We start from the raw sequence: 57,671 nt of genomic DNA, 5'->3' as shown, positions 1-57,671 counted from the left end.
GACGCGCGGCGGCGAGATCGTGTCCAGCTCGCCCGTGATGAGGATCGTCCGGCTGCCGTTGGGCATCAGGTCGCCGGCGTTCGTGTCGGCAAACACGTCCGGCCGCGCGGCGCTGGGCGTGCCGGCCAGTTCGACGATGTCGCGTTCGCAGCTCGTCTTCAGCAGCGCCGCTTCGCGCCGCAGGTCGGCCAAGCCGCCGAGGCTCACGACCTGACGCACGGGCACCGGGTGGGCCTGGTACAGCGGGCTCGTCGCGGGGATGCGGGGACGTGCCGCCAGCCACTGCACGAGCTGCCCGCCGGCCGAGTGGCCCACGGCGACGAGGCGGTCGAGGTCGAGCGGATGGTCGCGCGCCGTGCGGGCCAGCAGGTCGAGCGCGGCGTTCATGTCCTGGTACGTGCCGGGGTAGCCGCCGCCCGCTTCGTCGACGCGGCGGTATTCCACGTTCCAGACGGCGATGCCGCGCGCCGCCAGCGCCCCCGCCATGTTGCGCAGCTGCGTGATGCCGCCGAATGCCTTCGTCCAGCAGCCTCCGTGCACGAGGACGGCCACGGGGAACGGTCCCTTGCCCGGCGGGAGGAACAGTTCGGCGTACTGCGACGGCGCGGCGCCGTAGTGCAAGGTGACGGCGGGCGCGGGGCCGGACAACGCGAGGTAGTCGGCGAGCGCCATCGGTGCGGCGTGCAAGGTCGTGGACATGGCGAGGGTCAGGGGCAGCACTAGGGTCGGCAGGCGACGCGGCATGGCGGCGATGGAAGGATAAAACCCGACTATACCGCAAGGCCCTGCCGGCCCGCACGATTGAAAAACCGGGTCCGGTCTTCCATGCTAGGCTGCGCACAACGTCAACGGCAATCACAGGAGATCATCATGACCCAATCGAAATCCAGCGGCAGCCAGAACAAGCAATCGGGCAATCTGTCCGAGGAAGAATCACGGAAGCGCGAGGCCGGCGTCAAGGACAAGAGCAGCCACGACCACATGTCGACCACCAAAGCCGGCAAGGACAAGGGCGCTGGCGGCGGTGCGAAGCAGAAGGAAGGCCGCTGAGCCGGCCGCGGAGCATCCCATGAGTTCGCTGGAACAGGATGGACGCACGGACGGCGCCGCCGTCCGCCGCGCCCACTCGACGCCGGACCCCACCACGTCCGACCCCGACCTGCCGCCGCCGCAGCCGCGTCCCGATCCGGATGATGTGCCGGCGCCGGCGCGCGCGCCCGTGAAGGAACCGGACTTGCCGGAGCCGCCCGTCAAGGCGCAGTGACGGCTGAGGGTGAACAGGAAAGGGTGCTGCCCCGGCGCGCCCGACGCTTGCGGGTGCCGGGCGCGTCCGGCGACGCGCGGTGTACGGGTGGGATGATGCCGACGCCCGACCGATGGACGCCGGTGCGCGAACCGGCCGCGTGGCCGGTTCGCGGTCTGACGTCAGGGCTTGGCCGGCCGCCCGTCGCGCGTGGCTTGCTGGTTGCCGGACTGGGCGGCGTCCTGCTGGTTGCCCTTGTCGCTGCCCCGTGGCGGGATGTCGCGGATCATGGCGTCCGTTTCGTGCTGGCCCGGCGAGCGTTCGCCGCTGCCGATGTCGGCCTCGTGCATGTTGGGAGGGGCGTCGGCGCCCGGGTCCGGCTTCGGGGTATTCGTTCTCATGGCGTGCTCCATTGCGTTGTCGTGTTGGCGCGATACTAACAGCCTGTGTCCAGCCCCGGCGCGCAATAGACGCGGTGCAGCATGACGGCGTTGTTGCTAATCAGACACAACTGACGCTTGTGTACGGTGACGCACATATGCCCGCAAGGAATTTTTTAATAATGCGCTGATGGCCAACGACATTCGGAGGAGACAAGTATGAGCACCACGCTGTACAACAGGATTCCGCTGGGCCGCGGCCCTCTGCTGGGCACGCACAAGATGCATGCGGCGGTGGCGCTGGGCGTGCTGGCGGGCGCCGGCCTCGTCTGGGTCGCGGTGCGCGCGTTGCGATAACAGGGCAACCAGGTTGCCGGGACGGCCCGCCGCCGTTACCATGGCGGGCTTGTTTCCTTGGAAAGCGTAATGAAGAATCTGAAACTGACGGGCGACGAATACGATGCGCTCGAATTCATCCGGCGCGGCGCGAAGACCGACCGCGTCAATGCCTGTGTCGGGCGCAATGCGAAGCGCCTGTCGGGCTTGAAACTGATCCAGTATGCGAAGAGCGGCAGCCTCGCGCTGACGGAGCAGGGCGCCGAATTGCTGTTCCTGCGCCGCTGCGTGCAGGCGCTGCGTGCGATCGACGCGGATCCGGCGGCGGCCGTCGACGACGACGTCGTCCAGTTCCTGAGCCGGAAATCCCACATTGCCCCGCGCGCCGAAGGCGGGTTCGCATTGACGGCGCGCGGCCGCGAATCGCTGGCCGACATCGCCGCACAAGAATAAAGCTGCGCGCACATTGGTGGGCACGCCGTGCCCACGCGACCGCCGGCGTTATGCTTCAGTTCGTCCGGCGTCGATTCGGATACACGAGGGCGCGCACGGCGATTTCGGCCGGCACGCCCATCGCCGCCAGGAATTCGGCGGCGCGCTGCAGACCCAGCGTGGGCACCGATGCGACGGCTTGGTTGACGAGGTCGCGCGTGCGCATGTCGGTACGCATCCGGCGTTGTGCCTGGGTGGCGGTGCCGGCGTCGATATTCAGTTCAGTCATCATATGCTCGGTGAGTGGTATTGCTAAAGAGTCACCGAGCATTGTAGAAGAATGATGTCGACAAGGCTATAAGTAAATGCACTAATTAATGCATTTGCGGCCAGAACTTAAAGCGATTTCGAGATTGCGTCAGGCGACGGCCGTTTGCGGCTCGTCTTCCGGGGCCGCCAGGCCCCGCCGCTGGCGCAGCAACTGCTCGAATTCGTTGGCCGGCAGGGGTTTCGAGAAGTAATAGCCCTGCATTTCGTCGCAGCCCTGGTGGCGCAGGTAGTCGAGCTGCTCGGCCGTCTCGACGCCCTCGGCGATCACGGACAGGCGCAGGTTGTGCGCCAGCGCGATGATCGAGGCGACGATGGCGGCGTCGTTGGCGTCGTGCGTGATGTCGTTGACGAACGAGCGGTCGATCTTCAGCACGTCGATGGGGAAGCGCGACAGGTACGAGAAGCTGGAGTAGCCCGTGCCGAAGTCGTCGATCGACAGGTTGATGCCCAGCGCCTTCATGCGGTGCAGCAGTTCCACGGCCGGCGTGACGTCGCTCATGAACAGGCTTTCCGTCAATTCCAGTTCCAGGCACGACGGGTCCAGGCCCGTGTCGTTCAGGACGGCCTCGATGCCCGGCACGAGGTCGGCCGCGCTGAACTGGCGGGCCGACAGGTTCACGGCGACCCGGAGCTTGCCCAGGCCCGCATCCTGCCAGGCCTTGTTCTGGGCGCACGCGGTGCGCATGACCCAGGCGCCGATCGCGACGATCAGCCCCGTGTCCTCGGCGATGCCGATGAAGCGCGACGGCGGCACCATGCCCAGCTCCGGATGCTTCCAGCGGATCAGCGCTTCCATGCCGACGATGCGGCCCGTCTGCAGGTCGACCTGCGGCTGGTAGTGCAGCACGAATTCGTTGCGTTCGAGGGCGTTGCGCAGCGCGCTTTCGATGCGCACGCGCTCCAGCGATTCCTCGTTCATCGCGGGGGTGTAGAACTGGAAGTTGTTGCGGCCAAGCTTCTTGGCGCGGTACATGGCGATGTCCGCGTGCTCGATCAGGTTGTCGGCCGGCGTGCCGTCGCAGGGGAAGGCGGCCACGCCGATACTGCACGTGACGAAGAATTCCTTCGTCCCGAGGATCACGGGCTGCGCGACGGAATCCATCACGCGCTGGACGATGTCCGGCGTCAGGGGCTGGTCGGAATGCTCGGACAGGATCACGACGAATTCGTCGCCGGACAGGCGCGCCACCGTGTCCGTGTCGCGCAGCGACGAGCGCAGGCGGGCGGCCACCGTCATCAGGAGGACGTCGCCGGCCTTGTGGCCCATGCTGTCGTTGACGAACTTGAAGCGGTCCAGGTCGATCAGCATCACCCACACCGGATGCCCGCTGCGCGTGGCGTACGCGACGGCCTGGCCGAGGCGGTCCTGCAGCAGCGAACGGTTGGGCAGGCCCGTCAGCACGTCGTGCTGCGCGACGTGGTGCACGCGCTGCTCGGTGACCTTGCGCGCCGTGATGTCGCTGCCCGTGCCGCGGTAGCCGGTGAAGCGGCCCGTCTCGTCGAACGTGGGCTGGCCGTTGATGCAGAACCAGCGCTCCTCGCCGTTGTCGTCGACGACGCGGTATTCGAGGTTGCGGAACGGTTCGTGCGCTTCCAGGGTGGCGATGTGGTCGCGGCCGAGTTCCGTGTCCGTCAGTGCCGGCACGTAGTCCCAGCGGCGGCGGCCCAGCACGCGCTCCGTGGCGATGCCGGATTTTTCCGTGAAGTCGCCGGTGACGTGGGTGAAGCGGAACTGCTCGTCCTGTTCCCAGTACCAGTCGGACGACATGGCGACGAGCTGGCGGAAGCGCTGCTCGCTTTCCTGCAGCGCTTTTTCCGTGCGCTTGCGGGCGAGGACGTCGTCGATCAGCCGCTGGTTCGTGAGCTTCAGGTCGGCCGTGCGCTCGCGCACCAGTTCCTGCACCTTGCGCGTGCGCTCGCCCGCGGCCTGGACGAAGGCGGCGAGCAGCAAGGTCGACAGCAGGCCGCCGGCCAGCAGCAGGGTGGAACCGAGGTGGTCGGCCAGCCACGTGCTGTGCGCCGCGATGGCTTCCACGGTCCACGACTGGCCGCCGACGGTGAACGTGGCGACGGTGCGGCCCGTGTACCCGGCCGCCAGCAGGGCGGTCGGCGGCACGGCCGGCGTGGCGTGGTGGCTCGTGTAGACGAGGCGGGCCGGGTCGGCGCGGCCGCCGGCGTAGAACTTCAGGCCGATGCTGTGGTCGTCGAGAAGGCCGGCGCGCGCCAGCGTGGTCTTGACGAGGGTCGGTACGGAGATCACGGCGGCCGTGTCGCCCAGCAGGCGGCCGCCCTGGGCATACACGGGCATCACGACTTCGAAGCCGGGGGCGTCGGGCGCTTGCGCCAGTTGCAGCAGGTCCGTCACGGCCGCGCGGCCGCTCGCCTGCGCGCGCGCGAGGCCGTCGCTCACCTGGCGGTTTTCGCTGATGTTCAGGCCGAGCGCGGCTTCGTTCCCCTGCATCGGCTCGAGGTAGTCGACGATGTTGTAGCGCGGGCGCGCCGGCGCGGGCACGCGTTTGCCGTTGTGCATTTCGCGCACGACGAGGTCCGGCTGGAACTGGCGCAGCTCCGCCTCGACGGCAGGCCGTTCGGCCGCCGTCACGACGCGGTGGAAATTGAACGCGCGGATGTACGGATTGCGCTGCAGCAGCGGCGTCGTGAAATCGTGGAATTGCGCGCGCGTGACGGGTTGGACAGTCGTGAACAGCTGGTTGGTGACGTTCAGCACTTCGACCGCTTCTTCCATGCCCTGGCGCAGCGCGGCCACGCGCACGCCGGTGCCCTGTTCGAACGCCAGCGCTTTGTTGTCGTATTCGAGACGGCTGACCGCAACCGTCAGCACCGCGGTGGCGGTCAGGCCGCCGGCGAGGGTGAGGCCTGCGGCGAGCGTGAGCGAAAACGGCAGTCGGCGACGCGACATCCAGTGATCCCTATGCATGAAAGATATGTGGTTGCCCGAGGGCACTAAGAGCGTCAGTTTGTCACAGAAACTCTAGTTACCGCAAACAAATTGTCACAGGCGGGGGCGTACGGACCGTAGTTGTGGCGGGGCCAGAACAGATCGCGATGCGATCCAGGCAAGGATGAATCGAATGGCTAGCCGGTTCAATAATCCCGCGCCGAAACCGCGGTGCCGCGCGAGTGCGGCCAGGCGGCGCGTGGCGGCATCCGCAGGCTGCCGCAGCGCGTACACGATGCGGTTGTTGCCCGCGACCTTGTCGAACCAGCAGATGCGGCCTGCGAACGTGCCGTCCAGCGCGGCCATCACGTCGCGGTAGCGCGGGTCGTACGTGAACACGTTGGCCACGAGTACGCCGCCGGGACGCAGCGCGCGCCGGCAGTCGGCATAGAAGGCCGCGTCCGCCAGGCGCTCGGGCAGGCCGCGTGCGTCGAAGCCGTCCACGAGCAGCACGTCGGCCGTGCCCGGGTGGGCCGCCAGCCAGTCGGCCGCGTCCGCGTGCACGACAGCGAAACGGGGACCGTCTGGCGGCACGTGGAAGGCGTCGCGCAGGGCGATCACGTCCGCGCGCAATTCGATGACGGTGATGTGTGCGGCGGGGAAATGCCGATGGCAGAACTTGGCGAGCGAGCCGCCGCCCAGCCCCACCATCACGATCCGGCGCGGCCGGGGCTGGAACAGCACGAAACCCATCATCGCGCGCAGATAGTCGAGCGTGAGGGCGTCCGGGCGCGCCAGCAGCATCTCGCTCTGGATGTCGCCGGGTGCGAACTCGAGCGTGCGCCGGCCGCGGCGCGTACGCACGAGCGGCGCGGAAGACGGCGGGCTGGACGGGCGGAAAGGGTCGTCGTGATGCGGCATGGCATCAGTCAGTATAGGTGAAATCGATATCGGCGCCGTCTCTCCTTGGCGTAACTTGTTGCGCACGATAGGTTTCTGATAAGCTGGCCGTTGCAGCCCAAGCGGAGACCTCATGTTCCTGGACCACCCGACCATTACCGCCACCAACAGCCAGACCGAGCCGGACCGCATCGAGCGCCTGGACCGCGTCTACGGCTACGCGATGGCGTTGGCGGACCTGGACGGAAATCCCGCGTTTGTCGAGAAGCTGACTCAGATCCACGATCACAAGGGCACCCTGATCGTGTTCTGGCACGAGCCGCCCAGCGAGGTCGAGCGGAACTACTGGACGCGCGCCTGGTCGAGCCGGGTCGGCGACGGCACGACCGCGGTCGTGCACGAATTCTGAGGCGCCCATGGATTCCACCACGATGGTACTGGCGCTGGCACTCGGTAATCTGGCCTTGTGCGCGACGCTGTTTTTCTTCGAACAATCGAACCACGGCGGCCGCCCGGTCGTCCCCACGTGGGGCTGGGCGCGCCTGTGCCAGGGCGCCGGCTGGCTGCTGCTGGCCATCGGCGCCGCGGGTGTCGTGCCGGAAGGCCTCGCGCTCCCGATCGCGTATGGTCTCGTGTTCGCCGGCGTCGCGTGGGAAGCGGGCGCCGCGTGGGAGCGCGCCGGCCGCCTGCGCTGGCGCCGTGCCGTCATCCCCGCGCTGGCGCTGGGCATCGCCGCGTTCCTGCTGTGCTGGCTGATCGACCCCATCGGCCTGCGCGCCGTGGCCGCGTCGCTCGTGCTGGCCGCGTTTTACCTGGCGCTGGCCGCCGCGTTCGCGCGCGGCTGGGCGGCGGCGTCGATGCTGCAGCGCTTCCTTGCGCTGGCCACGACGGTGCTCGCGCTCGTCGTCGGCGCGCGCGGCGCCCTCGTGCTGCTGGCCCCGGCCGGCTGGGGCTGGATGACGAGCGACATGCTGCGCCAATTCCACTCCGGCGCGCTGTATCTGCTGGCGCTGCTGGGCGGCTTCGGCTGGCTGCTGCTGGGCCGCGAGCGCGAACAGGCCGAGCTGGCGCGGCTGGAAGTCGTCGACCCGCTCACGGACGTGCCGAACCGGCGCGGCTTCTTCCAGGCCCTCGTGCCGTGGATGGCGCTGGCACGCCGCCCCGGCCAGCCGACGGCCCTCGTCGTGCTCGACTTCGACCATTTCAAGCGCATCAACGACAGCTACGGCCACCCGGCCGGCGACGTCGTGCTCGCGCACCTGATCGGCGCCTGCAAGGGCCAGCTGCGCGACAGCGACCTGCTGGGCCGCCTCGTCGGCGTCGAATTCGCGATCCTGCTGCCGCGTACCGGCCTTGACGATGCCGCCATGGTGGCCGAGCGCATGCGCGCCGCCATCGAAGGGGAGCGCGTCAAGACGGAGCGCGCGATGATTTCGCTGACGGCCAGCTTCGGCGTCACGACGATCCGCCCGGAAGACAGCACCGTCACGTTGCTGGCGCGGGCCGATGAGGCGTTGCGTGTGGCCAAGAAGGCCGGCCGCAACCGGATCGAAGTGGCGGCCGCCGTGCTGGCGCCGGTCGAGGAATGACGTCGCGCCTGGTCCACGGGCACGCACGCGTGGCCGCGTCCGCCATGGCACGGTCGTCCCGCATGTCTTATGATGATGCGATCAACGATGCTCCTGTCATCGATCCGTCATCCTGGCCCGCTATCGTGGCGCCGTTTTCGACTTCGGAGTCTGCATGAGCACCCCTTCCCCCATTCACGCCGCGCTCGTCCTCGGATCGGACAGTTTCCGCCTGCTGGTCGGCGCCGTCGAGGAGGGCACCCTGCGTCCCCTCGACAGCTATCACGCGCCGCTGCGCCTCGCTGCCGCGCTGGACGCCCAGGGCTGCCTGAGCCCCGAGGCGATGCACGCCGCGTTCGATTGCCTGCGCGGCATCCGCGCGCGCCTGAACGACCACGCGCTGGCCGCCGTGCGCGTCGTCGCCACCTCGACGTTGCGCATGGCCCGCAACAGCCACCTGTTCCTGCCGGCCGCGCAAGAGCTGCTCGGGCATCCCGTGCAAGTGCTGACGGGCGAGGAAGAGGCCGTGCTGACGTATCTCGGCGTGGCCGACGGCGCCGCGGCGGACGGCGACAACACGCGCACCCTGGTCCTCGGCATCGGCGGCGGTTCCACCCAGCTGGCGCTGGGCAGCGGCCGCCGCGTGCAGAAGGTCGCGTCGCTGGGCCTCGGGACGTCGCGCCTGGCGCTGACGTTCTTCGGCGGCGGACGCATCGACGCCGTGTCGTTCGCCGCCGCGATCGCGTCCACGCGCGCCAAGCTGGGCGACGAGGCCCCCGCGTTCGGCCCCGGACGGCGCGAGCGCACCTGCGGCGCCTCGGGCACGATCCACACGCTGGCGCGGCTGCTGGTCGACAATGACCTGGGCGGCCCCATCACGCGCAACCGCCTGGAAGGGCTGGCGGCGCGCGCGCTCGAGCAGGGCGGGGGCGGCGCGGCGCTGGCGGGCCTCGGCCCGCTGCGCCTGCGCGACGTGACGGCCGCGCTGGCCATACTGCTGGGCCTGATGGAAGAACTGGAGATCGACGAACTGGAAGTGCCGAAGACCGGCCTGCGGGCCGGCGTGCTGGCCGAGCTGCGTCACGGCCGCGCCGCGCTCGCGGCCTGACGGACGGCCGCGCGCCGCCGCTGCCATGCTGCCGTCCGTGCCGCCGCCCGTGCTGCGACGCCTGCGCCTCGGCCTGATCGCCTGCTGGCTCGGCGCCGGCGCGGCGTGCGCGGCGCCCCCCGTCGCGGACCGGATGGTGTCGCTGTGCTTCGAACGCCAGGAAGTGCTGCCGTGGCGCACGCTGGACGGCGGCGGCCTGAATTTCGAATTGCTGGGTGACGTCGCGCGCCGCCTCGGCGTCGTGTTCGACTACCAGAGCATGCCGTGGAAGCGCTGCCTCGCGCAGGTCAAGGAGAACCGGGTCGACGGCGCGTTCGCCGTCAGCTTCAGCCGCGAGCGCCTCGAAGTCGGCGCGTACCCCGGCGTCCACGGCGACGACGGCCAGGCCGATCCGGAAAAGCGCATGCACGTCGACCGCTACGTGCTCGTGCGCCGCAAGGGTAGCCGCGTCGACTGGGACGGCAAGCACTTCGCCAACGTGGACGGCCGCATCGGCTTCCAGCTCGGCTATTCCGTCGGCGACTTCCTGCGCGCGCAGAACGTCCCCGTGGACGAGGGCAGCCAGCAGGCCGACGAACTGGTGCAGAAGCTCCTCGCGGGGCGGGTCGCGGCGGCCGCCCTCGGTGGCGGCGACGCGGTGCGCGTGATGCGCACCCCGGTCGCGCAGCAGATCGAGGTGCTGCCCGCGCCGCTCGTCGAAAAGCCGTACTACCTGATCCTGTCGCACGCGTTCGTCGCGCAGCAGCCCGAGCTGGCGGCGCGCATCTGGAAGGCGATCGAGGAGGTGCGCACGAGTCCCGCCTACCGCCGGCGCGAACGCGAGCTGACCGGCCACCCGGGAGGCGGCCATTAACTCGATCCCGTCCTCCGCGCCGCGCCCGGCCGGCCTCGTGCGCGGGCTTGCCGCCAGCTGGCGCCAGAACATCGTGTTCCGCCTGGGCGCCGGCATCGTGCTCGCGGTCGCGCTGTCCACCGGTGTCTACACCACTTACGTCATGCGCACCTTGCAGGACGAGGCCGACCAGCGCCTGCACGAGCGCGTGGAGCGCCAGGCGTCGGTGCTGGCGCACGCGCTGGCGCGGCCGCTGTTCGACATCAACAGCGCGGCCGTCGCATCCGTCGTCGACGCGCTCGGCGCCACGCCGGAAGTCAAGATGCTGCGCGTACTCGCGCCGAACGGCGCCGTGCTGGCCGCGCTGGGCACGGGCGAGGAGGAAGGTGGCGCCATCCAGGTCAGCCGCGCGATCGCCTACCGCGACGGCAACCGCGACTTCCCGGTCGGCCGCATCGAGCTGGCGTTCTCGCGCCGGCAGGTCGACGACGACCTGCGCCGCCAGATCATGCACACGGTGATGGCCAATTTCATGCTCACCCTGGCCATCGTCGGCTGCGTGCTGCTGATCGGGCGCCGCATGACGCAGCCGTTCGCCGACATCCAGGAAGCGCTGGAAAAGCTCGCGCGCGGCGAGACGGACATCCATTTGTCCGGCATCGGCCGGCGCGACCAGATCGGCCGCCTGTCGTCCGCCGTGCGCAGCTTCCGCGACACCTTGAACCGGCTGCGCCGCGCCGAGCAGGTGACGAACGGCCTGCTGCGCGAAAAGAACGTGATCGAGCAGCAGTTGCGCGACTTGAACGAAGACCTCGAACAGAAGATCGCCGCGCGCACGCGCGAGCTCCTCGATTCCATCCGCGTGGCGCAGGGCAGCCAGGCCAAGCTGCAAGCGATCGTCGACACGGCGCTCGACGCCGTCGTGCGCATGGACCGCGGCGGGACCATCGTCGGCTGGAACGCGCAGGCGGAAAAGATCTTCGGCTGGACGGGCGAAGAGGTGCTGGGCCGCCCGCTCGACGAATGCATCGTCCCCGAGCGCCACCGCGCCGCGCACCGGAGCGGCCTCGCGCGCTTCGAGAAGAGCGGCGTGGGCGGCGTGCTGGACACCCGCATCGAAACGTATGCGCTGCGCCGCGACGGCGTGGAGTTTCCCATCGAGCTCGCGATCACGCGCGTGCAGCTGGCGACGAGCGACGACTACGAATTCTGCTCGTTCATCCGCGACATCTCGGAACGGCGCGAGCGCGAGCAGTCGCTCGTCGCCGCGAACGTGCGCGCCGAGGCCGCGAACGTCGCCAAGTCGGAATTCCTCGCCAACATGAGTCACGAGATCCGCACGCCGATGAGCGCGATCATCGGCATGGCCTATCTCGCGCTGCGCACGGAGCTCTCCCCGAAGCAGCAGGACTACGTGGGCAAGATCCACCGCGCCGCGCTGTCGCTGCTGGGCATCATCAACGACATCCTCGACTTTTCCAAGATCGAGGCGGGCAAGCTGGACGTCGAACACATCCCGTTCTGCCTGGACGACGTGCTGGCGAACGTGGCGAGCGTCACGAGCCAGGGCGCGGCCGACAAGCAGCTCGAATACCTGTTCCACGTGCCGCACGCGATCCCGCGCATGCTCGTGGGCGATCCGCTGCGCCTGGGCCAGGTCCTCATCAACCTCGTCAACAACGCCGTGAAGTTCACGCCGGCCGGCGAGCTGGAATTGTCGTGCCGGCGCGTGGACGATGCCGAGAATGACCGCTTTGGCGCTGACCGCGTGACGTTGCGCTTCGCCGTGCGCGACACGGGCATCGGCATGAGCGAGGCGCAGCAGGCCAAGCTGTTCCGCGCGTTCAGCCAGGCCAACGGCAGCACGACGCGCGAGTACGGCGGTACCGGATTGGGCCTGTCGATCTCGCAGCAGCTCGTCGGCCTGATGGGCGGGCGCATCGACGTCGACAGCAGTCCGGGGCAGGGTTCGACGTTCCACTTCGACCTCGACTTCCCTTTGTCCGGCGAGCCGGAACGCGTCGCCGTCGCGCCGCCGGAACTGGACGGCGCGCGCCTGCTGCTCGTCGACGATTCCGAGGTCGCGCGCGAGATCATGAGCGAGGCGCTGCAGGCGCTGCCGCTGCGCGTGGACGTCGCAGCCAGCGGCGCCGAGGCGGAAAGCGCCTTGCTCGCCGCGGACGCGGCCGGCGACCCGTACAGCGTCGTGCTGACGGACTGGCAGATGCCGGGCATGGACGGCATCGAGCTGGCGCGCCGCATCGCGGGCAACCCGGCGCTGCGGCGGCCGCCGTCGACCGTGCTCGTGACGGCATTCGGCCGCGAGGAAGTGCAGAAAGAAGCGGAGGCCGCTGGCATCCGCGGCTTCCTGTGCAAGCCGATCGGCCAGTCCGCGCTCGTCGACACGCTGGTCGCCCTGTTCGCGCCGCCGCGCGCACCGCGCGCGCGCAGCCGGGGCGAGGACGCGGGCGACTGCGTGGCGCGCGTGCTGCTCGTCGAGGACAACCTCGTCAACCAGCAGATCGCGCGCGAACTGCTGGAGGCGCAGCACATCGCCGTGGACGTCGCCGCCACCGGACGCGAGGCGCTGGACATGCTGCGCGCGGGCGGCCCGCAGGCGTATGGCCTCGTGCTGATGGACCTCGAGATGCCGCAGATGGACGGCCACGCGGCCACGATCGAGCTGCGGCGCGATACGCGCTTCGACAAGGTGCCCGTCGTCGCCATGACGGCCCATGCGCTGGCCGAGATCCGCGACCGCTGCCTGCGCGAAGGCATGCAGGACTACATCACGAAGCCCGTCGAGCCGGAGAAGCTGTACGCCACCCTGGCGCGCTGGATCGGGCCCGCCGTGCCGCCGCCGCTGCCCGCCGCCGTCGCGGAGGGGCCCACGTTGCCGGGGCTGTCGAACCTGTCCGGCATCGATTCCGCGTACGGCCTGCGGCACGTGGCCGGCAACGCGGCGCTGTACGTGCAGTTGCTGGATCGCTTCCGCGACGCCCAGCGCGACGCCGGCACGCAGATCCGCGCCGACTTCGAGGCGGGACGGCTGCGCGAGGCCGCGGCGCGTGCCCACACCTTGCGCGGCGTGGCCGGCAACGTCGGCGCGCGTGAGTTGCAAACGCTGGCTCAAGCCGTGGAAGAGGGGCTCGCGCTGGCGGCGCCCGACCCTGCGCGCCTAGCGTCGGGCGTGCGCGCGCTGGAGACCGCCGTGGAGGCCACGATGGCGTCACTGGACCGCTATTTCACGCGCGCCGCGGAGACGCCTCCCGAGCCGGCGCCCGCGGCATCCACGCCCGCCGACGGCGACGGTCTGGCCGCCGCCGCCCAGCTCGACCACTTGCTGGCCGAATACTCGGGCGACGCCATCGATTATTTCGAGTCCGTGCGCGCGCGCCTCGCGGGCGTGCTGGACGGCCAGCGCCTCGCGCACCTCGCGCAGCACCTGTCCCGTTACGAATTCGAGGAGGCGCGCCAGCTGCTCGCCGCCGCTTCCGCCACCGCGCCCGCCCGATGAACACCGCCATCACCACCGATTCCTCTGCCGCCAGGCCGACCATCCTGATCGTGGACGACACGCCCGACAACATCATGCTGCTGTCGCGCCTCCTGAAGGACAAGTACAACACGAAGGTCGCGACCAACGGCACGCTGGCGCTGCAGATCGCGCAGGCGACGCCTGGGCTCGACCTGATCCTGCTGGACGTCATGATGCCGGGCCTGGACGGCTACGAGACGTGCCGCCGGCTGAAGGCGAATCCCGCGACGGCCGGGATGCCCGTGATCTTCCTGACGGCGAAGAACCAGGCCGAGGACGAGGCGCTGGGCTTGGCGCTGGGCGCCGTCGACTACATCACGAAGCCCGTCAGCCCCGCGATCCTGTTCGCGCGCGTGGCCACGCAACTGACCTTGCTCGACGCGCGCCGCCAGCTGCAGGCGCACAACGAGAACCTGGAAAAGCTCGTGCAGGACCGCACGGCGCAGCTGGCGCTGATGCAGGAGGCGATCATCCTGGCGATGGCGTCGCTCGCGGAGACGCGCGACAGCACGGGCGCGCAGGCTGGGGACGGCCATTTGCGGCGCACGCAGCGCTACGTGCGGGCGCTCGCGCAGCACCTGCGCGGCCATCCGCGGTTCGCGGCGGAGCTCACGGACGCCAACATCGACCTGCTGTACCGCTCGGCGCCGCTGCACGACATCGGCAAGGTGGGGATCCCCGAGCGCATCCTCCTGAAGCAGGGCCAGCTCGACCGCGAGGAATTCGAGGTGATGAAGCTCCATGCCGTGTACGGGCGCGACACCATCATGCTCGTCGAAAAGCACATCGGCGGCACCAACGGCTTTCTGATGTTCGCGCGCGAGATCGCCCACTCGCACCAGGAAAAATGGGACGGCTCCGGCTATCCCGACCACCTGGCCGGCGAGCAGATCCCGCTGTCGGCGCGGCTGATGGCCGTGGCCGACGTGTACGACGCGCTGATCTCGCGCCGAGTCTACAAGCCCGCGTTCACGCACCGCCAGGCGCTGGACGTGATGCGCAAGGGTCGCGGCACCCATTTCGATCCGGACGTGCTCGACGCGTTCTTCGAGATCGAGGACCAGTTCGCCGGGATCGCCGGAGAATTCCGCGACGCGGGTGCCTGATGCGCGCCGCGCCCTTCCGCGGGCCGGTCAAATGATATATATTGTTTGGCTTGTTTGAAGAAGGAGGTTCCGATGGCGAGGACGACGGCGGCCAAGGTGGCCGCAAAACTGGTGGTGAAGAAGGCGTCGTCCGCGAAGGCGTCGTCGGCGAAGGCGAAGGCGCCTGCTGCGAAGTCCCCGGCTGCGAAGAAGAGCGCGAAGCCGGCCGGCCCGGCGACGGCGGCAACGGCAGTGAAAGTGGCCCGGAAGGCGGCCCGCGCCGTCGCGGCGCCCGTGAAGACCACACGCGTGAAGGCGGCGCCCGCGCAGGTAACCGCGCCCGCGCCCGCACGCCCGCGTCTCGTGCGCGACAGCTTCACGATGCCGGAGCAGGAGTACGCGGTGCTCGCCACCGTGAAGCAGGCCTGCCTGAAGGCGGGCTTCGAAGTCAAGAAGAGCGAGCTGCTGCGCGTCGGCGTGGCCCTGCTGGGCCGGCTCGACGTGGGCGACCTGCGCGCCGTGCTCGCGAGCCTCCCGCAGCTCAAGACGGGCCGCCCGCCGGGCGAGTGACGCCGCGGCCCCGGCCCTCGTGTCCGCACGGCCGCGCGCTCAGTGATGGGTCGGCGGCGTCTCCGTGCGCGCCTCGGCCGTCAATTCCTTCAGCTCGCGGATCGGGATGTTCGACTTTTCGTGCATCCGCAGCAGGATCGTGGCGCCGACGTTCAGCTTGCGGTGCCGGATCTTGCTGATGATGGGCGGCTGTACCTCCAGGACGCGGCATAGTTCCGCATCGTTCTTCAGCTGCATTCGTTGGATCAATGTGTCGAGCAATTTGTTCGGAACAAAACTCGACGGCTCCATGGCCCGGGCGCGCTGCATCGCCTCGAGCAACTCCTGTTTTTTCTGCCGTACGCTCATGAACTCCTCCTGGGGGATGGACATTCAAGACTGATCGACTGTTTTGGAGAGTTGCCGGTCCGTCCGGCGCGTCGTGCGCCCGAACGGTATCCAGCCCGACCGCATTCTTTATCGCTGGCTTATGCCTGGTGGGTTTGTTGGAATGCTACTACGGACTTGACAAATCCGACGCACTGTTCATGACTAAAACGCTATAACGTCCGTCTTTCTGCCAGGAACTTGCGCTATTTCAAGCCCGAGCGGGTGAGGACGAGCGTGCGGTCGGCCATCGCCGCCGCCGCGTGGGAGTGGGTGACCATGATGGCGCCGGCGCCGCTGGCCTTGATCTCGGCGCGCAGCAGGCGCAGGACGCCGTCCGCCGTCTCGGGGTCGAGGTTGCCGGTCGGCTCGTCGGCGAGCAGCAGGGCGGGCCGGTGCACGAGGGCGCGCGCGATGGCCACCCGCTGCAGCTCGCCGCCGGACAGCTGTTGCGGGAAATCGGCGCCGCGGCCCGCGAGCCCGACGGCGTCCAGCATCTGCGCGGCGCGGCCGGGGTCCGGGGCGCCGTTGAGCAGCAGCGGCAGCGCGACGTTCTGCGCCAGCGTGAGGTGCGGCAGCACGTGGAACGCCTGGAAGATGAAGCCCATGCGCGTGCGCCGCAGCCGCGTGGCCGCGTCGTCGTCCAGCGCCGACATCGGAACGCCGTCGACACGGACTTCGCCGCTGTCCGGTACGTCGAGCCCCGCGATCAGGTTCAGCAATGTCGACTTGCCTACACCCGACTCGCCCATGATCGCGACGAACTCGCCGGCTTCGAAGCGGTGCGACAGGGCGGTCAATACGGTGCGGCCGCCGTAGGATTTGCTGAGGTCGACGAGTTCGAGCATGGATTGCCGGGTTGCCAAAACCACTACTCTAGCATGCGGGCACGGCTCGCCGGTCTACGCGTGCGGAATCGCGGAATCGCGTATCATGGCCGGAACGGCAACATTGCAGCCGGCCGCATGGTGCGGCCGCACCACCGAGGACACCCGATGCTGAACGCCACGTCGCCCGCAGTGCCCGCAGTACACGATGGATTGCACGTCCCCGCCGAGCTGGCCGCGAGCCTGTCGGCCCGCCAGCCCTGGATCTCGCCCAAGTTCCTGTACGACCCGCTCGGCTCGAAGCTGTTCGAGGCCATCTGCGAATTGCCCGAGTACTATCCCACGCGGACGGAAGCGGGCATCTTCGACCTGCACGGCGTCGAGATCGCGCAGACGGTCGGCACGGGCGCGACATTGATCGACCTCGGTGCCGGCAATTGCGCGAAGGCGGCCAGCCTGTTCCCGCTGCTGCAGCCGCGCCAGTACGTCCCCATCGACATCTCGGCCGAGTTCCTGCACGACGCCGTCGAGCGCCTGCACCAGCGCTTCCGCCACATCGACATGCGCCCGCTCGGCATGGATTTTTCGAACCGCCTCGACCTGCCCGACAACGTGCGCGAAGAGCGGCGCCTGTTCTTCTACCCCGGCTCGTCGATCGGCAACTTCACGCCGGACGAGGCCCGCGACTTCCTGCAGCGCGTGCATGCACAATGCGGGCGCGACGGGGGCCTGCTGATCGGCATCGACCTCGCGAAGGACCACGCCGTGCTGGACGCCGCCTACGACGACGCGCTGGGCGTGACGGCCGCGTTCAACCTCAACGTGCTGCGCCACGTGAACCGCCTGCTCGACGCCGACTTCGACATCCGCCAGTGGCGCCACCGCGGCTTCTACAACCCTGCGCAGGGCCGCGTCGAGATGCACCTGGAAGCGCAGACGGTGCAGCACGTGACGTGGCGCGGCGGCAGCCGCCGGTTCGCGGCGGGCGAGTGGATCCACACGGAGAACAGCTACAAATACCGCCAGAGCGACGCCGTCGAGCTGCTAGGCCAGGCCGGCTTCGCTGCCACGCGCGTGTGGACCGATCCGAAGCAGTGGTTCGCCGTCGTCTACGCGCGCGCAATGTCGCATTGAGGAGCGGCGATGGGAGCTTCCGAACACCGCCTGTCGACCGCGTTCGAGCACGTGCGCGAGCGCTCGCTGCACCTCGCCGAACCGCTCGGCGTCGAGGACTGTTGTGCCCAGTCGATGCCGGACGCGAGCCCAGTCAAATGGCACCTGGCGCATACGACGTGGTTCTTCGAGACCTTTATCCTGGAACCGCGCGAACCCGGCTTCCAGCCGCACGATCCCGCGTTCCGCGTGCTGTTCAACTCGTACTACAACGGCGTGGGCGCGAAGCACCCGCGCGCGCAGCGCGGCCTGTTGACGCGGCCGTCGCTGGCCGCCGTGCATGCCTACCGCGCGGACGTCGACGCACGCCTGCTGCGCCTGATGGCGTCCGCGCCGGACGACGCGGAGCTTGCGGCGCTCGTGGAGCTGGGCCTGCAGCATGAACAGCAGCACCAGGAACTGATCCTCACGGACGTCAAGCACCTGTTGTCGCGCAATCCGATGTATCCCGCGTACGTCGATTCACCGCTGCCGGCATCCGGCCCCGTCGAACCGCTGACCTGGATCGCCTTCGACGGCGGCCTCGCCGAGATCGGCCATGGGGGCGACGGCTTCGCCTTCGACAACGAAAGCCCGCGCCACCGGCAGTACCTGGCGCCGTTCGCGCTGGCGTCGCGCCTCGTGACGAACGGCGAGTACCTGGAGTTCGTGGAGGCGGGCGGCTACCGCGATCCGGCGCTGTGGCTGTCGGACGGCTGGGATCTCGTCGCGAACGGCACGCTGGCCGAACCGCTGTACTGGGTGCGCGACGGCGACCGCCTGCGCGAATTCACGTTGCACGGCCTGCAGGCGCTGGACCTCGCGCGGCCCGTCACGCACGTGTCGTTGTACGAGGCCGACGCGTACGCGCGCTGGCGCGGCGCGCGCCTGCCGACGGAATTCGAATGGGAATTCGCCGCGCGCGACGCGGCCCTCACGTGCGGCGACCTGCATCCGCGCGCGGCGGGCAGCACGGGCCTCGCGCAGATGTTCGGCGAATGCTGGCAGTGGACGGCCAGCAGCTATGCGCCTTATCCCGGCTTCGTGCCGGCCGCCGGCGCAATCGGCGAATACAACGGCAAGTTCATGGTGAACCAGTACGTGCTGCGCGGCTCGTCGTGCGCCACGCCGCACGGCCACGCGCGGGCCAGCTACCGCAACTTCTTCCCGGCCGGTGCGCGCTGGCAGTTCACCGGCATCAGGCTGGCGCGATGAAGCGGGCCCACGGCCTGCGCCTGCGCGTGCTGAACCGGCGCGCCAACGCGTGGATATTCGCCCATCCGCTCGACTTCGTCCTGCAGTGCGTGCGCGCATTCCGCGCGAACCAGGGCCTGCTGCTGGCGGGCGCCGTCGCCTATTACGCGCTGTTGTCGATCGTGCCGTTCCTGATGCTCGTCGTCGTCGTGCTGTCGCACTTCATCGACGAGTTGAACCTGCTGCTCACCCTGCGCCGCTACCTGGAACTGATCGTGCCGGGCCAGTCCGGCCCGATGGTGGAGGAGGTCGCGCACTTCCTCGAGACCCGCGACCTGATCACGTGGGTGCTCGGCTTCACGATGCTGTTTTTCAGTTCGCTCGCGTTCACCGTGCTGGAAAACGCGATGAGCGTGATCTTCGTGCACCGCGTCGCCGTGCGCCGCCGCCACTTCCTCGTGTCGGCCGTGCTCCCGTACTGCTACATCCTCGCTTTAGGCTTCGGCGTCATGATCGTGACGCTCGTCGCCGGCACGTTGCAGGTGATCGGTTCGGAGAGCGTGGAGTTGTTTGGTCACACGTGGTCGCTGCACGGCGTGTCGGGCGTGCTGCTGTACCTGCTGGGACTCGCGGGCGAGATCCTCGTGCTGACGTCGATCTACCTCGTGATGCCGGTGGGGCGGCTGTCGGTGTCGCATGCGCTCGTCGGCGGCGTGACGGGGGCACTGCTGTGGGAAATCGCGCGGCACGTGCTCGTGTGGTACTTCACCACGTTGTCGAAAGTGAACGTCGTGTACGGCTCGATGAGCACGGCGATCGTCGTCATGTTCAGCCTCGAGATCGCGGCAAGCCTGCTGCTGTTCGGCGCGCAGGTGATCGCGGAATACGAGCGCGTCGGGCAGAGCGGACACGCTACGCCGCCGAAGCCGATGCGCACGGCGCCCTGAGAGGTCATTCCGGTGCTGGTTGAACGCGTGGACAGCCGAGCTGTCCACGCGTTCAACGCACGTAACCCGTCAGGGTTCAGGCCGCGCGCTGCGGCGCCTGTTCCGCGGAGAGCGCCAGCTGGCGGTTCACCGCCGACAGCACGGCCTTGAACGACGCCGTCACGATATTGCTGTCGATCGCGGCGCCGAACAACGTGGGGCCGTTCGCGAGGCGCAGCTCGACGTAGCAGGCGGCGCGCGCATCGGCACCCGAGCCGATCGAGTGCTCGTGGTAGTCCATCAGGCGGATGTCCAGGCCGAGCGCGTTGACGAACGCGTCGATCGGGCCGTTACCCGTGCCGTGGCGCGCTTCCGTCACGCGGTTGTGCTGCACGGTCGTGTCGATCTGCACGCGCTCCTCGCCCTCGCTGTTCTCGACGAGGCGGTGCGACACGTAGCGGTACGCGGCATTCTCCTGCTCGAAGTACTCGCTCGAGAACAGGGCGTGGATGTCGCTCGCCACCACTTCGCGGCCCGTGGCGTCCGTGTGCTTCTGCACGACGCGCGAGAATTCGATCTGCAGGCGGCGCGGCAATTCGAGGCCGTATTCCTGCTCGAGCAGGTAGGCCATGCCGCCCTTGCCGGACTGGCTGTTCACGCGGATCACGGCATCGTAGCTGCGGCCCAGGTCGGCCGGGTCGATCGGCAAATAGGGCACTTCCCAGATGGCGTCGGCCTGCTGCTTCGCGAAGCCCTTCTTGATCGCGTCCTGGTGCGAGCCGGAGAACGCCGTGAACACGAGGTCGCCGACGTACGGGTGGCGCGGGTGCACGGGGATCTGGTTGCATTCCTCGACCAGCTGGCGGACGCTGTCGATGTCCGAGAAGTCCAGGCCTGGGTGCACGCCCTGCGTGTAGAGGTTCAATGCCAACGTGACGAGGTCGACGTTGCCCGTGCGCTCGCCGTTGCCGAACAGGCAGCCTTCGACGCGGTCGGCACCGGCCATGACGGCCAGTTCGGCGGCGGCGACGGCCGTGCCGCGGTCATTGTGCGGGTGCACGCTGATCACGAGGTTCTCGCGGTTCTTCAGGTTGCGGCACATCCACTCGATCTGGTCGGCATACACGTTCGGCGTCGCCGCTTCCACCGTCGACGGCAGGTTGATGATCGCCTTGTTGTCCGGGGTCGGCTGCCACACGTCGACGACGGCGTCGACGATGCGCTTGGCGAAATCCAGCTCCGTCGTCGAGAACGATTCCGGCGAATACTCGAAGCCCCATTTGGTGTCCGGGTGCTGTGCGACCAATTCCTTGATCAGCTTCGTGCCGTTGACGGCGATCTGCACGATCTCGTCCTGGTTCATGCCGAACACGACGCGGCGGAACACGGGCGCCACGGAGTTGTACACGTGGACGATGGCTTGCTTGGCGCCCACGCACGACTCGACGGTGCGGCGGATCAGTTCATCGCGCGCCTGCGTCAGGACGATGATGGTGACGTCGTCCGGGATGCGCTTTTCCTCGACCAGCATGCGCACGAAGTCGAAGTCCGTCTGCGACGCGGACGGGAAGCCCACCTCGATTTCCTTCACGCCGATCTGCACGAGCTTTTCGAAGAAACGCAGTTTCTTTTCCGGGCTCATCGGCTCGATCAGTGCCTGGTTGCCGTCGCGCAGGTCCGTGCTCATCCACACGGGCGGCTTGTCGATGATGCGGTTCGGCCACTGGCGGTCAGCCAATGGGACGGCGGGGAAGGAACGGTATTTGGCGGCGGGATTGGTCAACATGGCGGTGGCTCCTGATTTCTGAATGCGGTGAAGGTGTCTTTCGATCGTTGTGGCGAAGGCTGCCGGACGGGCCACGGGACGCTAGGCCCGGCAACCGATCGGTAGGATTAGCAGCGAGCGAAATACCACACGTGCGCCGGCAGACGGCAGGAAGGCTCCGGCGAAAAAGACAGACAGCGTGGATGAGGTGGTCACTAACATCGGTACAACTTTCCTTGGGCTACGAATCCGGCGGATGGGCCGGGCGGGACAGCGGCGATTTACGCGCGTAGTAGCAGGGCTGCCAGCGTTAGCGCGCCGGCAAGCGATAGGGAAGTCGACAGAGGCAGGGAGGAGAACATTTCTCCACTCTAAGTGAATTTTGTTTGGTGTGTCAAGCGTTTCGTGTGTTGTCGTTTGGTTACGACGGTTGTACTCGGTTTGCGACTGGCGGTTTTTGCGAACAATCAATTGATCCAGACCATGGCAATGGCAGAGTACCCGCTTTATGTCGCGACGGGAGGCACGATGCCGGTACGCAAAGGGCTGGACACGACGATGGAGCTGACGCGCCACGCGGCGGCGCTGAAGGCGCAAGGCTACGATTTCGTGCTGCGTTACTACAGCACCAATGCGGCCAAGAATCTGTCGCTGGGGGAGGCACGGGCGTTGTCGCAGGCGGGCCTCGCCATCGGCGTCGTGTGGGAGACGAGCGGCACCCGCGCCGGCTTCTTCACCCGCGCGCAAGGCCTGGCGGACGGCGCCGCCGCGTTCCGCATGGCGCGCGATGCGATCGGGCAGCCGTTCGGCTCCGCCATCTATTTCGCCGTCGACTACGACCCCACGCAGGTCGACCTCGATGGCCCCGTCGGCAATTATTTCACTGGAGTCCACGCCGCGCTGTACGTGGCGGCGGAAGGGCAGCCGTCGTACCGCGTGGGCGTCTATGGCTCGGGCCTGTGCTGCGGCAGGCTCGTCGAGCGCGGCGCGGCGGACTTGTCGTGGTTGTCGCAATCGACCGCGTTCGCCGGCTCGCGCCAGTACGCCGAACAGCAGCGCTACGACATCATCCAGCGGCTGCCGATGCGCATTCCCGGCGCGGACGGGATCATGCTCGACGTCGATCCGGACGCCACGCATCCGGACCGCGACGGCGGCGTGTTCACTGTTTAGCCGACGACCACATGCGGATCGCCCGCCGCCATCGATCCGATGACGGCCGCGTCGCCGAAGCCTTCGCGGCGGAACAGCGCCAATACCTCGTCCACGCTGCCGGGATCGCACGAGACGAGCAGGCCGCCCGACGTCTGCGGGTCCGTCAGCAGCACGCGCTGCGTGTCCGTGACGGCGCCGCCCAGTTGCACGTCGTGGCCGTACGCATCCCAGTTGCGGCCGGACGCGCCCGTGAAATAGCCGGCATGGGCCAGCGCTTCGACACCCGGCAGCAGCGGGATCCGCGCCATGTCCAGCTTCGCCGTGAGCTGCGCGCCGCGGGCCAGTTCGAGCAGGTGGCCCAGCAGGCCGAAGCCCGTGACGTCCGTCAGCGCGTGCACACCAGGCAGTTCCGACAACGCCTTGCCCGGCTTGTTCAGCTTCGTCGTGTTCGCGATCATCGCGGCATAGCCGTCCGCATCCAGTTGATCCTTCTTCAGCGCGGCCGACAGCACGCCCACGCCCAGCGGCTTGCCGAGGACGAGCACGTCGCCCGCCCGCGCGTCCGCGTTGCGCTTGACCTTCGATGGATGCACGAGGCCCATGACGACGAGGCCGTAGATGGGTTCCACCGAATCGATCGTGTGGCCGCCCGCGATGGGGATGCCCGCTTCCGCGCAGATCGATTCGCCGCCTTGGATGATCTTGCCGATCGTCTCAAGCGGCAGTTTATTGATCGGCATGCCGACGAGGGCCAGCGCCATGATCGGCGTGCCGCCCATTGCGTACACGTCCGAGATCGCGTTGGTGGCGGCGATACGGCCGAAGTCGAACGGGTCGTCGACGATGGGCATGAAGAAGTCGGTCGTCGCGATCAGCGCCTGTTCGTCGTTCAGCTTGTAGACGGCCGCGTCGTCCGCCGTCTCGATGCCGACCATGAGTTCCTTCGGCACGGGGAAGCCGCTCGACTTCTTGAGGATCTCGGACAGCACGCCCGGCGCGATCTTGCAGCCGCAGCCGCCGCCGTGGGAAAACGAGGTCAGTTTGATGGGTTGGTCGGCGGATGTGTTCATGGGGTGCTCTTGTCGTCCTGCGTTCATCGGAATAGCAGATTATCCACCAACTCGAGCAGGTGCGCTCGCTCCGCGCCGGGGGCGAACAGCCGCGCACGCGCCGCGCACTGGCGCCGCAGCCGCATGATGAAGCCGACGTCGCGCGCGCTGCGGTCGATGAGGGCCGCCAGCGCGGCGGCGTTGCCCGGCGCGAAGTAGCCCGCATAGTCGTCGCCCAGCATGCCGACGTTGCCGGCGATGCGCGACGCCAGCACGGGTACGCCGCTCGTCACGGCTTCGATGATGACGTTCGCGCCGCCTTCCATGCGCGACGCGATGACCATCGCATGGCAGCGCCGCAGCCGGCGCCGCGTCGCCATGTGGGGCAGGGCGCCGAGCCAGCGGTACGCTCGTGTCGCGTCCTGCGTGGCGCGCGCGCGCTGGCCCAGCGCCGGGTCGAGCGCGGCGCCGATGTGCAGCAGGCGCACGCCGGGCGTGTGGATCAGGCGGGCCGCGTCCATGAACGTCTGCGGATCCTTTTCCGCGCGCAGGTGGCCGATCATGGCGACGTCGAGCGGCGCGCGCGGCCGCGCGGGACGCAGGCGCGGGGCCGACTGATAGATCACGTGCGTTTTAGGTCGCAGCGCTGCCGGCAGCTCGTCCAGCCCGCGCGGCTGCAGCACGACGAGCGCCGTCGCGCGTTCCAGCGACGCGCGTGCCGTATCGTCCTCGTGGATGTCGCGATACAGGTCCGTGCCGGTCAACACGAGCAGGGCGGGGCGGTCGGGATGGGCATCCGTGAACGCGGCCAGCGCGGCGGCGGAGCGGCGCGCATGCAGCGCGATCAACAGGTCCGGGACCGGATCGCCGGCCTGCCAGCCGGGACCGATGGTGACGCGGCAATCGCGCGCGAGATGGCGCTGCCAGCGGCTGGCGGTCTGCCAGTTGCCGTTGTTTTCGCGGGCGGATGCGGGACTGACGATGTGGATGTGTGCGCTGGCCATGCGGTGGGAGGGGCTCGTAAATGGTCGTACAATGATGCATGACCGTTCATCAAGCATCGTTCCGTTATGCGGGACCCGGAGAGCTGGCCGTCGCGCTGCAGGATGCGCGGCATTATACGCTGGCGCTGTTCGAAGCTCTCGCCGCCGCCGGCTACGATGCCGCGGCGCGCGTGCCACGCCTGTCCACCGTGAATCCGCCGTTGTGGGAGCTGGGCCACGTCGCGTGGTTCGCCGAATGGTTCGTGCTGCGCGGCGCGCTGGACAGCCGGCCCGGCGCCGCCAGCGGCCATTCGCTGCTGGCGCGCGGCGACGACTGGTTCGACTCCGGCACCGTCGCCCACGGTGCGCGCTGGACGCTCGACCTGCCGCCACCGGGTGCCGTGAAGACCTATTGCCACGAGGTGCTGGACCGCATCCTCGACCGCCTGAAGCACGAGCCCGACGACGATGCGGCGCTGTATCCGTACCGCCTCGCGCTGGCGCACGAGGACATGCATGGCGAAGCGTTCCTGTACACCTTGCAGACGTTGCAATCGCGCGGCGCGCCCGCGCCTGCGCACATGCTGGTGCCGATGCATCCAGCTGCCGGGGCTCCCGCGGGCGAGATCGCGTTCGCCGGCGGCAGTTACGTGCGCGGCGGCGACCAGTCGACCGGCTTCGTGTTCGACAACGAGAAGAGCGCCGCCGTCGTCAAGGTGGCGCCGTTCGCGCTGGACGCGGGCCCCGTCAGCACGGGCGCGTTCCTCGACTTCGTGCACGACGGCGGCTACGAGCGTTCGCAGTACTGGACGGATGCGGGCCGCGCCTGGCTCATGACACAGGAGCGCTCCGCGCCGCGCTACTGGGCGCGCGAAGGCGACGACTGGCACACGGTGCGCTTCGGCCGCCCCGTCGCGCTCGACCTCGCGGAACCCGTGCGCCACGTGAACCTGTACGAGGCGCAGGCGTGGTGCGCGTGGGCCGGGCGCCGGCTGCCGACGGAAGACGAGTGGGAATTCGCGGCCGCGTCCGGCCAGCCAGGATTCGCGTGGGGGCAGGTGTGGGAATGGACGGCGTCGCCGTTCCTGCCGTTCGCCGGCTTCGAGGCGGACCGCTACCGCGACTACTCGGCGCCGTGGTTCGGCACGCGCCAGACCTTGCGCGGCGCATCGTTCGCGACGCCGGCGCGCCTGCGCTCGCCGCACTTCCGCAATTTCTTCACGCCGGAGCGGGACGACATCTTCGCGGGGTTCCGCAGCTGCGCGTTGTGAGCGGCGCGGCGCCATAAAAACAAAACCCCCGGCATTGCGGTGCCGGGGGTTGTTCGTTCATGCAAGGGGCGAAGCGCCCCTGCGATCAACGGTCGCCGAACGTGCGGCGGGCCGAGTCGGCCGAGCGCGGATGCGCGCCGAAGCCCGAGCGTTCGCGGCGCGGGGCGCCTTCGCTGCGGAAGCCGCCTTCGCGACGCTGGCCTTGATAGCCGCCGTCGGCGCGCGGTGCGCTTTCGCTGCGATAGCCGCCTTCGCGACGTTGGCCTTGATAGCCGCTGTCGGTGCGCGGTGCATCGCCCCGATAGCCGCCTTCACGCTGGCCGCTTGGCTTGTCGCCGCCGCGGTAGCCTTCACCGGCCGGCTTGTGGAAGCTGCGCTGACCCGGCTTGCCGCCGCGGCCATCGCCCGGCTTCCAGCCCGGACGCGCGCCCGAACGGGGTGCCGCCGAGCGCTTCGGCTCGAAACCTTCCACGACATCGACCGGGATCGTCTGCTTGGTGAAGCGTTCGATGCGGCGCACGTTCATGCTTTCCGCGTGGTTCACGAGCGAGACGGCCGTACCGTTGCGGCCGGCGCGGCCCGTGCGGCCGATGCGGTGCACGTAGTCTTCCGGGAACTTCGGCAGGTCGTAGTTCACCACGTGGGTGATCGACGGCACGTCGATGCCGCGTGCGGCGACGTCGGTGGCCACGAGCACACGCACCTGGCCGCGGCGCATGCTGTCCAGTGTGCGGTTGCGGGCGCCCTGGTGCATGTCGCCATGCAGTGCGGCAGCCGCGAAGCCGGCGATGTTCAGGCGGTCGGCGATCATGTCGGCATCGCGCTTGGTGGCGGTGAACACGACGGCCTGGTCCATGGTTTCATCGCGCAGCAGGTGGTCGAGCAGGCGGTTCTTGTGCGACAGGTCGTCGACAAAGTGAACCTTCTGCACGATGTTCTCGTGGCGATTGGTCGCGCTCATGATCTGGATCACTTGCGGGTTCTTCGTGATGCGGCGCGCCATGTTGCCGACGACGCCATCCAGCGTGGCCGAGAACAGCATGGTCTGGCGCGTGTCCGGCGTCGCGGCGACGATCTTCTCGATGTCTTCGATGAAGCCCATGTCCAGCATGCGGTCGGCTTCGTCCAGCACGAGGATCTCGAGCTGCGAGAAGTCGATCTTGCCCGACTCCATGTGGTCGATCAGGCGGCCCGGCGTCGCGACGAGGATTTCCGGATTCTTGGCCAGCAGTTGCATCTGCTTCGGATACGGCATGCCGCCCAGGATCGAGACGGCGCGGATGCGGCGCATGTGCGCGGTGTACTGCTCGGTGGCAGTGGTCACCTGCAGGGCCAGTTCGCGGGTCGGGGTCAGCACGAGCATTTTCGGCTGGGCTGCTTTAAAACGGACGCGCTCGCCACGAGCGCGTGCCGCCTGCGCATCCTGCGCGGGCGTACGGCCGGCCGCGGCCGGTTCGGTCTCAGCGAATTTGTGCAGGGAGGGCAGCATGAATGCCGCCGTCTTGCCGGAACCGGTCTGGGACGACACCAGCAGATCGCGGCCCGCGATCGCCGCAGGCACCGCCTCCGCCTGCACCGGGGTCGGCTTTTCATAGCCGGCCTGGAAGACTGCCTTGACGATGGACGCGTGTAAACCTAGTGCTTCAAAACTCATGTGTACTGTACTTTCGGTATGGATCAGTGAGCGTCCACGCTATTCGGAGCGGAACGCGAAATAGCAACGCGAGCCAACAATACGAAATGACTCTGAAACGAAAGAAATTTCGGCACAAAAGCTTTGCGCCGGGACGGTGCCTGTTTCGGCACGCAGGGCGGGAGGGCTTTATGAAAGGACACCCAACTTCGTGGATGCCTGGGCTTGCGATGCTGCGGTTGTACTGCTTTACGACTTTGGTGGGCTGCCCTCGCGGAGCATGACAACGCGTTTATTGCAGCGCACAACCGACACTATACCGTACTTTTGAAGAGCGTGCACGGCACACGTCGGTATGTGCGCGATTGGACGGGCCGTGGGCCCGTCGCGTTGTCGGGATGATACGGCGCGCGATCAGCGGCGCTTGCGGCCGTTCGCGTTGACGGCCGGCTTGTTGCTTCGCGACACGCGGCTCTTGATCTCGGCCACGGCATGGGCCGCGCTGGCCTTGATGCGCTGCGCACCCGACAGCCTGTGGGGGCTGCGGCGCGATTCTCCGCGGTCGGCTTCCAGCGCCATCGACGCGTTCTCGACGATGCTCTCGGCGATGTCGTTGCCGGCCGTGGCGGTGGTTTTCGGCACGAGGATCGTGGAGCCGGCCTTCAGGCGCATCTGCGGCGGGATATTGTTCGCCTGGCGGATCACTTCCGGCGTCGTGCCCAGCTTGGCGGCCAGCGACGCGATGCTCTCGCGTGCCGACGTGATCTTGTGCGTCGTCCACGACGACAGCGCGCGGCCCCATTGCGCGAGGTTCAGGTTGAACTTCTCGGCGTTTTCCTTGGGCAGCAGGATCTTCGTGGATTCGCCCGTGATGACGGGCTTCTTGAATTGCGGGTTCAGTGCCTTGAATTCGTCGACGGACATCTCGGCCAGCTGGGCGGCCACGGCCAGGTCGATGTCGGACGTCTTGTCGACGGCGACGAAATACGGCGAGTTGTCGATCACGGGTAGCACGACGCCGTACTGGGCCGGATTCGCGATGATGTTCTTGACGGCCTGCAGCTTCGGCACGTAATTGCGCGTCTCGGTCGGCATCAGCTCGGACAAGCTCTCGAAATCGGTCGGCTTGCCCAGCGCGCGGTTCTTCTGGATGGCTCGCTGCACATTGCCTTCGCCCCAGTTATAGGCGGCCAGCGCCAGCTGCCAGTCGCCGAACATCGTATATAAGCGCTGCAGATAGGTGAGGGCGGCGTCCGTGGAGGCGAGCACGCCGCGGCGCTCGTCCTTGAACATGTTCTGCTGCAGGTTGAAGTCGCGTCCCGTGCCGGGCACGAATTGCCAGATGCCGGCCGCGTCGGCGTTCGACAGCGCTTGCGGGTTGAACGCGGATTCGATGACGGGCAGCAGCGCGAGTTCCGTCGGCATGCCGCGCTTTTCCAGTTCCTGTACGACGTGGTACAGGTACAGCGACGCGCGGCCGGAGGTGCGAGCGAGGTAATCGGGACGGCTTGCATACCACTGGACGTGCTTGGCGACGAGGGCGTTGTCGATGTCGGGAATCGCGTAGCCGCTGCGGATGCGGGCCCACAGGTCGGGATCTTTATAGTCGTCGGACTTGGCCGGGGTGAGCGCCTGCGGCAGTATGGACTTGGTCAGCGCTGCCGTACTAGTGGTGGTGCTGCCGCTCTGGGCGATCGGGCTCGGGGCGCTGTCGGCGGCGTGACCGAGCGCGGGTCCGAGCAGGAGCGCGACGGTCAGGGCGTAAGTGGAGCGAGTCGTTTCGTTCATAGCTTTCCAGTGTTGCGTCCAGGAACGGCAGGACTGACGAGTAAACTCGGAGTGTACGGACCAGTTACCGGGCCAGTCAAGAAATAAGTCGTCTCGGTTACAAAAAACCTTGTCTATTCTTTTTGCTAACGGTCACCTGCGGTAAGACGTTTTTGAGGGGAGTATGGTTCCTGCCTTGGAATTTTTTTTATGATAGATATCAAGCGTTTTTCTGCATACTCCAGGGGGTACCGTGGAATTCGCGGCGGCTGCGCCGGTGCCCGCATTGTCAAATCGGTTTCCGTCGGCGCGCAACCGGCGGGTAATACCAGCTGCGCGCGCGGACGTTGTCAAGGTAGCCCGGCGGGCCGGCCGTTCTATGAGAGGACGCAAAGTGCGCGTACAATTGCCGTCTCCGCAGCATGCGGTTTGTGCCGTTTCCGCAGCATGCGGGGTTTATTCTTTTGAAAGCGTTACATGAGCACTGCCAACGAGAACCTGGACGATGAAGCGATCGTCGCCGCCACCCGGCGCTGGGTCGACCGCGCCGTCATCGGCCTGAACCTGTGCCCGTTCGCCAAGGCCGTGCAAGTCAAGGACCAGGTCCGCTACGTCGTGTCGCACGCGCGCAGCCCCGAGTCGCTGCTGGACACGCTGATGGATGAATTGCAACTGCTGGCGGAAACGGATCCGGAGCAGGTCGACACCACGTTGCTGATCCACCCGTACGTCTTGCAGGATTTCCTGGACTTCAATGAATTCCTCGACGTGGCCGACGCGGCCGTCGAAGACATGACCATGGACGGCGAGCTGCAGATCGCCAGCTTCCACCCGGACTACCAGTTCGCCGACACGGACCCGAACGACATCGAGAACTTCACGAACCGGTCGCCTTACCCGACGCTGCAACTGCTGCGCGAGGACAGCATCGACCGCGCCGTGGAGGCGATCCCCGACGCGGCCGAGATCTTCGAGAAGAATATCGAGACCATGGAAAAGCTCGGTCATGAAGGCTGGGACAAGCTCGATGTCGGCCCGGCCCGTTGATGCGCAGGGCGGGCCGTTGCCCATCCGGCCGGACACTCCTTGTGTCGCCGTCTGTTCCACGACGTTCGACGACATCTGTCGCGGTTGCGGCCGGACCGTCGTCGAGGTCGCGCACTGGGTCTCGATGACGGCCGAGCAGAAGGAAGTCGTGTGGCAGCGGATCCTGGCGCAGGGCTATCCGCGCCGCAACACCTGATTCCTCAGAACGTCCCGACGAAATCCCGTTTCCCGATCTCCAGCCCGTTATGGCGCAGGATGTCGTATGCCGTCGTGGCATGGAAATAGAAGTTCGGCAGCGCGTAGTGTAATAAATAGACCTCGCCCTTGAACTGGCGCTTGTTGTCGCCGGTGCCGATCGTGATGTCGCGCTCGCCCCCTGCGTCGACGGCTTCGCGCGCGACCGTGTCGAGGAACGCCAGCGTCTTTTCCAGGCGCGCCTGCAAGCCCGCAAAATCCGTCTCGACGTCGTCGTAGCGGGGCACTTCCATGCCCGCCAGGCGCGCGCCCGCGCCCTTGGCGAAATCCGTCGCCAGCTGGACTTGCCGCACCAGCGGGAACATGTCCGGGAACAGCCGCGCCTGCAGCAGCGCGTTCGGGTCAAGCTTCTTCGCATCGACGTGCGCTTCCGCCTTCGCCAGGATGGCCGCCAGGCTGCCGAGGATCTGGCGGAAGACGGGCACGGAAACCGTGTACAGGGAAATGCTCATCAGGCTCTCCTTTGTGTAAAGAGTTCGATCATAACAAGCTTGCATCGATGACGCTTGGCGCCCTCCGAAACTCGGAGTTGCTATGAGGAACTATCTCCGCAGCGTGTCGCGCCGCCGCCGCCGATCGCGCGCGCGCGACACCCGGCCCCGGGCGAAATAACAATTTTTCCGCGCGAAACTTCAACTTTTTGAATCCTCCTAGGAAATCGAAAAATACTTTTACGGGGAGACCCTTACCCGAAAAATATACTTTCCCACGTAAGCGGAAGGGCTTGCTCCGAAGCATTGTCACGCTGCGGAGCCGGCTGGTTGCACTAGAGACGTCCGGACAGGACGCAACGTGGAGACTTGCATGACGACTTCTAAGACGCATCGGATCGCGCTGCTGTTCAACGCAAACAAGGTTTTCGATCGGGAGATCATCGCCGGCATCGCCGGGTACCTATCGAGCAGGCGGGCATCGTGGGAATTGTTCGTGGAAGACGACTTCCGCCTCCGCCTGCCCAGTCTTGCTAATTGGCAAGGCGACGGCATCATCGCGGATTTCGATGATCCGGCGGTCGCGTCAGCCTTGTCGGGCAGCCGGGTCCCCGTCGTCGGGGTAGGCGGCTCGTATGCCGACGACGCCGATTATCCCGTCGGCATCCCCTATGTCGCGACCGATAATTTTAAGCTCGTCAATCTCGCCTACACGCACCTGATCGACGTCGGCTTGCGTCATTTCGCACTGTTTTCCTTGCCCAACGGCATCGAACACCGCTGGGCGCACGAACGCGAAAAGGCGTTCGCCAGTTTGATGCGGCGCGACAAGCTCGATGTCGCCATCTTCCGCGGACAAGCGCATGCGGAGTCGTCGTGGGACGACGTCGTCGCGCAGCAGGTCGAGTGGCTGCGCAGCCTGCCCAAGCCGGTCGGCATCATTGCGGTCACGGACGCGCGGGCGCGGCAACTGCTGCAAGCTTGTCAGAGCGCAAACATCGCCGTCCCGGAACAGGTCGCGATCATCGGCATCGACAACGATCCCCTCGCGCGCATGCTGTCGTGCATCCCGCTCAGCTCCGTGATCCAGGGGACCCAGGAAATGGGCCGGACGGCGGCCCGCATGCTCCATCAGTTGCTCGAGGGCACTTATCTAGAATGCAAGCGCATCCTCGTGCCGCCCGCCGGTATCAACGTGCTGTCGTCGAGCGCCCACCGGCCGATCAAGAATCCGCGCGTCATGCGTGCCCGGCATTTTATTCGTCAATATGCCTGTCAGGGCATCAAAGGCGACCAGGTGGCCGATTACGTCGGCGTGTCGCGCTCGACGCTCGAGTTATATTTCCAGCAAGAGCTCGCGTGCAGCGTGCACGATGAAATCCTGCGCTTCAAGCTCGAAGCGGCGACCGCGTTGCTGACGCGGGGCGACGTCAGCGTGGCCGAGGTCGCACATCGTTGCGGATTTACGTCAATGCAATATCTATTCGCCGTGTTCAAGCGCGAGTTGGGATGCACGCCGCGCGAGTATCAGCAGCGTGCCGCGAATGACGCGCCCGTCTGCGTCGGTGCCGCCAACGATGCCGACGCCAGCGTCATCGCCGTGTAGTCCCGACGGACGCGGTGCCTGCCCCCGGCCGCGTCGACTGCGGGCGCGCAACAGCCCGCTCGACAGATATACATGCTACCTGTCATTATATTGACGACGCCAGGGTGACCCGTTGCCCCGGCGGCTCGTACGATGTCAGTCAGCGTAAATTTGCCGGGGCAGTAACACCGTAATGCAGAGTTTCTACAATAAGGCGCTCACGGGGCTGTTGGCCTTGATGGTCGCAAGCGTTCTCATCGGCTTCATCTGTATGCGTTGCACGTACATCCGCATGACCGTGCTGCCCGCGGCGGACCGCAGCGTGGCGATGCGGACCAGTGTCAGTTCCGACAAGGATACGGGCGGACGCTCGACGATCAGGCTCGTCGACGACACGTCCACGCTGAGTTTCGAATTCACCGGGGTGAAGGCGGTGGATTACCCGTACGCCAATGCCGAGCTGGTGTTCCTCGACCATGCGGGCAAGCCCGCGCTCGTCGACCTGTCGCGCTACAGCGCCGTTTCCTTCGATGTCACCTGCACGCCCACCAACACGCTGGCGTTCGGCCTCCTGATGTTCGAGGACAATGTGTCCGTCCCCGGCGATTACACGACGTACCGGCTCGCCTATTCCTATTACTTCTGCAACGAACGGGGTGAGCACCTCGAGCTCGACCTCGCGCGTCTCAGAACCGACCAGTGGTGGTTCGGCACACACCAGCTGAGCCTCGCGCAGCAGGAGCTGGCGCCGACGAAGGTCGCAAAGCTCTGCTTCGGCAACACGTTCCAGAGTCCGTTCGGCGTGCTGTCCAAGGTGCAGATCAAGAACGTGACTCTGATCGGCCGCGACATGCGATATATGTACTTGTTCTGGGCATTCATGATCATCGCGTGGCCCGCCTACGCGTTCTGGTTCTTCCGGCGGCACACCCAGGCCTTGCTCGTGGACGTCGAAGACAAGGTGCGGCGTGACCTGCCGCTGGTCGCTTACCAGCAACTGTCCCAGGACCTGCACCGGGACAAGGAGCACAGTGCCATCCTGCGCTTCATGGCGACGGCGTATCCGAACCCGGAACTCGACGTCGAGACCATGGTGAGCACGCTCGGTATCAGCAGAAACAAGATCAACGAGATCCTCAAGGCTGAGCTTGGCTTCACGTTCTCCACCTATCTCAACAAGCTCAGGCTGACCGAGGCGGCCCGCCTTCTGGGCGAAAAGGAAGACAGCAGCGTGGCGGAAATCGCCTATGCGGTCGGCTACCGCAACGTCTCCTACTTCAACAAGCTGTTCAAGGAAGAATACGGCTGCACGCCCAAGACCTTCCGCAAGCTGCGCGAAGCGACGCCGGCCGACCTGGGATCGTAGCGGCCCGCCGCGCTCGCGGCGCCTTCTTTCACGCCGGCCACCACGGAATTTCACCGTCCCATCGATGGATTTCGTTGTGGCGGCGCCGCCAAGCCGTTCGTACAATCATGTCATCGTATTGCACATCGTGCCGGATCGGGCAGCGCGCCAGCGCGGTCCCGCTCCCCGATTTCATTGCGATCTCCTCCCGCGATCAAGTGGGTTCGGGGCGGCTCTGGCCGCCCTTTTTTTCGGCCGCGTGCGCCGCGAACGATCCCTTGTTTTCGTTGATTGTTTGAGGGATTTCATGATTGCCGCACGAAACACCGGCAATCAGAATGAAATAGTTCGACGGCAAAACCAAAGACATCGTGCGACCGATCCAACCCGGCGCCGCAAAACAGCCGCGACATCATCCAAGATAAAAACGGAGATAGACCAAGGTGAAGACTATCAGGAAAACAGCGATCGCCATCGGCGTCGCGCAGCTGGCGTTGATGACAAGCGGCGTCGTGCTGGCCCAGACCGAAGCGACCCAGGTCGTCGTGCACGGCCAGCGCGCAGCGCTCGAATCGGCGCAGAACATCAAGAAGAACTCGGACGAGATCGTCGACTCGGTTGTTGCGGACGACATCGGCAAGCTGCCGGACAAGTCGGTGACGGAAGTCCTGCAGCGCATCGTCGGCGTGAGCATCGACCGTACGCTGAACCGGGTCGATCCGCAGCAGGGCGTGGGCGACAGTATCAACCACTACGCGGCCGAAGGCACCGGCGTGTCGATCCGCGGCCTGGGCGCGGGTCAGGTGCGCTCCGAATTCAACGGCCGCGACGCCTTCTCCGCCAACGGCGGGCGCGCGCTGAGCTTCGAGGACGTGCCGCCCGAACTGCTGGCCGGCGTCGACGTGTACAAGAACCCCTCCGCCGAGCAGATCGAAGGCGGCATCGCCGGCCTGGTCAACCTGCGCACGGCGCTGCCGTTCGATGCCAAGGGCCGCAAGGTCGCGTTCTCGACCGAGGTCTCCCGTTCCTCGCTGCGTCAGAAGACGACGCCGCCATCTGTGTCCGGTCTGTTTTCGGACCGTTGGGACACGCGCTTCGGCCAGGTCGGCGTGTTGATCGACCTCTCGCGTTCGAAGGGCGCGAACCAGAGCGACAGCCTGTCGATCGCGCCGTACATTTCGCGCGACGACCTCGTGCCCGGCAAGCGCGTGTGGGTCACCCCGTCCGCGAGCTGGGGCCAGAACACCTTCGACCGCACCCGCGACGGCCTGTACGGCGCGCTGCAGTGGAAGAAGGGCGACTTCAGTTCGTACGTGACGTTCCTGCGGTCGAGGTACAAGCAGCACTCCGACGAGAATTCCTACTTCGGCGGTACGAACCCGGCCACGCTGCAGCTGGACCCGGGCGCCACGTTCGACGACCATGGCGCCCTGCTGACGGGCACCTTGCGCGATCCGACCAACAGCGGTCCGGGCTTCGGCACGGGCCTGGGCTTCGGCACCGATGCGCGCGCGAGCGGCCGTACGTCCGACACGCGCGACGTGTCGTGGTCGGGGTCGTGGCGCGCCAGCGATGCATGGACCGTCAAGGCCGACCTGCAGCACGTGCAGGCCACGACCGACGGCTACGACAACACGGTCGGCCTGGGTGGCTGGGTGCCGGGGCAGACGGTCGATCTGCGCGGCGGCCAGCCGTCGATCACCTTCGACCAGTCGTCGCAGGCCTACCTCGCCGATCCGTCGCACTACTACTGGGGCTTCACCCAGGTTCACCACGACGTGGCGAAGGCGCAGATGAACACGGCGCGCCTCGATGCCAAGTACACGTTCGACGGTCCGATCTTCAACGACCTGAGTTTCGGCGTGCGCGTGACCGATCGCTCGGCGGTGACGCAGTCCACCCACGATTCCGAATGGACCCAGATCTCGCAAGGCTGGGCGGTCGGCACGCAGTCGTGGCAGCCGCTGGCCCAGTTCGCCGGCCTCGGTGACCCGCGCTTCGCCCGCGACTTCAACCTGCACCAGTTCAACAACTTCTTCGGTGGCGGCATGGCGGCGCCGGCGCCGGTGATCGTGCCGGACAGGGCGCTGACCGATTCGGTCGACGCCATCACGAAGCTGCATGAGTTCTACACGTTGCTGTGCAATGAAGCCAACGCCACCGGCCGGAACAACGACTGCAGCTACAAGCCGCCCAAGTTCGGCGACGCGCAGGGCCTGAACGACCAGCACGAGCGTTCCCAGGCCGCGTATGCCCAGCTGCGCTTCGCGTACGACAAGCTGGCGTATCCGATCGACGGCAATGTGGGTGTGCGCGTCGTGCGGACCAATCCGAAGTCGATCGGCTACACGCTGTTCACCCCGCCGAACAAGCCGCTGCAACCGGGCGTGCCGGACATTCCGGCGCAGTCGCAGAAGCAGACCTTCGAGAGCACCTACACCCGCGTGCTGCCGAGCCTGAACCTGCGCCTGAAGGCCAGCGACGAACTGCAATTCCGCCTCGGCCTGTCGAAAGGCATGGCGCGTCCGGACTTCTACTTGCTGCAGGCGTACACGACGCTGGGCATGGACATCAAGACGCACACGCCGCCGGGTGATAACCAGCAGCCGGTGCTCGACTCGATCTCGTACAACGGCCAGTTGCGCGGCAATACGTCGCTGCGGCCGGTCATGTCCACGAACCTCGACCTGACGGCGGAGTACTACTTCGGCCGCGCCAGCTCGGCGACGCTCGGCGTGTTCAACAAGAAGCTGAAGGACATCATCATCAACCAGACGACGGTCTACCCGCTGAACGACGTCACCGGAAAGACGTACGACTTCATGGTCACCGGACCCGTCAACGGCATGGACGCCCGCGTCAGCGGCATCGAGGCCAGCTTCCAGACCTATTTCGACAAGCTGCCCGGCCTGCTGTCCGGCCTCGGGGTGTCGAGCAACTTCACGTACATCGACAGCAGTACGTCGTACCACGATCCGATCAACGGTACCTGGTGCACGCCGAAGGACACGCTGACTGCCAACACGATCCGCAACCTGCAGGGCTGCGACACGGACGGCAAGGTGTTCGGCAACATGCCGCTGACGGGCCTGTCGCGCACGTCGTACAACGTGGCACTGCTGTACGAGAAGGATGCGCTGTCGATGCGCCTGGCGTACAGCTGGCGCGACAAGTACCTGCAGTCGACCAATGCGTACGGTACGGCCGGCGGCGAGGGTATCGACCGCAACCCGGACAGCCCGAACTTCGGCCAGGCGTACTCGGTCAACTACGGCCTGCCGACCTGGGGTGGCGCGTACGGCCAGCTCGACTTCGGCTTCCAGTACAAGCTCACGGAGAACCTGCGTCTCGGCGGCCAGGTGGGCAACCTGACGAACCAGATCTACAAGCAGTACATGCAGCAGCAGGTCGGCATGAAACTGCACAACGCGTTCTACACGGGGCGCACGTTCAATGCGCAGCTGAACTACTCGTTCTAAGCTGCTCCCTTCCGGGACAGGCCTCCCGCGACCGTCGCCGGTCGCGCGAGGTTTTTCCATTCAACCCAGTGGTATCCGATCGCATGAAGAAAACCTCCCAACACCTGCTCGCCGCAGCTTGCGCGCTTGCCTTCTCCGCCACGCACGCGGGCGCCGCAACCGCGTCGAAGAACGCACCCATTCCCCGCCTGGTGCAGAGCGATGGCCGCTATGCGCTGATGGTCGACGGCGAGCCCTACACGATCCTGGGCGTGCAGGCCCACAATTCCAGCAATTATCCGGGCGCGCTCGACAAAGTCTGGGCTGCCGTCAAGGACGTCCATGCGAACACGCTCGAGATCCCGGTCGCCTGGGAACAGATCGAACCCGTCGAAGGCAGGTTCGATTTCAGCTACGTCGACACGCTGGTGGCCCAGGCGCGCCAGAAAGGCGTGCGCCTCGTGCTGCTGTGGTTCGGCACCTGGAAGAATACGGGGCCCGCCTACACGCCGGAATGGGTCAAGTTCGACAACCGGCGCTTCCCGCGCATGGTCGACAAGGACGGCAAGACCGGCTATTGCCTGACGCCGCTGAGCGAACAGACCCTGAAGGCCGACACCCGGGCGTTCGTGGCGTTGATGACCCACCTGAAGAAGATCGACGAGGCCAAGCGCACCGTCATCATGGTGCAGGTCGAGAACGAAGTCGGCACCTACGGCACGGTGCGCGACTTCGGCCCGCAGGCCGAGGCGGCGTTCCGCCAGCCGGTGCCGCAGGCGGTCCTGGTGCACAAAAAATCGCCGGTACCGGGCGCGGCCAGCGGCACGTGGTCCGAAGTCTACGGCCCGTACGCCGACGAGTACTTCCACGCCTATGCGATTGCTCGCTACATCGAGGAAGTCGCAAAGGCAGGGCGCGCCGTGTACGACCTGCCGATGTATGTCAACAATGCGCTGCGCGACCCGGTCGAGCCGCTGGCGCCGTGGAAGGGCAACTTCGCCAGCGGCGGCCCGGGCTACGACGTCGTCGACATCTACAAGGCCGCCGCCCCGCACATCGACATCGCGGCACCCGACATCTACATCGGCGAATCGCACAAGGTGAGCGCCGTCCTGACGCAGTTCCAGCGTCCGGACAACGCGCTGTTCGTGCCGGAGATGGGCAACGCGCAGCACTATGCGCGCTACCTGCTGCAGATCCTGGGGCGGGGCGCCATCGGCGTGTCGCCGTTCGGTGTCGACTATGCCGACTACAGCAATTATCCGCTGGGCGCCAAGCAGAAAGACAAGACGATGGCCGAACCGTTCGGCCAGATCTACGAGGTGTTCGGTTCGCTCGCACCGCTATGGGGCCGGTGGGCGCTGGAAGGGCGCACGTACGGCATGGCGGAAGGCGACGACCGCAAGCCGCAGCCGCTGGAAATGAAGAACTGGGGCGTCACCGCGTCGTTCCGCCAGTGGCAACTGGGCAGCCAACCCGATCCGATCAACCTGGCCGACATCCCGCCGGGCACCGAATCGCCGTCGGGCAGCATGGCGATGGCGCAGATCGGCGACGACGAGTTCGTCGTGGTCGGCCAGCACATCCGCCTGCACTTCTGGCCCGCCGGCGCCAACGCCGGCAAGCCTTTCATGTTCGCGCGCGTCGAGGAAGGGCGTTTCGACGCGCACGGAAAATGGGTCATGGAGCGCAACTGGAACGGCGACCAGACCGACCACGGCCTCAACTTCACGGGGCGGCCGACCATCCTGAAAATCCGTCTGCGCACCTATTGAACCATCCATGACCAGCATGAAGAACACGACTTTATCTGTTCTTGCCGCCTGTGTGATGGCGGCGTCCGGTGCCACGGCCGCGGCGGTGGAGGTCGGCGTCACGATCGACGCGGCGAAGCCGGGTCCCGTCATCAGCAAATACGTCTACGGCCAGTTCGCCGAACACCTCGGCACCGGCATCTACGGCGGCCTGTGGGTCGGCCCGGACTCGACGATTCCCAACACGCGCGGCTGGCGCAACGACGTCGTGGCCGCGCTGAAGGCGCTTCACGTGCCCCTGGTGCGCTGGCCGGGCGGCTGCTTCGCGGACCAGTACCACTGGCGCGACGGCATCGGCCCGCGCGCGCGCAGGCCCATGCGGATCAACACGCACTGGGGCGGCGTCGACGAGGACAACGCCGTCGGCACGCACGAATTCTTCGACCTCGTCGAGCAGCTCGGCGCCGACGCCTACGTCAACGGCAACCTCGGCACGGGCACCGTGCAGGAAATGGCGGAATGGGTCGAGTACATGACGGCGAACGGCGCCTCCAGCCTGGCGCGGCTGCGTGCCCGCAACGGCCATCCGGCGCCGTACAAGGTCGCGTTCTTCGGCATCGGCAACGAGGCCTGGGGCTGCGGTGGCAACATGCGGCCGGAACAGTACGCAGACGCCTACCGGCGCTATGCGACGTTCCTGCATCCGGCAGGCGACACGCAATTCATCGCGGCCGGCGGCCACGACGACGACACGAGCTGGACGGATTACCTGAGCCAGCACATCTACGGCTGGGGCGTGCGTGCCCACGGCATCTCGTTCCACTACTACACGTCGCCCGGCGCGGACAAGAACGGCAAGTACGGCGCGACCGGGTTCGACGAAAGCCGCTGGATCGAGACCCTGAAGCAGACGCAGCGCATGGAGGGCTTCATCGCCGCCAACGTCGCGAAGCTGGACGCGCACGACCCGCAGAAGACGTTGATGTTCGCCGTCGACGAATGGGGCACGTGGTACGACGCGGAAGAGGGCAGCAAGTCGGGCTTCCTCCAGCAGCAGAACACGCTGCGCGACGGGCTCGTGGCGGCGCTCAATTTCAACATCTTTCACGCGCACGCGGACCGCGTGCGCATGACGAGCATCGCGCAGATGGTGAACGTGTTGCAGGCGATGGTACGCACGGATGGGGCGAGGATGGTGCTGACGCCGACCTATCACGTCTTCAGGATGTACGTGCCGTTCCAGGATGCCGTGTCGGTGCCCGTGCGGCTGGCGAACAATCCATCGTACGCGTTCGGCGACGTGGACATCCCCGCGGTCAGCGCGTCGGCGGCGCGCTCCAAGGACGGCAAGTTGGTCCTCGCGCTCGTCAACACGAACCCGCACGAGCAGGCGGATGTGACGGTGGCCGTGGGCGGCGCCGGCGCGCGTGGGGCGACGGGGGCGGTGCTGACGGCCGCCGCGATGGATGCGCACAACACGTTCGCGACACCGGCCGCCGTCGCGCCGGTGCCGTTCGATGCGAAGGCCTCAGACGGCCGGCTGGTGCTGCACCTGCCGGCGAAGTCCGTCGTGGTCGTCGCCGTGCAGGAATAACCCGGTCGTAGGGTGGGCACCCCGTGCCCACGCTACGGCTAGAACTGCGGCAGGCTTCGATGCCCCTTCACATCGACCTTCAGCCCGACGCCGGCGGCCTGGCCGCCCGGCTGTCCACCACCGACCCAGACGGTGCCCGGACCCGCCTCCACGCTGCGCTGGCCGGCCGCATCGACCGTGCTCAAGGCCTTGCCGTCGAGGTCGAACGTCAGGCGGCGCTTTTCTCCCGGTTGCAGCGTGACGCGGGCGAAGCGGACGAGGGTGCGGTTCGGCGCCGCGGAGGCCTTTGGCCGGGCGACGTAGACCTGCACCACCTCATCGCCGGCGCGCGCCCCGTCGTTCTTCACGTCGACGGCGACGTTCACTGCGCAGCCGGCGCACACCGCCTTCGGCGCCGGCGCCGCGAGCTTGTACGAGAAGTGCGTGTACGACAGGCCGTGGCCGAACGCGTACAGCGGCTCGCCCTTGAAGTATTTATACGTGCGGCCCTGCATGCCGTAGTCCTTGAACGGCGGCAGGTCGGCAGCGGACTTGTAGAAGGTCACCGGCAGGCGGCCGGCGGGACTGAAGTCGCCCGCGATCAGTTCGGCCACCGCCTGGCCGCCTTCGCCGCCCGGATACCACGCCTGGATGATGGCCGGGACGTGGCCCGCGGCCCAGTTCAGTGCGACGGCGCTGCCGCTCATGTTGACGAGCACCAGCGGCTTGCCGAGGGCGCCCAGGCGTTCCAGCAGCGCTTCCTGCGGGGCGGGCAGGTCGAGGCTCGTGCGGTCGCCGCCGGCGAAACCCGGTGCGTTGACCGACATCTCCTCGCCTTCCAGTTGCCACGTGAGGCCGGCGGCGTACACGACGAGGTCGGCGTTGCGGGCCGCTTCCAGCGCGGCCGTGTCGTCGAAGCTGGGCCGCGTCCATTGCAGCTTCTGCTCGCCGTCCCAGCCCAGTTGCCGGGCCTCGATCTCGATCTTGTAGACCTTGCCGGCCGCGAGTTCGACCGGCGTGTTGGACGTCGGCCAGGCGATGTCCCACAGGTCCGTGACGAGATGGCCGTCGATACGAATGCGATAGCCCTGGCCGCCCTTCAGGCGCAGGTGATGCGGACCGCTTTCGCCGGCGCGCAGGTAGCCGCTCCAGCGCGTCGAGGTCTTGCGGTCGAACCGGTCCGGCCAGCCCCACTGGAATGCCGCCTGCTTGCCCGTCTCGACCGCAGTGGGCGTGCCGGCCAGGTCGACGTTGCCGAACCGTTCCACCTTGACACCAGGATGGGCACAGTCCGCGTCCAGGCACATCGCGTCCGCGGGCACGTCCTGCAGCGGCGGCGCCACCCAGCCCGTGCCTTCGACGAACGTCACCTGAGCCTGTGGGAAGCGGGCGCGCAGGCCGGCCAGCACCGTGACGGGTTTCGACGGGGTGCCGCTGTAGTTGCCGAGCAGTGCATCGACGCTGTCGGCGTTGGGGCCGATCACGGCGATGCGGCGCGGTGTCGTCTTCAAGGGCAGCAGGCCGTCGTTCTTCAGCAGCACGAGCGACTGGCGTGCCGCTTCCAGGTTCAGGCGTTTGTCGGCCGGCGTGTCGTAGTCCTTGGCCGTGATGCCGGCAAACGGCTGCGGCTTGTCGAGCAGGCCCAGGCGGATGCGTGCTTCCAGCAGGCGCAGCACGGCGCGGTCGACGTCGGCCTCGGCCAGCAGGCCCTGCTTGACGGCGCGCACCGTGGTGGCGGGATTGGCCGTCGGGCTGCCGCCGAATTCGCACATCACGTCCGTGCCGGTCTTGATGGCCGCCGCCACCGCGCGCTCCGGTGTGTCGACGTAGTGGTGCGCCCAGTCCGAGTGGATGTCGGCGATGGCGCCGCAGTCGGACACGACGTGGCCCTGGAATTTCCACGTGTCGCGCAGCAGGTCCTTGAGCAGCGGGCCGTTGGCGCACGCTGGCATGCCGTCGACCGCATTGTAGGCGCACATGAGGGACAGCACATGCGCTTCCGTCACGGCGGCGTGGAACGCGGGCAGATAGGTTTCCGTCAAGTCGCGCGGGGAAGGATGGACGTCTTCGCGGTGACGGTCCGCTTCGGGCCCGCTGTGCACGGCGAAGTGCTTGACGGTGGCCGAGACCTTCGGCGCGCCCGCATCGGGACCCTGCAGGCCGCGGATATAGGCCACGCCCATGCGCGACGTCAGGTACGGGTCTTCGCCATAGGTCTCCTGGCCGCGGCCCCAGCGCGGGTCGCGGAAGATGTTCACGTTCGGCGACCATACCGTCAGGCCGCGGTACAGGTCGGAACCGCCGTCGGGATGCACGGTCTCCAGGTACTTGGCGCGGAATTCCGTGGCGACGGTATCCGCCACGCGCTCGACGAGCGCGTGGTTCCACGTGGCGGCCAGGCCGATCGCCTGCGGGAACACGGTGGCGTTGCCGGCGCGCGCGACGCCGTGCAGGCCTTCGCTCCACCAGTTGTAGGCGGGGATGCCGAGCCGCGCGATCGCGGGCGACGTGGATTGCAGCAGGCCGGCCTTTTCGTCCAGGGTCATGCGGGCCAGCAGGGCCTGGGCCCGTGCGGCGGGTGCCGCCTGCGCGGCGAGTACGGGCAGGGTGGGCAGGGCAAGCGTCAGCGCCACGGCCGCCGCGAGGGCGTTCCTGGCAAGGTGTCGAGAAGTCATATGCGTGTTCGAATGGGTTGTGGGCGGCGCACGATGCGCGCGCGAATGCTAGCACCGGCGCGGGCACGCGGCGCCGCTGCGTGACGGGGTCGGAAGATTTTTTCCACTGGCCGACGGATTTCATCATGCAGCGCCGGCGATTCCGGTATTTCGTTGGCAACTTGAGGTTTTTCGTCATTGCCGCGGGCCCGGCATGTTCACAGAATGTCTCCAACGCCGCGAGCATCGGACGATTTTCCGGCGGTCGGACACCGGCGATCGGGTGTGCCCGGGGGACGTGGCGCGCAAGGCCGGCACCTCATAACAATCATCATGGAGTACACAAGCATGCAGAAGATGCGACTCATCGCGCTCGCCGGCATCGTGGCGGGCCTGGCGGCCGGCTGCGGCGGCGGCGATGCCGATCATGGCAGCGGCAGCACCGTGCTCGCGGGCACCATCGGCGCCGCGAGCCCCACCATCAAGACGGCCCGGTTCGCGAGCGTGAAATTCGGCGGCGGCGGCTACGTGCCGGGCCTCATCTTCCACCCGACAAGCCCGGACGTGCTGTATGCGCGCACGGACGTCGGCGGCGCCTACCGCTGGGATGCGGCCACGAAGAGCTGGATCGCGATCACGGACGGCTTCGGCCCCGACGAGGGCGGCTACCACGGCAGCGAAACGATGGCGCTCGACCCGAACGACGACCAGCGCGTCTACATGAGCGGCGGCATGTACGACTCGGCCGATGGCCACGCGCGGCTGTACATCTCCACCGACCGCGGCGACCACTGGACCCACGTCGAACTGCCGTTCTCCGCGGGCAGCAACAACCAGGGGCGCGCCGTCGGCGAACGCCTGATGGTCGATCCGAACGACCCGACCATCCTGTTCTACGGCACGCGCACGGCCGGCCTGTGGAAGAGCACGGACCGAGGCCAGACGTGGAGCCAGGTAACGTCGCTGTCGCCGGCGAAGATGACCCAGGCGCAGGTCGACGCGACCTACTGGAGCAGCCCGGTCGGCGTGGAGCAGGTGATCTTCGACACCAACACCAAGGGCACCGGCAGCGCCACGCAGACCATCTACACCGCGGTGGCGCCGGACTACGCGGGCGTGGCGGGCCTGAACTACGCGCTGTACAAGACGACCGACGGCGGCGCGTCGTGGACCGGCATCGCGACCCCGGCGGACGTAGCGGGCTTCGTCATCCCGCACATGGTGCGCGCCAAAGATGGCGTGATGTACGTGGCGTTCACGAAGGGCATCGGCCCCGGCGCGAACGGCCCGGCGCGGCTGTACAAGTTCGACGGTACGAACTGGACCCTGCTGAAGCGCTACGACGACACCCAGTGGTCCAGCTTCGGCATGGGCGGCCTGTCGGTGTACGGCACGGGCGCCAACACGCGCATCGCGCTGGGCGTGACCAATTCGTGGGGCAACTGGCAAGGCCAGTCGGTCGTGCAGTTGTCCGACGACGGCGGCGCCACCTGGCGCGAAATCGCCGCGATGATGCCGCACGTTCCGGCCGACGGCGGCTTCTCGGGCTGGGTGGACGACGTCGAGATCGACCCGAACAACAAGGACCGCATCCTGCACGTGACGGGCGGCGGCGTGGTGGAGACGCGCAACGCGTCGGATCCGACGCCCACGTGGACCTTCCCCAACGACGGTATCGAGGAAGTCGCGTCGAAGGCCCTGATGACGCCGCCGGCGGGCGCAAACTACACGCTGCTCCGTAGCGGCCTCGACGTCGGGACCTTCGTGCAGACGGAACTCACCAAGCACCCGACGCGCGCGCCTGGGGGCTTCAGCAGCACGTTCGGCGTCGACACGGCATGGTCCAACCCGGCCTATATCGCCACCATCGGTGCCGCGACCTGGGGCCAGCCGGACAACCTCGGCGCCTACTCGATGGACTCCGGGGTGACCTGGGCCGCGTTCGCGACCAACCACCCGGACGCGAAGGCGCACCAGTCGGAAACGGCCAGCATCGCCGTCACGAAGGCCGGCAACGCGGTGTGGGCGCCGGCGGAATCGGTGCCGGCGTGGACGGCCGACAACGGCAACACGTGGACCTACACGAACCTGCCCGCGCTGCCCAGCGCCGGGATCTCGCGCGGCTACCACGTCGTGGCCGACCGCAAGAACCCGAACAAGGTCTATGCGTACGACTCGGGCGGCTCGTGGTGGATGCAGTGGGGCGGTGCGACGCACTTCTTCACGTCCACGGACGGCGGCCACACGTTCACCGAAAGCACGACGTTCGCGACCAGCGGCGCCTCGCTGAATTCGTTCCAGGAGACGTCGGTCGCCGTCAACCCGAACGCGGAAGGCGACGTCTGGGTGGTGGACGGCTTCACCATCCTGCACTCGACCGACTCGGGCGCGCACTGGACCAAGCTGAACGTGACACAGTCGATCCCCGACCCGAACAACTACTTCCAGCCGAAGATCTTCGGCGCCACGTCGATCGCCCTCGGCAAGGCGCCCGTCGGCGCGAAGTACTCGGCGTCGATCTACATCGCGGGCGTGATCAGCGGGCAGTGGGGCTTGTACCGCTCGGATGACGGCGGCGTGAACTGGACCCGCTACAACGACGACTTGCACCAGTACGCCGGCATCGGCCTTCTCGCCGCCGACCAGACCGTGCCCGGTCGCGTGTACTTCGCCGGCGCCGCCCGCGGCGTGCTGTTCACCTACTGATGCACGCGCCGGTCCCGCGCATCGGGCGCGGGACCGGCTTGCGAATCCAATCGATACGGAGACATTCCAATGACACTGAAAGCAATCCTGGCCGCTCTCGCACTGGGCGTCGCGGCCGCCAACGCCGGCGCCACCGTCCTGACGTTCGACAGCCTGACCGAGTCGATGTACGGCGACGGCTTCCCGCTGGCCGCCAACATGCACTACGACGGTACCAACCTCGTGTACGAAGAGTCGGGCTTCCGCGTCACGCTGAACGCGCCGGGCGCGGCAGCCGGCGCGGCCCACGTCGGCGACGGCACGTTCGACTCGCAGACCTACAACTGGCACGACGGCTTTGAAAACGGCGCCAACACCTTCGTGACGCTGACCCGCATCGGCGGCGGCCAGTTCGACCTGCGCAGCTTCGACTATTACACGGTCGGCGGTGCGCTGTCGACCGACGGCACACTGCAGGCTTTGCTGCAAGGCGGCGGTACCTGGGACACGGCGCTGAACGGCATCACCGAGCTGCGTTTCACCTCGGGCGCGGCCAACGCGATCGCCAACGTCGACGTGGACGCCGCGAGCACCGTGCCGCTACCCGGCACACTGCCGCTGCTGATGGGCGGCATGGCCGCCTTCGGTCTCGCGCGCCGTCGCCGGGTCTGATCCGCACGCCGCAATGGCACGCGCAGGCTACGTGCCTGATGCCAGTCAGTCCGCGCTGACTGGCATTTTTTCATAGTCGACCATACCCCCACGATGAACCGCTTATCGATTCTTGTTGTCCTGACCCTGTGTCTGGCCGCGCTGCACCCTGCGGTGCGGGCCGCATCCGCCGGCACGGCGTCTCCCGCCGCGTTGCGGCAAACCCTGTCGCTGGACGAGGGATGGCGGTTCCACCTCGGCGACATCGCGCGCGATTCGTTCGCCGGCGGCCAGGGCGTCAACCTGTACGGGCCGGACATCACCTATCACGGCGCGAAGGCGGGCAGCGCCTGGGGCGCGGCGGCGCGCGGCTACGACGACAGGGGCTGGCAGCGGGTCGACCTGCCGCATGACTGGGTCGTCGAGCAGCCGTTCGACGAGAAGGCCCTGAAGCAGCAGGGCTATCGTCCGCGCGGCATCGCGTGGTACCGGCGCACGTTCACGCTGCCCGCGTCCGATCGCGGCAAGAACATCGAGCTGCAATTCGATGGCGTGGCGACGCACTGCACCGTCTACTTCAACGGCACCGAAGTCCATCACAACTTCAGCGGCTATGCGTCGTTCCAGATCGACGTGACGCCGATGGTGCGCTACGGCGACGGCGCCATCAACACGGTCGCCGTGCGGGTGGATGCCGAGGACACCGAGGGCTGGTGGTACGAAGGCGGCGGCATCTATCGCCACACGTGGCTCGTCAAGCGCAGCCCGATCCACATCGCCACCGACGGCGTGTATGCCAATCCCGTCAAGGATGTCCGTGGAGGCTGGGTGATTCCCGCCGAGGTCACGCTGGCCAATACCGGCGTCGGCGTCGCCTCGGCCGCGGTGGACGTCGGGGTATTCGATGCCGCGGGCCGGCGGGTCGCGGGCGGCCGCTCCGCCCCGGTGCGTATCGCCCCCGAGGGCGCCGCGGTGGTGAAGGTCGCCGTGCCGGTGACGGCACCGCGGCTCTGGTCCGTGGATGCACCGACTCTCTACACGGTGCGGACCACCGCGCTGCGCGATGGCACGCCGGTGGACGCCGCGGATACGCGCGTCGGATTCCGCACGATCCGCTTCGATGCGCACAAGGGCTTCCTGCTCAACGACCAGCCCCTGAAGCTCAAGGGCACCAGCAATCACCAGGACCACGCGGGCGTCGGCGTCGCCGTGCCGGATGCGCTCTGGGACTTCCGCCTGCGCAAACTGAAGGAGATGGGCTCGAACGCCTACCGCACGGCGCACAACCCGCCTGCGAAGGAATTGCTCGACGCCGCCGACCGCCTGGGCATGCTCGTGATGGACGAGACCCGGCACTTCAACGCCTCGCCGGAATACCTTGAACAACTCCGGTGGCTCGTGCGCCGCGACCGCAACCACCCCAGCGTGATCCTGTGGAGCCTGTTCAACGAGGAGGGGCTCGAGGTCAACGAAGAGGGCATGGAGATCGCGCGCGTGATGAACGCGGTGGTCAAGCAGCTGGACACCACGCGGCCCACGACCGGCGCGCAGAACAAGGGACAGCTCGGGCCGGACGGCAAGGCGAACCCGAAGAACGCCGCGCAGAGCCTGGACGTCGTCGGCATCAATTACCAGGCCGACGACTACGACAGGATACGCGCGGCCTATCCCGACAAGCCCATCGTCAGCACGGAAGACACGTCCCAGGTCATGACGCGCGGGGAGTACACGACCGACTGGGCGAAGGTCGTGGCCTCGTACGATGACGTCTATCCGGGTTGGGCGGCGACCAGCACGGCCCGCGGCGCATGGGAAGCGATTGCCCGGCAGCCGACGTTCGCCGGCGGCTTCTCCTGGACGGGGTTTGCCTACCGCGGCGAACCGACGCCCTACGGCTGGCCGTCCGCGAGTTCGCACTTCGGCGCGCTGGACCTGTGCGGCTTTCCGAAGACCGAGTTCTACGTGCGGCAGGCGCTGTGGGTGAAGGACAGGCCGGTGCTGACCCTGGTGCCGCACTGGAACTGGGCGGGCAAGGAGGGGCAACCGATCAAGGTGCTGGCGGCGACGAACGCCGACACGGTGGCGCTTTACCTCAACGGCAAACTCGTCGGGGACAAGAAGGTCGATCCCTTCAAGATGGTCGAGTGGCAGGTGCCCTGGGCCCCAGGCCGGCTCGAAGCGGTCGCGCAGAAGGATGGACGCAACGTCGCGCGCTTCGCCGTGGAGACTACCGGGGAGCCCGTGGCGTTGCGACTCACGCCGGACCGGAACGCGCTGTCCGGCGATGGCCGCGACGCCGTCCCGGTGACTGTCGAGGCCATCGACGCGCAAGGCCGGCCCGTGCCCACCGCGAACCTCGCCGTCGCGCTGGAAGTCAGTGGCCCCGGTGCGATCATCGGCGTCGGCAATGGCGACCCGAACAGCCACGAGCCGGAGAAAGCCAGCAAGGTCACGATGTACAACGGACTGGCCCAGGTTATCCTGCAGGGGCGGCGCGCCGGCTCGGGCAGTCTCGTCCTGCGCGCCGCGTCGGGCGGCCTGAAGCCGTTCGAGACTACGATCGACGTCCGGGCCGTACCGGCGCTCCCGTCGGTGCCGGTTGTGGCGGAATAGCTCCGCCACGTCGTCCAGCGCCGTGCCGTCGGTGCCGGCAAGGATGACGTCGCGGGCTCGGTAACCGGCGGCGGGGCCGCGATCCTTCTTCCCCAACGCTGACCCAGCGGACAAAGGACGGCGTGCCATTACGTCGATCGCTTCAACGCGTGCCCGTTGCCTGCAGGCGGCGGAAGGGGCGCCAGCCCGGCAGCGGAGGCTGTCCGCTGCGCGGGAAGGCGCCACCCGCCGTTATGGAGCAACGATCCGTGCGGGGCTCATGGACGACTCACTTCACGAAGCGCGCCAGCAGGCGGATGTATGCCACCTGGTAACCATTCGAGGGCTCGGAGATCGACCACGAGTTCAGCGGCCAGCCGGTGTTGAAGTCGAGGTAGGACTTCGTACCCGGTTGGCCGTACGGCGGCGTCGGACGGGTCGAGCCGCATTGCGACGACACGTTCGGGCAGCCGGGATCCCAGTTCCACTGGTCGCCGGCCGGGCCGCCGACCAGATACCCCGGCGCCGGGCCGTAGAGCGAGTTCTTGGCGTCATCCCATTTGGTGCCGTCGAAGAACCAGGTGTGCCAGAGCTGGTTCACCGAATTTTCGGCGCCGAAGCTGTACATGTTGCTGAGATAGACCTTGCCCAACGGATTCACGCCGTGCAGGTAGTGCACGTAGTCGAGCGCGGCGCTGGCGTCCTGGTCGGCCGTGTGGGTGCTGATCCCGTAATAGCTTTCTTCCGCGAACAGCGTGCCCTCGTTGGCCTTGGTCGAGTTGCTGGCCCAGGTGTAGCCGGTCTTCGCGCGGTATGCGTCGCGCTGCGCATCGATGGCCCCCCAGTTGTCGTAGTCGGAGCGGTTCATCATGCCGATGTACTGCTGGCGGATCGCACTGGCCGTGGTCGCGGTCGCACCGGGCAGCGAAGCGTAGTACAGGAAGGGGCGTGCACTGCCCGCGCTGTACCCCGACAGCGACCAGTTCTTGTACCAATCTGCCGAGGTGTAGTGTGCGTCGACATAGTCGCGGTAGGCGGTATTTCCAGTGAGGGCGAACAGCTTGATGGCCGCCACCATGCGCAGTATCACGCGCCCGGCGTCATCGGTCTCCTGCTGGCCGACGCCGAGGCCGGCGGTGCCGTGGTTGCCATCGTTGTTGTAGAAGATCACACTGGGGTTCGCCACTGCCCAGTTATAGGCATTGATGGCGCGCTGCTGCAGGTCTTGTACATACGACGTCAGCGACGAATTGTTCAGGCTTCCCAGGACCTTGGCGCCCTCCGCGAAGGCCGCGGCCGCCGCCAGCGTGGCCGACGTGCTGGCATCGCCGTAATAGCTGGGGCTGGTGTCGGCCGATGGCGGGCTGGCACCGCCGACGCCGACGATCGACAGCACCGAGCCGTCGGCGTTCTGCAAGCGCTTCAGGTAGTCCAGGCCATACTTCGCTTCGTCGAGGATGTCCGGGATGCCGTTGTACGACTCGGGGATGTTGAAGTCGTCGGTAAAGACCGTCGGATTCTGGACATAGGCGTCCATCAACTCCTGGGCATAGCCGGCTTCCCAGCTGGTGTACTTGTTGAAGTCACCGGCGTCGGCCCAGCCGCCGTGCACGTCGCGCGCGGTGGCCGCGTTGTTCTTGTCGAGGAAACGTCGCGCCTGCGGATCCTGTCCCGGCCCCATGTTGCTGGCGCCGTCGGCCCAGTTCGCACCGGCATTGCCCACGCTCTTCTCTTGGCCGAGGCGCTGGTAATAGAACATCCGTACGGCCTGGATCAGCACGTTGCGGTAGGGGTTGTCGTTGATCACGAAGCGCGCCGAGCGCGCGCCGCCGGAATCGACGATCTCGTACGTGCCCGGTGTGGTGACGCTGCTGAAGTCGAAGTACCACACCTGGTCGCCCGAGTCGGGGTCGGTGGCCCGGTTGTTCCATTCCGTCGGCCAGAAGGTCATCACGCTGGCGCCGGTGTCGGAGTTCACCACACTGAGCTGCTGGGGCCAGAAGCTTGGGCCGCTCGCATCGAAGCCGACCTTGGGTGTGCGCAGCACCGCGATTTTCCTGGCGTTGGTCGGGTAGCCGAACTGGTCGACCTTGATGAACTTGCCGGCATTGGCGTCCGGTGCCGGCCAGATTTTGAAGGTAAAGTTCTGGGTGGTTTTCGCGCCGCAGGAGTTGGTGAAGGTGGCGGTGGCCGTGCAGGTGCTGGCGCTGGTGCCGCCGTTGGTGAGCTTGACGGTCTGTTCGCGGGAGGAGCCCGAGGTGCCGCACCCGCTCCATGACCAGGTGCCGTTGAATGGCTGCGGTCCGAGAACGACGGTCGTGCCTGTGTTCACCGACGCGGAGGACTGCGTCGTCCATGCGGTGGTACCGTTGATGTTGAGGTAGGGAGTGATCGCACTGGGCTGGCACGTCTGGGCCCATATTGGCGTGCTCCATGCTGCCATTGAAAGCAGCAGGCTTTTCTTGATGTCCATATTACTCCGTTAGGGTGAAATCAAGCTGGGCTCGTGACGCCCCAACGATCGCCAGGGCACGACTTCAACGGCCAGCCGTCGTTGAAGCCGGTGGAAATGTCGTCGATGTTTTCGCGGAGCGCGCTGCGCATTGCTCCGGCTCGATGTCGCGGCCCTGGCGCCGATGTCCAGAGTCGTCGCCTGCGCTACGGTCCCGCGGCACGGGCGGTACTGTCGGCGTGGCTCTGTGTGTCGGGATAGCCCGAACTGACGGACCAGCCGAAGAAGCGATGGAGGGATTGCGCGCGCCGGCGACGAGGATAGGCAGGCGGCCAGTAAACTATTTATACTGTTTATGCGCATGGCATCCATGGCCTTTCTGGTTAGGCGTTCGATGCTAGCACCGTGCTTGCGTGTCGAGATCCCCCTCGTGGAATCTCGTTCGCCACATTGATGGATTTCATAAGCTTATTGATGGCCTGGCGCTCGTTTTTTTCGGCATTGCTTCCGTTGGGAAGCGCGCCGTGCCGGCGGGCAACGGTGCGCACATGGTCACGCTGCGCACATGGCAATCAGGGAAGCCACGAAATAGGGCGAGCTGCGGCCAGCATGTTGCATCGGTTGCTCGACGGCGCCGATCGCGAGTGCAATCGGATTCTCGTGCCACCTGCGGGCATCAATGTCGTCGCGTGGCAACCGGTTTGCCGGCGCGTGCGACTGCAGCGGGACCGAGATCGCGTGTCGTTGCGGACTTGCAACAGTGCAACGCTTGCTTGCGGTGTTTAAACGGGAGCTTAAACGCACGTCTCGCGAATACCAGGAGCGCGTCGGACGGGCCGCGGCGGCCCGCCCGGGCGCCGCCACCGAGGCCGGCACTCAACGTTCGGCCAAGTGGGCGCCGGCTGCCAGCCAGGCCGACTTCCTCGACAGATGCGCACGCGACCTGTCATCATACCGATGGCGCGGAGGCAAGTTTGCCCCTGGCGGTGAAGATGACATCGGTCAGCGTAGAAGTGTCGAGGTGGCAATACTGTCATGCAGAGTTTTTACAATAAGGCGATCGCGGGGCTATTGGGTCTGGTGGTGGCAAGCGTTCTCATCGGTTATGTCTGCCTGCATTTGACGTATCTCCGTCTGCCGCTCTTGCCCGCCGCGGAAAGCGGCCTGCAGTGGCAGAGCGAACCAGGCGCGGATAACGGGCAATCGACGGTCAAGTTGCTCGACGACGCTGCCACACTCAGTTATGAGTTCACCGTCGTGAAGGCGGTCGAGTACCCTTACTCCAGGGTGGAACTGGCGTTTCGCGACCGTGCCGGGAGGCCCGCCCTCGTGGATCTGTCGCGCTACAGCACTGTTTCCTTCGACATCAAATGCGCGCCGTCCAATACCCTGCAATTCGGGCTCCTGATGCCTGAAGACCATGTCTCTACACCGGGCGATTACACCACCTATCGTCTGCCATACGCCTACTTCATCTGCAACGAGCGCGGTGACCGCGTCGAGATCGATCTGGCGCGCCTCAGGACCGACCAGTGGTGGTTTTACGCGTTCAAGATGAACCTGGCGCAACAGGACTACAGGCGCAACAAGATCGCAAAGATATCGATAAGCAGTACGTTTCAAAGTCCATATCGGGTCTTGTCCAAGGTCCGGATCAAGGACATGGTCTTGCTCGGCCGTGACATGCACTACATGTATTTGTTTGGCGGCTTTTTGATCATTGCATGGCCCGCTTATGGTCTGTGGTTCTTCCGGCGGTACCCGCGCGTCTTGCGCGCGGAGGTGAAGGACAAGATGCGACGGGATATCCCCCTCGTCGCCTACCAGCAGCTTTCCCGCGACCTCCACAAGGACAGGGAGCAGAGCACCATTCTGCGGTTCATGGCGACGGAATACGTCAACCCGGAACTCGATGTCGAGACCATGGTGAACGAGGTCGGCCTCAGCCGTAACAAGATCAACGAGATACTCAAGGCCGAGCTGGGCTTTACTTTCTCCACCTATCTGAACAAGCTCAGATTGACCGAGGCGGCCCGCCTGTTGGGTGAAAAGGAAGATACCAGCGTAGCGGAAATCGCCTATGCCGTCGGCTACCGGAACGTCTCTTATTTCAACAAGCTGTTCAAGGAAGAATACGGCTGTACGCCGAAGACCTTCAGAAAGCTGCGCGACAACGCGCCCGACAGTACCGGATCGTGACCCCCCGGTCACGCTTGCGGCAGCGTGGGGCCCGGCGCCGCGTCGTGTCTGGATTCCTGTCCGAGGAAGGCCGTGATTGGCCGATAGGACATTACGGACGTGGCGCGGGCAAGCGCATCTGCGCCTGGTTGCGCACGACGACGAGCTCGCGCGCGCCTGACGTCCCCGCATCCAGCCACGCCTGGAGCGCCGCCATGTCGTCCAGCGCCGCGCCATCGACGGCGCCGACGATGACGTCGCGCGCGCGGTAGCCCGCGGCGGCGGCCGCGCTGCCCGGCTGCACCGCCAGCACGAGCACGCCGGCGATGCGGCCCAGGCCGGCGGCCGATTGCTCGCCCGCCGTGCGCACGTCCTTCACCGTCATCCCGGCATACGCGCGTGGCGCGGTCTCGATCTCTGCTTCGGCAGGAGCCGGCGCCGCGAACGACGGCTTCCGCGCCAGCGCCTTCAGGCGGGCAGGGCGCACGCCGAAGTCGCTCATCGAAAAATTCACGAAGCCGATGCGGGCGGCGGCCGCCGCATTTGTCACGGTATAGTCCCCGGCCAGCGGTGCGGCAAAGACGGGATCGCCCACGATCGACCCGGCATCCGTGCCGCGCGCCTGCGCCGCCGTCAGCGCCGCCGCTGTCGTGAACAGGTTGCGATCCACGCTGCGCCCCCAATGGCGGATGTCAATCGGCTGGTAGGGCGCCATCACGACGTTGCGCTCGAAGACGTCGCCGCTGGCGTCGAACCACACGTGGGGATGGAAGGTGTTGTTGACGAAGATGTTGTTGCGCACGACGCGGGCGAACCCCTCGCGCAGCTTCAGGCCGCCGGACAGCAGCAGGTTGGAGTCGATCACGTAGTTCGACGCGCCGTCGTCGAGGTCGACGTCCCAGCCGTGGTCGCAGCGGAAGCGGTTGTACTGCATGACGATCGGTTCCACCGCGTCCAGCAGCGCGAGACCGGGTTCGGCCGCGACGCGCCGGTCCATCTCGGCGCGGTCCGGATGCCAGTAGCGGTCGCGCCCCCAGCTGTTGAACGCGCCATGGTCACCGGATTCCAGTACCGTGTCGAACACGTCGTTGTGCGTGATGCGGTGCCCGCCCCAGTTGCCGTCGCCGATGTTGATGCCGGCACGCGGCACGTGGTAGATCGAATTGTGGTCGACGGTGATGCGAGCGGACATGGAAATCTCCACGCCTGCGGCCTGCTTGTCGATGGTGCCGACGTCGTGGATCAGGTTGTCCACCGCGGACGAATCGTGCGGGTAGTCGTCGGACGCCGGCCCTGGTGTGCGGTCGATCTTGTCCAGGTCCAGCTGTTCATGGTATTCGAACAGCGGAGAGCGCACGGCCTCCGGCCGCCCGACGAACGCGATCGCCGTGGCGCCGATGCCGTGGATGTGGTTGCCCGTGACGGCGATGCCCGCAGCGCGCCCGTTGACGACGACGGCCTGGCCGCCCAGGTCCGTGAACTCGCCGTCGGCGATGCGCACGTCGCGCGCGTGTTCCACCGTGACGGCGCCGCTCCTGGCGAATTTCCAGTCGGAGCGCAGCAGCGGCTCCAGCGCCTGCAGCACGGTGGGCTCCGCGCGCGTGAACACGAGGTTGCGCAGCGCGACGTCGTGCACGTCGCCGCGCCGTCCGGCGATGCGCACGAGCGTGTCCAGCGCGCCGGCATGAAAGCCGCGCGCCGGCGGACGACCCGGCGTCACGGGCTTCAGGTACAGCCAGCCGGCTGCGCGGTCGTGGAACCACTCGCCCGGCGCGTCCAGTTCCTCGAACACGTTCTCGACCCAGCGCGCGGTCGTGCTGGGCTCCATGGCGCGGTTGTTGGCCACCTGCGGGCCGTAGCGGAGCGCGCCGTTCGCGTCCTTGCCGAGGATCGGGACCTGCACGCCGCCCCAACCAAGGCCATGCAGCGCGTGCAGGACGGCGCCCGCGGGGTCGTGCCAGCCTGCCACGCGTGCCGGTGAGGTGGCGTCGGCGGCGCCGATGAGGGCGTCGGGGTCCGGGCCGACGTTCGGATAGCGTGCGCGCACCAGTCGCCGGTCGTCCAGCCACAAGCGCTGGAATGCCGGGCCGGTGTAACGGGCGCGCCAGATGCCGTCGCGCCACGGTTCCCAGCGGAGCGGGGGCAGGGCCGGTGCGCCGCTGAGGATCACGCGTGCGCCGGGCGCGCCCACCAGTTCGAATGGATGGCCGGGCCGGCCGGACAGGCGCTCGTCGATGACGATCGTTTCCGCCAGCACGTACGTGCCGGGGACCAGCGTGATGCGGTCGATGCGCTTGTCGGCGCGCGCCCGCTCCAGCGCGGCGGCGAGGGTGCGCGGATCGTGCACGGTGACGGTCGCGGCGCTCGCTCCCGCGCCGTGGAGCGCGACGGCGATGGCGATGGTCAGCAGGCGTGGTGTCATGGCAAGGATCAGTCCTGGTCGGCCGGGATGACGGTCAGCTCGGCCGCGTTGGCGCCGCCCGTATGCCACACATCGTTGATCGCCGTGAAGCGGAAGAAGCGGGCGTCCACGGGGGCGAAGCGCGCCGTCTGCCAGTCCGGATTGTTCTGGATGTTGGAGAACGTGCCTTGCGCGACGGCGGTCTGCCACTGCACGCCGTCCATGCTCGTCTCGAAGCGGTAGTTCACGACGGTGCCGAGGACTTGTCCATCCTGGCGCGGCAGGTAGGCCAGGCCGGCGATGCGGCGTGCCGCGCCCATGTCGATCGTGATCGATTTCGGGCCCTTGTCGGCGTTGTTCCAGCCCGTGTCCCAGAACGTGGCGGGATTGCCGTCGACGGCCAGCGCCGCGTGGCCGGCTGGATCGACGTCCACGGCCGCGACCTTCCAACCGCGCGGCGACAGGCCGACGAAGGAGCGCGTGCCGACCACGCCCAGGCGTCCGCCGGGCAGCAGGCGCGCCGCCTTCACGACGGCGTTGCCGGGCAGCGGGATCGGCGCGCGGTACACGGGCGAGGCCGCGGTGGGCGCCGACCCGTCGACCGTGTAGACGATCGTCCCGCCGCCCGGATGGCTCAGGTGCACGGCGCCGTCGGCATCGCGGTCGGCGATGGCGGGCGGCAGCAGGTCCACCGCCTGCTTGTACAGGCCGACCTCGGCCAGCGTGGGCGCCAGGCGCGCGCCCGTGATGCGGATGCGCACGCGGTCCGTCGTCACGGGGTTCGCCAGGCGGATCAGCCGGCGGTGGCCGACCGTCGTCGTCACGTCGGCCGGGTGCAGCGCGGGCGTCGTCCAGGCGGCGCCGTTCCACGTCTCGATGGCGAACGACTCGACGCGCTGGCCGCGGTGATCGACCGCTTCCTGCAGCGACACGACGTCGAACGTCGCCCGCCGCGGCAGGGTCAAGGTCAGCGTACCGTCCGTGCGGCCGGGCGCCGCTTCCCACCACGTGTCGAGGTTGCCGTCCAGGACGGCGGCCGGGCCGTGCCGCGGCGCGGCGTGGTCGGCGGCCACCTTCGCGCCGCGCGCCAGGTTGACGGCGAACGTGTCGCGCACGATTTCGCCCATCTGGCCGAGCGTCGTGACCTGGTCGTCGGGTACGAGCCCGCGGTTGTCGGGCGACAGGTTCAGGATCAGGTTGCCGTTGCGCCCGACCGATGAATAAAAGATGTCCACCAGTTGCGTGACGGGGCGCGGCCGCTTGTCGCGGGCCCAGAACCATTGGCCGTTGCCGAGCATGGT

General features: G+C 67.2%; 44 protein-coding genes (2 of these 44 cut by a window edge). 27 read left to right on the top strand and 17 right to left on the bottom strand.

The annotated features are described in order from the left end of the window. Positions 1-744 carry the 5' portion of an alpha/beta hydrolase family protein gene (locus NX784_RS14535; protein ID WP_258817398.1) on the bottom strand. The gene continues 162 nt to the left of window position 1, outside the view, so 744 of the gene's 906 nt are visible here — the first part of the coding sequence; it begins with the start codon at positions 742-744; its stop codon lies off the left edge, out of view. A 126-nt stretch (positions 745-870) separates the two neighbouring features. On the opposite strand from NX784_RS14535, the gene NX784_RS14530 reads away from it, so the two are divergent. Together NX784_RS14530 and NX784_RS14525 are read left to right on the top strand one after the other, a co-directional pair. Then, positions 871-1,050 (top strand): hypothetical protein, encoded by a 180-nt coding sequence (locus tag NX784_RS14530; protein WP_258817397.1) that lies wholly within the window; start codon positions 871-873, stop codon positions 1,048-1,050. Between the two features lie 19 nt (positions 1,051-1,069). Further along, positions 1,070-1,264, top strand: a complete 195-nt coding sequence (locus NX784_RS14525) for a hypothetical protein (RefSeq protein WP_258817396.1) — start codon at positions 1,070-1,072, stop codon at positions 1,262-1,264. A gap of 161 nt (positions 1,265-1,425) precedes the next feature. Here the strand turns inward: NX784_RS14525 and NX784_RS14520 are convergent, their stop codons facing one another. Then, complete coding sequence (locus tag NX784_RS14520; protein WP_258817395.1) at positions 1,426-1,644, bottom strand: hypothetical protein; 219 nt, start codon at positions 1,642-1,644, stop codon at positions 1,426-1,428. A 198-nt stretch (positions 1,645-1,842) separates the two neighbouring features. Between NX784_RS14520 and NX784_RS14515 the strand changes: the two genes are divergently transcribed. After that, on the top strand, positions 1,843-1,980 hold the full coding sequence (locus NX784_RS14515; RefSeq protein ID WP_258817394.1) for a hypothetical protein: 138 nt from the start codon (positions 1,843-1,845) through the stop codon (positions 1,978-1,980). 69 nt (positions 1,981-2,049) lie between these two features. Continuing rightward, entirely contained in the window at positions 2,050-2,412 is a 363-nt protein-coding gene (locus NX784_RS14510) for a hypothetical protein (protein WP_258817393.1), read from the top strand. A 55-nt stretch (positions 2,413-2,467) separates the two neighbouring features. Here NX784_RS14510 and NX784_RS14505 read toward each other — a convergent pair whose 3' ends face one another. From NX784_RS14505 to NX784_RS14495, 3 genes are all read right to left on the bottom strand, one after another. Beyond that, positions 2,468-2,680, bottom strand: a complete 213-nt coding sequence (locus NX784_RS14505) for a hypothetical protein (protein ID WP_229421374.1) — start codon at positions 2,678-2,680, stop codon at positions 2,468-2,470. A gap of 129 nt (positions 2,681-2,809) precedes the next feature. Next, entirely contained in the window at positions 2,810-5,641 is a 2,832-nt protein-coding gene (locus tag NX784_RS14500; RefSeq protein ID WP_258817392.1) for a bifunctional diguanylate cyclase/phosphodiesterase, read from the bottom strand. Between the two features lie 93 nt (positions 5,642-5,734). Next, positions 5,735-6,541, bottom strand: coding sequence for a fused MFS/spermidine synthase (locus NX784_RS14495; RefSeq protein ID WP_258817391.1), 807 nt, complete (start codon positions 6,539-6,541; stop codon positions 5,735-5,737). A 112-nt stretch (positions 6,542-6,653) separates the two neighbouring features. Here NX784_RS14495 and NX784_RS14490 point away from each other — a divergent pair, with 112 nt between their 5' ends. The 7 genes from NX784_RS14490 to NX784_RS14460 all read left to right on the top strand — a co-directional run bounded on the left by NX784_RS14490 (position 6,654) and on the right by NX784_RS14460 (position 15,221). Next, positions 6,654-6,929 (top strand): hypothetical protein, encoded by a 276-nt coding sequence (locus NX784_RS14490; RefSeq protein WP_258817390.1) that lies wholly within the window; start codon positions 6,654-6,656, stop codon positions 6,927-6,929. Between the two features lie 7 nt (positions 6,930-6,936). Continuing rightward, complete coding sequence (locus NX784_RS14485; protein ID WP_258817389.1) at positions 6,937-8,109, top strand: GGDEF domain-containing protein; 1,173 nt, start codon at positions 6,937-6,939, stop codon at positions 8,107-8,109. A gap of 154 nt (positions 8,110-8,263) precedes the next feature. Beyond that, positions 8,264-9,196 carry a Ppx/GppA phosphatase family protein gene (locus tag NX784_RS14480; RefSeq protein ID WP_258817388.1) on the top strand — a complete coding sequence of 311 codons (933 nt, stop codon included), beginning with the start codon at positions 8,264-8,266 and terminating at the stop codon, positions 9,194-9,196. Between the two features lie 25 nt (positions 9,197-9,221). Continuing rightward, positions 9,222-10,049: a substrate-binding periplasmic protein gene (locus tag NX784_RS14475; protein ID WP_258817387.1), complete on the top strand. Its 828-nt coding sequence runs from the start codon at positions 9,222-9,224 to the stop codon at positions 10,047-10,049. A 37-nt stretch (positions 10,050-10,086) separates the two neighbouring features. Next, a complete protein-coding gene (locus NX784_RS14470) occupies positions 10,087-13,545 on the top strand; it encodes a response regulator (RefSeq protein ID WP_258817386.1) in 3,459 nt (1,152 codons plus the stop codon). Continuing rightward, entirely contained in the window at positions 13,542-14,672 is a 1,131-nt protein-coding gene (locus NX784_RS14465) for an HD-GYP domain-containing protein (protein WP_258817385.1), read from the top strand. The genes NX784_RS14470 and NX784_RS14465 overlap by 4 nt, the downstream gene beginning before the upstream one ends. Before the next feature lie 72 nt (positions 14,673-14,744). Further along, positions 14,745-15,221, top strand: a complete 477-nt coding sequence (locus NX784_RS14460; RefSeq protein WP_258817384.1) for a hypothetical protein — start codon at positions 14,745-14,747, stop codon at positions 15,219-15,221. Between the two features lie 39 nt (positions 15,222-15,260). On the opposite strand, the gene NX784_RS14455 is transcribed toward NX784_RS14460, so the two are convergent. Together NX784_RS14455 and NX784_RS14450 are read right to left on the bottom strand one after the other, a co-directional pair. Further along, positions 15,261-15,569, bottom strand: a complete 309-nt coding sequence (locus NX784_RS14455) for a hypothetical protein (RefSeq protein ID WP_258817383.1) — start codon at positions 15,567-15,569, stop codon at positions 15,261-15,263. A 224-nt stretch (positions 15,570-15,793) separates the two neighbouring features. Then, on the bottom strand, positions 15,794-16,435 hold the full coding sequence (locus tag NX784_RS14450) for an ABC transporter ATP-binding protein (protein WP_258817382.1): 642 nt from the start codon (positions 16,433-16,435) through the stop codon (positions 15,794-15,796). A 147-nt stretch (positions 16,436-16,582) separates the two neighbouring features. On the opposite strand from NX784_RS14450, the gene egtD reads away from it, so the two are divergent. Genes egtD through NX784_RS14435 form a run of 3 tightly spaced genes read left to right on the top strand, consistent with a single transcriptional unit; the run spans position 16,583 to position 19,707 of the window. Further along, positions 16,583-17,548, top strand: coding sequence for an L-histidine N(alpha)-methyltransferase (gene egtD / locus NX784_RS14445; RefSeq protein ID WP_258817381.1), 966 nt, complete (start codon positions 16,583-16,585; stop codon positions 17,546-17,548). 9 nt (positions 17,549-17,557) lie between these two features. After that, complete coding sequence (gene egtB / locus NX784_RS14440; protein WP_258817380.1) at positions 17,558-18,781, top strand: ergothioneine biosynthesis protein EgtB; 1,224 nt, start codon at positions 17,558-17,560, stop codon at positions 18,779-18,781. Continuing rightward, a complete protein-coding gene (locus NX784_RS14435) occupies positions 18,778-19,707 on the top strand; it encodes a YihY/virulence factor BrkB family protein (RefSeq protein ID WP_258817379.1) in 930 nt (309 codons plus the stop codon). The genes egtB and NX784_RS14435 overlap by 4 nt, the downstream gene beginning before the upstream one ends. 76 nt (positions 19,708-19,783) lie before the next feature. On the opposite strand, the gene leuA is transcribed toward NX784_RS14435, so the two are convergent. Next, a complete protein-coding gene (gene leuA, locus NX784_RS14430) occupies positions 19,784-21,472 on the bottom strand; it encodes a 2-isopropylmalate synthase (RefSeq protein WP_258817378.1) in 1,689 nt (562 codons plus the stop codon). Between the two features lie 507 nt (positions 21,473-21,979). Between leuA and NX784_RS14425 the strand changes: the two genes are divergently transcribed. Continuing rightward, positions 21,980-22,624 carry a DUF1906 domain-containing protein gene (locus NX784_RS14425; protein WP_258817377.1) on the top strand — a complete coding sequence of 215 codons (645 nt, stop codon included), beginning with the start codon at positions 21,980-21,982 and terminating at the stop codon, positions 22,622-22,624. Here the strand turns inward: NX784_RS14425 and selD are convergent. Next, positions 22,621-23,676 carry a selenide, water dikinase SelD gene (gene selD, locus NX784_RS14420; protein ID WP_258817376.1) on the bottom strand — a complete coding sequence of 352 codons (1,056 nt, stop codon included), beginning with the start codon at positions 23,674-23,676 and terminating at the stop codon, positions 22,621-22,623. The two genes, NX784_RS14425 and selD, sit on opposite strands and share 4 nt — an antisense overlap. Positions 23,677-23,699: 23 nt before the next feature. Beyond that, the gene (gene senB, locus NX784_RS14415) at positions 23,700-24,659 is read right to left on the bottom strand and encodes a selenoneine biosynthesis selenosugar synthase SenB (protein ID WP_258817375.1); all 960 of its coding nucleotides are present in this window, start codon (positions 24,657-24,659) and stop codon (positions 23,700-23,702) included. Between the two features lie 38 nt (positions 24,660-24,697). On the opposite strand from senB, the gene senA reads away from it, so the two are divergent. Next, a complete protein-coding gene (gene senA / locus NX784_RS14410) occupies positions 24,698-25,909 on the top strand; it encodes a selenoneine synthase SenA (protein ID WP_258817374.1) in 1,212 nt (403 codons plus the stop codon). 85 nt (positions 25,910-25,994) lie between these two features. Here the strand turns inward: senA and NX784_RS14405 are convergent, their stop codons facing one another. Beyond that, on the bottom strand, positions 25,995-27,563 hold the full coding sequence (locus NX784_RS14405; protein ID WP_258817373.1) for a DEAD/DEAH box helicase: 1,569 nt from the start codon (positions 27,561-27,563) through the stop codon (positions 25,995-25,997). A 393-nt stretch (positions 27,564-27,956) separates the two neighbouring features. Next, positions 27,957-29,330: a transglycosylase SLT domain-containing protein gene (locus tag NX784_RS14400; protein ID WP_258817372.1), complete on the bottom strand. Its 1,374-nt coding sequence runs from the start codon at positions 29,328-29,330 to the stop codon at positions 27,957-27,959. 456 nt (positions 29,331-29,786) lie between these two features. On the opposite strand from NX784_RS14400, the gene NX784_RS14395 reads away from it, so the two are divergent. Continuing rightward, on the top strand, positions 29,787-30,356 hold the full coding sequence (locus tag NX784_RS14395; RefSeq protein WP_258817370.1) for a DUF1415 domain-containing protein: 570 nt from the start codon (positions 29,787-29,789) through the stop codon (positions 30,354-30,356). Then, entirely contained in the window at positions 30,337-30,552 is a 216-nt protein-coding gene (locus NX784_RS14390) for a DUF1289 domain-containing protein (protein WP_258817368.1), read from the top strand. Before NX784_RS14395 ends, NX784_RS14390 begins: the two co-directional genes overlap by 20 nt. A 4-nt stretch (positions 30,553-30,556) precedes the next feature. On the opposite strand, the gene NX784_RS14385 is transcribed toward NX784_RS14390, so the two are convergent. Continuing rightward, positions 30,557-31,063, bottom strand: coding sequence for a DUF1993 domain-containing protein (locus NX784_RS14385; protein WP_258817367.1), 507 nt, complete (start codon positions 31,061-31,063; stop codon positions 30,557-30,559). 352 nt (positions 31,064-31,415) lie between these two features. Between NX784_RS14385 and NX784_RS14380 the strand changes: the two genes are divergently transcribed. The 5 genes from NX784_RS14380 to NX784_RS14360 all read left to right on the top strand — a co-directional run bounded on the left by NX784_RS14380 (position 31,416) and on the right by NX784_RS14360 (position 40,778). Beyond that, a complete protein-coding gene (locus NX784_RS14380; RefSeq protein ID WP_258817366.1) occupies positions 31,416-32,648 on the top strand; it encodes a XylR family transcriptional regulator in 1,233 nt (410 codons plus the stop codon). Between the two features lie 271 nt (positions 32,649-32,919). Further along, the gene (locus NX784_RS14375) at positions 32,920-33,993 is read left to right on the top strand and encodes a helix-turn-helix domain-containing protein (RefSeq protein WP_258817365.1); all 1,074 of its coding nucleotides are present in this window, start codon (positions 32,920-32,922) and stop codon (positions 33,991-33,993) included. Positions 33,994-34,415: 422 nt separating this feature from the next. Then, on the top strand, positions 34,416-37,451 hold the full coding sequence (locus NX784_RS14370; protein WP_258817364.1) for a TonB-dependent receptor: 3,036 nt from the start codon (positions 34,416-34,418) through the stop codon (positions 37,449-37,451). Positions 37,452-37,534: 83 nt separating this feature from the next. Then, positions 37,535-39,205 (top strand): DUF5597 domain-containing protein, encoded by a 1,671-nt coding sequence (locus NX784_RS14365; protein WP_258817363.1) that lies wholly within the window; start codon positions 37,535-37,537, stop codon positions 39,203-39,205. A 7-nt stretch (positions 39,206-39,212) separates the two neighbouring features. Continuing rightward, positions 39,213-40,778, top strand: coding sequence for an alpha-N-arabinofuranosidase (locus tag NX784_RS14360; protein WP_258817362.1), 1,566 nt, complete (start codon positions 39,213-39,215; stop codon positions 40,776-40,778). Positions 40,779-40,816: 38 nt separating this feature from the next. Here the strand turns inward: NX784_RS14360 and NX784_RS14355 are convergent, their stop codons facing one another. Continuing rightward, on the bottom strand, positions 40,817-43,432 hold the full coding sequence (locus tag NX784_RS14355) for a glycoside hydrolase family 3 C-terminal domain-containing protein (RefSeq protein ID WP_258817361.1): 2,616 nt from the start codon (positions 43,430-43,432) through the stop codon (positions 40,817-40,819). Positions 43,433-43,759: 327 nt separating this feature from the next. On the opposite strand from NX784_RS14355, the gene NX784_RS14350 reads away from it, so the two are divergent. The 3 genes from NX784_RS14350 to galA all read left to right on the top strand — a co-directional run bounded on the left by NX784_RS14350 (position 43,760) and on the right by galA (position 49,360). Beyond that, positions 43,760-46,117 (top strand): dockerin, encoded by a 2,358-nt coding sequence (locus tag NX784_RS14350; RefSeq protein WP_258817358.1) that lies wholly within the window; start codon positions 43,760-43,762, stop codon positions 46,115-46,117. 69 nt (positions 46,118-46,186) lie between these two features. Continuing rightward, positions 46,187-46,768 (top strand): VPLPA-CTERM sorting domain-containing protein, encoded by a 582-nt coding sequence (locus NX784_RS14345; protein WP_258817357.1) that lies wholly within the window; start codon positions 46,187-46,189, stop codon positions 46,766-46,768. Positions 46,769-46,861: 93 nt separating this feature from the next. Then, positions 46,862-49,360, top strand: coding sequence for a beta-galactosidase GalA (galA, locus tag NX784_RS14340; RefSeq protein ID WP_258817356.1), 2,499 nt, complete (start codon positions 46,862-46,864; stop codon positions 49,358-49,360). Positions 49,361-49,628: 268 nt separating this feature from the next. Here the strand turns inward: galA and NX784_RS14335 are convergent, their stop codons facing one another. Further along, positions 49,629-51,782 carry a glycoside hydrolase family 9 protein gene (locus NX784_RS14335; protein ID WP_258817355.1) on the bottom strand — a complete coding sequence of 718 codons (2,154 nt, stop codon included), beginning with the start codon at positions 51,780-51,782 and terminating at the stop codon, positions 49,629-49,631. A gap of 1,044 nt (positions 51,783-52,826) precedes the next feature. Here NX784_RS14335 and NX784_RS14330 point away from each other — a divergent pair. Beyond that, entirely contained in the window at positions 52,827-53,990 is a 1,164-nt protein-coding gene (locus tag NX784_RS14330; protein WP_258817354.1) for a helix-turn-helix domain-containing protein, read from the top strand. A 91-nt stretch (positions 53,991-54,081) separates the two neighbouring features. Here NX784_RS14330 and NX784_RS14325 read toward each other — a convergent pair whose 3' ends face one another. Beyond that, entirely contained in the window at positions 54,082-56,391 is a 2,310-nt protein-coding gene (locus NX784_RS14325) for a PDZ domain-containing protein (RefSeq protein ID WP_258817353.1), read from the bottom strand. A gap of 8 nt (positions 56,392-56,399) precedes the next feature. Further along, positions 56,400-57,671 carry the 3' portion of an alpha-L-fucosidase gene (locus NX784_RS14320; protein ID WP_258817351.1) on the bottom strand. The gene runs 1,053 nt beyond the window's last position, so the window shows 1,272 of its 2,325 coding nt (coding positions 1,054-2,325); the start codon falls outside the window, past its right edge; its stop codon occupies positions 56,400-56,402.

Origin of the sequence: Massilia pinisoli, assembly GCF_024753285.1 — a bacterium.
In the GTDB taxonomy this organism is placed as follows: Bacteria; Pseudomonadota; Gammaproteobacteria; order Burkholderiales; family Burkholderiaceae_D; genus Telluria; species Telluria pinisoli.
Note: the sequence above shows the minus strand (reverse complement) of the source record. Positions and strands in the feature narration are given on the sequence as shown.

Coding starts and splice junctions, on each gene's coding strand:
- NX784_RS14530 (WP_258817397.1), top strand. CDS start 871: ATGACCCAATCGAAATCCAGCGGCAGCCAGAACAAGCAATCGGGCAAT.
- NX784_RS14525 (WP_258817396.1), top strand. CDS start 1,070: ATGAGTTCGCTGGAACAGGATGGACGCACGGACGGCGCCGCCGTCCGC.
- NX784_RS14520 (WP_258817395.1), bottom strand. CDS start 1,644: ATGAGAACGAATACCCCGAAGCCGGACCCGGGCGCCGACGCCCCTCCC.
- NX784_RS14515 (WP_258817394.1), top strand. CDS start 1,843: ATGAGCACCACGCTGTACAACAGGATTCCGCTGGGCCGCGGCCCTCTG.
- NX784_RS14510 (WP_258817393.1), top strand. CDS start 2,050: ATGAAGAATCTGAAACTGACGGGCGACGAATACGATGCGCTCGAATTC.
- NX784_RS14505 (WP_229421374.1), bottom strand. CDS start 2,680: ATGACTGAACTGAATATCGACGCCGGCACCGCCACCCAGGCACAACGC.
- NX784_RS14500 (WP_258817392.1), bottom strand. CDS start 5,641: ATGTCGCGTCGCCGACTGCCGTTTTCGCTCACGCTCGCCGCAGGCCTC.
- NX784_RS14495 (WP_258817391.1), bottom strand. CDS start 6,541: ATGCCGCATCACGACGACCCTTTCCGCCCGTCCAGCCCGCCGTCTTCC.
- NX784_RS14490 (WP_258817390.1), top strand. CDS start 6,654: ATGTTCCTGGACCACCCGACCATTACCGCCACCAACAGCCAGACCGAG.
- NX784_RS14485 (WP_258817389.1), top strand. CDS start 6,937: ATGGATTCCACCACGATGGTACTGGCGCTGGCACTCGGTAATCTGGCC.
- NX784_RS14480 (WP_258817388.1), top strand. CDS start 8,264: ATGAGCACCCCTTCCCCCATTCACGCCGCGCTCGTCCTCGGATCGGAC.
- NX784_RS14475 (WP_258817387.1), top strand. CDS start 9,222: ATGCTGCCGTCCGTGCCGCCGCCCGTGCTGCGACGCCTGCGCCTCGGC.
- NX784_RS14465 (WP_258817385.1), top strand. CDS start 13,542: ATGAACACCGCCATCACCACCGATTCCTCTGCCGCCAGGCCGACCATC.
- NX784_RS14460 (WP_258817384.1), top strand. CDS start 14,745: ATGGCGAGGACGACGGCGGCCAAGGTGGCCGCAAAACTGGTGGTGAAG.
- NX784_RS14455 (WP_258817383.1), bottom strand. CDS start 15,569: ATGAGCGTACGGCAGAAAAAACAGGAGTTGCTCGAGGCGATGCAGCGC.
- NX784_RS14450 (WP_258817382.1), bottom strand. CDS start 16,435: ATGCTCGAACTCGTCGACCTCAGCAAATCCTACGGCGGCCGCACCGTA.
- egtD (WP_258817381.1), top strand. CDS start 16,583: ATGCTGAACGCCACGTCGCCCGCAGTGCCCGCAGTACACGATGGATTG.
- egtB (WP_258817380.1), top strand. CDS start 17,558: ATGGGAGCTTCCGAACACCGCCTGTCGACCGCGTTCGAGCACGTGCGC.
- NX784_RS14435 (WP_258817379.1), top strand. CDS start 18,778: ATGAAGCGGGCCCACGGCCTGCGCCTGCGCGTGCTGAACCGGCGCGCC.
- leuA (WP_258817378.1), bottom strand. CDS start 21,472: ATGTTGACCAATCCCGCCGCCAAATACCGTTCCTTCCCCGCCGTCCCA.
- NX784_RS14425 (WP_258817377.1), top strand. CDS start 21,980: ATGCCGGTACGCAAAGGGCTGGACACGACGATGGAGCTGACGCGCCAC.
- selD (WP_258817376.1), bottom strand. CDS start 23,676: ATGAACACATCCGCCGACCAACCCATCAAACTGACCTCGTTTTCCCAC.
- senB (WP_258817375.1), bottom strand. CDS start 24,659: ATGGCCAGCGCACACATCCACATCGTCAGTCCCGCATCCGCCCGCGAA.
- senA (WP_258817374.1), top strand. CDS start 24,698: ATGACCGTTCATCAAGCATCGTTCCGTTATGCGGGACCCGGAGAGCTG.
- NX784_RS14405 (WP_258817373.1), bottom strand. CDS start 27,563: ATGAGTTTTGAAGCACTAGGTTTACACGCGTCCATCGTCAAGGCAGTC.
- NX784_RS14400 (WP_258817372.1), bottom strand. CDS start 29,330: ATGAACGAAACGACTCGCTCCACTTACGCCCTGACCGTCGCGCTCCTG.
- NX784_RS14395 (WP_258817370.1), top strand. CDS start 29,787: ATGAGCACTGCCAACGAGAACCTGGACGATGAAGCGATCGTCGCCGCC.
- NX784_RS14390 (WP_258817368.1), top strand. CDS start 30,337: ATGTCGGCCCGGCCCGTTGATGCGCAGGGCGGGCCGTTGCCCATCCGG.
- NX784_RS14385 (WP_258817367.1), bottom strand. CDS start 31,063: ATGAGCATTTCCCTGTACACGGTTTCCGTGCCCGTCTTCCGCCAGATC.
- NX784_RS14380 (WP_258817366.1), top strand. CDS start 31,416: ATGACGACTTCTAAGACGCATCGGATCGCGCTGCTGTTCAACGCAAAC.
- NX784_RS14375 (WP_258817365.1), top strand. CDS start 32,920: ATGACCGTGCTGCCCGCGGCGGACCGCAGCGTGGCGATGCGGACCAGT.
- NX784_RS14365 (WP_258817363.1), top strand. CDS start 37,535: ATGAAGAAAACCTCCCAACACCTGCTCGCCGCAGCTTGCGCGCTTGCC.
- NX784_RS14360 (WP_258817362.1), top strand. CDS start 39,213: ATGACCAGCATGAAGAACACGACTTTATCTGTTCTTGCCGCCTGTGTG.
- NX784_RS14355 (WP_258817361.1), bottom strand. CDS start 43,432: ATGACTTCTCGACACCTTGCCAGGAACGCCCTCGCGGCGGCCGTGGCG.
- NX784_RS14350 (WP_258817358.1), top strand. CDS start 43,760: ATGCAGAAGATGCGACTCATCGCGCTCGCCGGCATCGTGGCGGGCCTG.
- NX784_RS14345 (WP_258817357.1), top strand. CDS start 46,187: ATGACACTGAAAGCAATCCTGGCCGCTCTCGCACTGGGCGTCGCGGCC.
- galA (WP_258817356.1), top strand. CDS start 46,862: ATGAACCGCTTATCGATTCTTGTTGTCCTGACCCTGTGTCTGGCCGCG.
- NX784_RS14335 (WP_258817355.1), bottom strand. CDS start 51,782: ATGGCAGCATGGAGCACGCCAATATGGGCCCAGACGTGCCAGCCCAGT.
- NX784_RS14330 (WP_258817354.1), top strand. CDS start 52,827: ATGCAGAGTTTTTACAATAAGGCGATCGCGGGGCTATTGGGTCTGGTG.
- NX784_RS14325 (WP_258817353.1), bottom strand. CDS start 56,391: ATGACACCACGCCTGCTGACCATCGCCATCGCCGTCGCGCTCCACGGC.